This is a genomic window from Cytobacillus kochii (assembly GCF_020171845.1).
Classification (GTDB): Bacteria; Bacillota; Bacilli; order Bacillales; family Cytobacillaceae; genus Cytobacillus; species Cytobacillus kochii.
The window spans coordinates 1-41,785 of the sequence record NZ_JAIVAM010000018.1 but is presented as its reverse complement, the minus strand read 5'-3'; the positions used below and the strand labels follow the sequence as shown (position 1 = coordinate 41,785).

Here is a 41,785-nt window from a genome sequence, read left to right as displayed (position 1 = left end):
GCTGAAAGCATCTAAGCATGAAGCCCCCCTCGAGATGAGATTTCCCATAGCGCAAGCTAGTAAGATCCCTGAAAGATGATCAGGTTGATAGGTTAGAGGTGGAAGTGTGGCGACACATGTAGCTGACTAATACTAATCGATCGAGGACTTAACCAATTCGAAATGCGGAGGCGCCTTGTTCAGGTGCGACAAGCATAAGACGGATTTGACAGGAGGTTGTTCTTTAACCTCATGACAAATTTGACTTATGACCTCGAGCACCTAGGCGCCGCAGCTAGACAGCACTACGTAAGTAGCCGCGTCAGCAACGCATAGGCGATTACTCAATAAATATCTTCTTCAGCATTACCTAGTTTTGAGGGAACGATTCCCTTACAATTTCATAGTCCGGTGGCGATAGCGAGAAGGTCACACCCGTTCCCATACCGAACACGGAAGTTAAGCTTCTCAGCGCCGATGGTAGTTAGGGGCTGTCCCCTTGTGAGAGTAGGACGTTGCCGGGCAAAATAAAAGAGCACATCATTTATGTGCTCTTTTTTCGTGATTATTTACTAGGTCTCTATAAGATTACATGCTTTTTTGAGTTTAAGTATGAAAGTGTGCAACCTCTATTTAATCTGTAAATACCGATAAAAGTGATACAATTCTGTCCGCATTTGATAGTTTTCTTGTTGTAGGGTTGATGTAATGTTCTTTAGTTGATTCAACTCTTCTTGCATATATTGGAGTTGTGTTTGCATATTTGTCATATTGGTTTTTACTAAATTCTTTTCCCTTTCTTCTTCGCGAGAGATAATTTCATCTTCTTTAATCCCCCTTATAATGGATACGGTTCCGATACTTTCTCCGGCAGCTACAATTATACTTCCTAGTAAGGCTAATCTAAATGACTCTAAACTAAGTATTCCTTCACTTTCCGATTCAGTTATGCCTTCTTCATCTTCTTCAAGTTGATCAAAAAGACCAATGACTACGATTATGCTCCCAATAGCAGAGAGAGCGCCGCCTAGTAATGCCAGTCTCTCACTTTCACGAACCCCTTCGCCTTCAGTTTGGAAATTTGCATGATGTGCGTAAAATGGATACCAAAAGACCATCTCTCTCCACCTCTTTTCCGATCATTAGGCATACATCCTGTATAACAGAGTATTCTTTTATATGAAGATGGTACATTGTTTCAAGCGTTTAATTTAGGAAATTTGGGGAATCGAACAGGAAAGTAGTCATTTAACCTTGAAAGTTTGGGTATAAAGGTAATAAGAAGGTTTGAAGTGAGATAGGAGTGTTAAAATGTTAGAGAATGGCCTTGTAATGGTAACGATTATTTTGGTTATTAATATTGTGTATGTGTCCTTTTTTACGATTCGTATGATATTAACATTAAAAGGGCAGCGTTATCAGGCAGCATTTATTAGTATGATTGAAATTGTTATTTATGTCATTGGTCTAGGCTTAGTGTTAGATAATTTAGACCAGATACAGAACATTATCGCCTATGCAGTCGGGTATGGGATAGGTGTCATTGTTGGGATGAAAATTGAAGAAAAGCTTGCACTTGGCTATATTACTGTTAATGTAATAACGAAGGAGTATGACAAAGATTTACCAAAGGATTTACGGGCCAAAGGATATGGTGTAACGTCTTGGGCTGCTAATGGGCTTGAAGGGGACCGTATGGCACTGCAAATCTTAACTCCAAGAAAGTATGAATTAAAGCTGTATGATACGATTAAAACACTTGATCCGAAGGCCTTTATCATTGCTTATGAACCAAAAACGATATATGGTGGCTTCTGGGTTAAATCTGTTAAGAAAGGTAAGTTATTTAAGTGAGTCAAAAGAAAAAGAAATTTGAAGTGTTGGAAAATGAAACCATTAATCAATGCTTAGATCGCATGAAGCAAGAAGGCTATTTTCCAATAAGAAGAATGGAAAAACCGTACTTTAAAGAAATGAAGAAAAATGGGAAGACAGAATATGAACCTGCAGGGCAAAAAATAGTCTTTGAAGGACAACTTTTGTAGTAAAACACGAACATTAATTTTCTGACTTCTTTAATCGTTCGAGATTATCATTGACGGACAATTCGGAAGTTGTTAAGATGAAATTGAAAGAAAACCTAACAACATTTTACCCCCTCATATAATAATGGGAATATGGCCCATGAGTCTCTACCCGGGAACCGTAAATACTCGGACTATGAGGGAAAGCTTCTTGTTTGTCCAAGGGACTAGTGTCTCTAAATTCATAACATTTCAATTTATGAATGAATGGCTCAGACAGAATCTTTCTCTCTTAGATTAGAGCGAGGATTCTATCTGGGCTTTTTCATTTTTTGGACAAAAAGGAATGGAGGAGAAGGATGAAAATCAAAGTTGCCGTCATCATGGGTAGTACATCAGATTGGGAAACGATGAAACATACTTGTGACATTTTAGATGAGCTTGAAGTCGGTTATGAAAAAAAAGTCGTATCTGCACACAGAACGCCTGATTTGATGTTTGATTATGCAGAAAGTGCAAGAGCTAAAGGAATCAAAGTCATTATTGCAGGAGCAGGGGGTGCCGCACACTTACCTGGCATGGTAGCCGCTAAAACAACGCTACCAGTCATTGGTGTCCCAGTTCAATCTAAAGCGTTAAACGGGATAGATTCCTTATTATCCATTGTACAAATGCCTGGGGGTGTCCCAGTTGCTACAGTTGCTATTGGTAAAGCAGGGGCAACAAATGCAGGGTTACTGGCAGGACAAATCTTAAGCGCCTTTGATGAGGAAATTGCTAAACGGTTAGAAGATAGGCGAGAAAGAACAAAACAACAAGTGTTAGAAAGTAGTGATGATCTTGTCTAAACAAACCATACTACCTGGTCAAACAATCGGCATAATTGGTGGAGGGCAGCTAGGTCGCATGATGGCATTATCGGCCAAAGCGAATGGTTTTCGCATAGCTGTACTGGATCCCACGGAAGATTCCCCATGTGGTCAAGTGGCAGATGTGAAGATTGTTTCAGCTTATGATGATATGAATGCAATAAAACAATTAGCAGCTATAAGTGATATTGTGACATATGAATTTGAAAATATTAGTGCTGAGGCGCTTGATTGGCTTTGTGAGAATGCTTATGTGCCTCAAGGTTCACATGTATTATCACAGACACAGGATCGTATAAAAGAGAAGGTAGCGATCACAAAAGCAGGTGCGACTGTTGCCCCGTACGCAGAGATTCACGCAACGGAAGATATTTATGCTAATATAGAAGCGCTTGGCTTTCCTGCTGTTTTAAAAACAGCAAGGGGTGGATACGATGGCAAGGGACAATATGTAATTCATAACGAAGCCGAAATAGAAAAGGCGAAAGAATTATTAAATCATGGTGCATGCGTCTTAGAAAAGTTCATTCCTTTTCAAAAAGAAATCTCAGTGATTGTTTTCAGGAATCTCAATGGTGAAACAGCCTTCTTGCCAGTTGGGGAAAATGTTCATAAAGATAATATTCTACATCAAACGATTGTACCGGCGAGAATTTCCAAATTAGCTTCTCAAACGGCCTTAGAAGAGGCCAAAAAAATTGCCGATGATTTTGAGCTAGTTGGTACACTTGCGGTGGAAATGTTTCTTGGAGAAAATGATGAGATTTATATTAACGAACTAGCCCCAAGGCCGCATAATTCAGGCCACTACTCTATAGAAGCATGTGAAACTTCACAATTCGAACAGCATATTCGTGCAGTTTGTAATTGGCCATTAGCAAGTACAGAATTACTAAAACCTGCTGTAATGGTCAATATATTAGGAGAGCATGTTGAACCTCTTATTCAGTCCATTCCTGCTGTAACGGATTGGAAGGTTCATTTATACGGGAAAGCAGAAGCGAAGTTTAAACGAAAAATGGGTCATGTGACATTGCTTCGCGACAACGTAGAGGAAGCTTTACGTGAAGTAGAACAAAGTGACATATGGCAAATTGCTGCAGAAAAGATCGGAGGATAAATCATGATTGATCGTTATACTCGCCCAGAGATGGGAGCTATTTGGACAGAACAGAACCGTTTCCAAGCTTGGTTAGAAGTGGAGATTCTTGCTTGCGAAGCCTGGGCTGAGCTTGGAGATATTCCTAAAGAGGATGTAGCTAAAATCCGTGAAAAAGCTTCATTTGACATTGAGCGAATTAAAGAAATAGAAGAAGAAACAAGACATGATGTCGTTGCCTTTACACGTGCCGTTTCTGAAACACTTGGTGAAGAACGTAAATGGGTCCATTATGGCCTTACTTCTACAGATGTTGTCGATACTGCACTTTCATATATAGTAAAGCAAGCAAATGATATCTTACTAAAAGACCTCGAGCGTTTTGTAGAAATTCTTAAAGTAAAAGCACAAGAGCATAAAAACACAGTAATGATGGGACGTACACATGGTGTGCATGCGGAGCCGACTACTTTTGGTTTGAAAATGGCTTTATGGTATGAAGAGATGAAACGTAACTTGGCACGCTTTAAAGAGGCGGCTGCTGGCGTTGAATTCGGTAAAATTTCTGGTGCTGTTGGTACGTATGCGAATATCGATCCATTTGTTGAACAATATGTTTGTGAAAAACTTGGTATTCAGCCAGCACCTATTTCTACACAAACACTACAACGTGATCGTCATGCACATTATATGAGCACGATTGCATTAATTGCCACGTCCATAGAGAAGTTTGCCACAGAGATACGGGGCCTGCAAAAGAGTGAAACACGTGAAGTGGAAGAATTCTTTGCAAAAGGACAAAAAGGTTCTTCAGCGATGCCTCATAAGCGTAATCCGATTGGGTCAGAGAATATGACAGGGATGGCAAGAGTCATTCGTGGTTATATGATGACCGCGTATGAAAATGTGTCATTGTGGCATGAGCGTGATATTTCTCACTCTTCAGCGGAGCGCGTGATTTTACCAGATGCAACGATTGCATTGAATTATATGCTTAACCGCTTTGGCAATATTGTGAAGAACTTAACGGTATATCCTGAGAATATGAAACGAAATATGGATCGTACGTTAGGGCTTATTTATTCTCAACGTGTATTGCTCGCATTGATTGATAAAGGCCTTGTACGTGAAGAAGCGTATGATACTGTTCAACCAAAAGCAATGGAATCATGGGAAAAACAAGTACCATTCCGCAGCTTAATAGATCAAGATGAAAAGATCACTTCCCTTTTAACAAAAGAAGAGATAGATGATTGCTTCGATTATCATCACCATTTGAAGCATGTAGATACGATCTTTAATCGTTTAGGTTTATAAAAAATAATGGGGAGAAGAAGTTTTTCCTCCTCTCCCCATTCATTTCACCTAGTAAGAATATTGCTAATTTTCATGATTGGGAGGCGCAAGTCATGCAAAAAGGTTCACTTGTTTATGAAGGAAAAGCAAAAAGGGTTTACAACACAGATGATGCATCTATCGTTTGGCTAGAATACAAAGATGCTGCTACTGCTTTTAATGGAGAGAAGAAAGCAAGTATTGACGGCAAGGGCCGTTTAAATAATGAGATTACTAGCTTGCTATTTTCAAAACTAAAGGAGCTTGGTATTGATTCTCATTTTGTGAAGCAAATATCTCCGAATGAGCAACTTGTAAAGAAAGTGGACATCATTCCATTAGAAACTGTTGTGAGAAATACTTCAGCAGGCAGCTTTGCAAAAAGGCTTGGCGTGGAAGAAGGAAAACCATTAACAAGACCAATTGTCGAATTTTATTATAAGGACGATGATTTAGGTGATCCATTATTAACAGAGGACCATATAGAAATCATGGATTTAGCAACAGAAGAAGAAGTCGCTATTATAAAAGAAAAAGCATTGAAAGTAAATGAAGTATTATCACAATTTTTTAAAGAGTTGGGCATCCGCCTCGTCGATTTTAAATTGGAATTCGGAAAGGATGCATCAGGTGCTATTCTGTTAGCAGATGAAATTTCACCTGATACATGCCGCTTTTGGGATTTAAAAACGAATGAAAAGCTCGACAAAGATGTTTTTCGTCGCGACCTTGGCAATTTAACAGATGCTTATGAAAATATTTTATCCAGACTGGGAGGAAAACTTCATGTATAAAGTAAAGGTGTTCGTCACATTAAGAGAGAGCGTATTAGATCCACAAGGAAATGCTGTTAAGCATTCCTTGCATTCCATGAATTACAACGAAGTGTCAGATGTGCGCATCGGAAAATACTTGGAGCTTTCGATTGAAAAGTCAGAGCGTCCTGTTGAAGAAGTAGTAAAAGAAATGTGTGAAAGATTACTTGCAAATGTCGTGATTGAAGATTATCGTTTTGAAATCGAGGAGGCTGTTGCTCAGTGAAGTTTGCTGTGATTGTTTTTCCAGGGTCGAACTGTGATATTGACATGTATCATGCAGTAAAAGATGAGCTGGGCTGTGATGTGGAATATGTTTGGCACGATGAAAAAAGCTTAGATGGTTTTGATGGCGTTCTATTACCGGGAGGATTTTCATACGGCGATTATTTACGAAGCGGTGCCATTGCGCGATTTAGTCACGTGATGAAGGAAGTGATTAAAGCGGCTGAGGCAGGGAAACCGGTATTAGGCGTCTGCAACGGTTTTCAAATTTTACTAGAAGCAGGCTTACTGCCAGGGGCGATGAGAAGAAATGAAAGCTTAAAATTCATTTGTCGTCCAGTTCAATTAAAAGTCGAGAACAATCAAACAATGTTCTCGCAAGGATATGAACAAGATGAAGTGATTACCATACCAGTAGCGCATGGTGAAGGAAACTACTATTGTGATGAAGTGACACTTGCTAGTTTAAAAGAAAACAATCAAATTGTTTTCACTTACCATGATGTTAACCCGAATGGTAGCTTAAGTAATATTGCTGGTATTACGAATAAAGCGGGCAATGTGCTTGGCATGATGCCCCACCCTGAGAGAGCGGTAGATGAGCTAATAGGTGGCGCTGATGGGTTAAAACTTTTTCAATCAATTGTGAAACAATGGAGGGAATCACATGTCGTTAATGCTTGAACCAAGTCCAGAACAACTAAAAGAACAACAAGTCTATAAGGAAATGGGTTTGTCAGATGACGAATTTGCAATGGTTGAAAAGATTTTAGGTCGCCTACCAAACTATACTGAAATCGGACTTTTCTCTGTTATGTGGTCAGAACATTGTAGCTACAAAAACTCTAAGCCTGTATTAAGTAAGTTCCCTACAAAAGGCGAGCATGTGTTACAAGGTCCAGGAGAAGGTGCCGGAATTGTTGATATAGGAGATGAACAGGCTGTTGTATTCAAGATTGAAAGCCATAATCACCCATCTGCGATCGAACCTTATCAGGGGGCAGCAACGGGTGTGGGCGGTATTATCCGCGATGTATTCTCGATGGGCGCAAGACCTGTTGCACTCCTCAACTCTTTACGCTTTGGAGAATTGGATACTCCTCGTGTTCGCTACCTTTTTGAAGAAGTAGTAGCGGGGATTGCTGGATATGGTAATTGCATCGGCATTCCAACAGTCGGTGGAGAAGTGCAATTTGACGCTTCCTATGAAGGGAATCCACTTGTTAATGCGATGTGTGTCGGCTTAATTGATCATAAAGATATTAAAAAAGGGCAAGCGCATGGGGTAGGTAACACAGTCATGTATGTGGGTGCCAAAACTGGGCGTGATGGCATTCACGGTGCTACTTTTGCTTCTGAAGAATTAACGGACCAATCAGAGGAGAATCGTCCGGCTGTTCAAGTAGGTGATCCATTTATGGAGAAGCTGCTATTAGAAGCATGCCTTGAGCTTGTAAAATCTGACGCATTAGTAGGGATTCAAGATATGGGCGCGGCAGGATTAACGAGTTCATCTGCAGAGATGGCAAGTAAAGCTGGTTCAGGGATCGAAATGAACCTAGACTTAGTGCCACAGCGCGAAACAGGAATGACTGCTTATGAAATGATGTTATCGGAGTCACAAGAAAGAATGTTAATTGTTGTGACGAAAGGAAGAGAGCAAGAAATTGTTGACCTTTTCTCCAAATATGATTTAGAAGCCGTGGCAATCGGCCGTGTGACAGATGATCAACAACTACGTTTGATTCATAAAGGCGAAGTAGTGGCAGATGTACCAACAGATGCACTAGCAGAAGAAGCACCTGTATACCATAAGCCTTCCAAAGAACCAGCTTATTACCGTGAATTCCAGGCGATGGAAAATGATATTCCCGCAGTTGATGATCATAAAGAAACGCTACTGTCTTTATTACAACAACCAACGATCGCTAGTAAAGAGTGGGTTTATGACCAATATGATTATATGGTAAGAACCAACACAGTCGTAGCTCCGGGATCTGATGCGGCAGTTATCCGTATCCGTGGAACGAAAAAAGGACTAGCGATGACTACGGATTGTAATTCACGCTATATGTATTTAGATCCTGAAGTAGGCGGAAAAATAGCTGTAGCGGAAGCAGCACGTAATATCGTTTGTTCTGGTGGCGCGCCGTTAGCAATTACGGATAACTTAAACTTCGGTAATCCGGAAAAGCCTGAAATCTTCTGGCAAATTCAAAAATCTGCTGATGGCATCAGTGAAGCTTGTCGTACATTAAATACGCCGGTCATAGGTGGTAATGTTTCATTATATAACGAAACAAACGGCACAGCGATTTATCCTACGCCAGTTATCGGGATGGTTGGTCTAGTGGAGAATATTGAGCATGTGACAACACAAGACTTCAAACAAGCAGGCGACCTGATTTATTTATTAGGTGATACGAGAGCGGAATTTGGTGGCAGTGAGCTACAGAAGCTAAGCTACAAAAAAATCTTCGGGCAAGCACCAGCAATCGATTTAACAGTAGAAGCAGCCAATCAAGAAAAAGTCTTAACAGCTATTCACGAAGGGTTACTATCATCTGCACATGATCTTGCAGAAGGTGGGTTAGCAGTGGCAGTAGCTGAGAGCTTATTTGCGAATCAATTAGGTGCAAAACTTGAGTTAACTGGGGAAGCGACAACACAATTGTTCAGTGAATCTCAATCTAGATTCCTTCTAAGTGTGAAGAAGGAGAACAAAGAAGCATTTGAACAATTAACAAATGCTACACTCATTGGTGAAGTAACAAATGAGCAAGCACTTGAAATTACTGTGAACGACGAACTTGTGATCAAAGAGCAAACAGAAGTGCTAAATAAAGCGTGGAAGGGAGCTATACCAGCATGCTTGCAGAAATAAAAGGTTTAAATGAGGAATGTGGCGTCTTTGGTATTTGGGGTCATCCGGAAGCAGCACAAATTACTTATTACGGATTGCATAGCCTACAGCATCGTGGTCAAGAAGGTACAGGTATTGTTGTAACAGATGGAGATAAGTTGAAGGGTGTAAAAGGAGAGGGCCTCGTCACTGAGGTTTTCTCTCAAGATGCTATTCAAGAACTAAAAGGAACTTCAGCAATTGGTCATGTTAGATACGCTACTGCAGGTGGCGGGGGCTATGAGAATGTTCAACCACTTTTATTCCAATCACAAAATGGCGGTCTAGCTCTATGTCACAATGGAAATTTAACGAATGCTACAGCCCTTAAATATCAATTAGAAGCACAGGGAAGTATTTTTCAAACGAGTTCAGATACCGAGGTATTAGCTCATTTAATTAAACGAGGCGGTGTATCTTCTCATAAAGAGCGTGTGAAGAATGCCTTGTCCATGGTAAAAGGCGCTTATGCTTTCTTAATTATGACTGAAAATGAAATGATGGTTGCGGTTGATCCGAATGGTCTCCGCCCTCTATCTCTAGGCAAAATTGGGGATGCTTACGTAATTGCTTCCGAAACATGTGCTTTCGATATTGTCGGAGCTGAGTTTGTTCGTGATGTATTACCTGGAGAGTTATTAGTCATTGATGATAATGGGTTCCGTTCTGAAATGTTCGCAATGGCTTCAAATATATCTATGTGTGCGATGGAATATGTGTATTTCTCCCGACCAGATAGCAATATTAATGGCATCAATGTCCATACAGCGCGAAAAAATTTAGGGAAGCAGCTTGCTGTCGAAGTTCCGATTGAGGCAGATGTCGTAACTGGTGTACCTGATTCAAGTATTTCCGTAGCCATTGGTTATGCTGAAGCAACAGGGATTCCTTATGAGATGGGTCTCATTAAGAATAAGTATGTTGGTCGGACATTTATCCAACCATCACAGTCATTGCGGGAACAAGGAGTGAAGATGAAACTATCACCTGTAAGAGGTGTTGTTGAAGGGAAACGAGTTGTCATGGTGGATGACTCCATTGTACGTGGAACAACGAGCCGCCGTATTGTGACGATGTTAAAGGAAGCAGGTGCGACTGAAGTACATGTAATCATCAGCTCGCCACCGATCAAAAACCCATGCTTCTATGGCATTGATACTTCAACAAAAGAAGAATTGATTGCTTCTGATCGTTCTGTAGAAGAGATTCGCGAAATTATTGGTGCTGATACCCTTACTTTTTTAAGTCCAAAAGGGATGATCGATGCCATTGGAAGAGAAGAAGAAGGCGAGACAAGAGGTCTTTGCTTAGCTTGCTTCACAGGGAAGTATCCAACGGAGATTTATCCAAGCACACTACATCCGTACGAAAAAGTATAAATAATAAAGTAGCAACATGGTTTGCTACTTTTATTCTTAGAAATTAAACAATACGTTTTGGTGCGAACACTTGGCGTATGATGCTAGATTGAAAGAATACCTTTTAATAAATTGGTGAGGTGGATAGGAATGGCGAATGCTTATAAACAAGCTGGCGTAGATATTGAAGCGGGTTACGAAGCAGTGAACCGTATGAAGAAGCATGTGGAGAAAACGATGAGACCTGGTGTAATCGGTGGTCTTGGCGGTTTTGGAGGCATGTTTGATTTGTCATCACTTGGCTTAAAAGAACCTGTGCTTGTATCAGGGACAGATGGTGTCGGAACAAAGCTGATGCTAGCTTTTATGATGAATCAGCATGACACAATTGGAATTGATGCCGTTGCTATGTGTGTCAATGATATCGTTGTTCAAGGTGCAGAACCTCTTTACTTCTTAGATTATATTGCTTGTGGGAAGGCTGAGCCAGAAAAGATAGAAGCCATTGTCAAAGGAATAGCTGACGGTTGTGAACAAGCAGGTTGTGCGCTTGTTGGTGGAGAAACAGCGGAAATGCCTGGAATGTACAGTGAAGAAGAGTATGATTTAGCGGGATTTTCTGTCGGTGCATGTGAAAAGAGTGATTTAATCGATGGGTCAAATATTCAAGAGGGTGATGTTTTAATCGGCCTTGCATCGAACGGAATCCATAGCAATGGTTATTCTCTCGTACGGAAAATATTTTTAGAGGATGCAAAACTCTCATTGCAAGAGTTTAGAGAAGAACTAGGGAGCACGTTAGGTGAAGAACTCCTAAAACCAACACGAATCTATGTGAAATCAGTTTTATCGGCATTAAAGCAATTTGATGTAAAAGGCTTCGCTCATATTACGGGTGGCGGATTTATCGAGAATATCCCAAGAGTGTTACCTCAAGGCTTAGGAGCTGAATTAATCGAGGGTAGTTGGGAGATTCAGCCGATTTTCAAGCTGATGGAAGAAGTAGGTAAGCTTGCGCGTAAGGATATGTACAATATATTTAATATGGGCATCGGAATGGTGGCAATTGTTCCTGTTAAGGATGCTGAAAAAGTAGTCAATCACTTTAATCAAATTGGTGAAAAAGCAAGTGTGATTGGTAAAGTTACACAGCAAGAGGGGATTTCAATCCTTTAATTAGACGGAGGTTATCATGAAAAATATCGCCATTTTTGCATCTGGCAGTGGAACAAATTTTCAAGCGATTGTTGATGCCTTTAAAAACGATGAATTGCAGGTAGACATTAAACTACTGATAAGTGATAAGCCAGAGTCTTACTGTATTCAACGTGCTGTAAATGAAGGGATTCCAACCTTTGCTTTTCGTGCGAAAGAGTTTACGAGTAAAACAGCATATGAAGAACAAATATTAGTAGAATTAGAGAATGCAAACATAGATTTTATTGTTCTTGCAGGTTATATGCGTCTTATTGGGGATGTTCTTTTACGTGAATATGGCGGGAGAATTGTTAATATCCATCCGTCTTATTTACCAGCATTCCCTGGTAAAGATGCTATTGGACAAGCGCTTTCTGCAGAGGTGAAACAAACAGGTGTAACCATTCATTATGTAGACGAAGGGATGGATACGGGTCCGATTATTGATCAAAGAAAGGTAGCCATCCTACCAGGTGATACGAAAGAAGCATTGCAGAATCGCATTCATGAAGTAGAGCATCAATTTTATCCAGAAGTATTACAAAAGCTTTTAAACGAAAACGCCTAAGAGGAACATCTTACAGGGAGGAAAATGAACGATGAAAAAACGTGCGCTTATTAGTGTATCAGATAAAAATGGTGTAGCAGCATTTGCGAAAGAACTTCACGAATTAGGATTTGAAATTGTTTCAACAGGTGGAACAAAAAATGCAATTGCTGAAGCTGGGGTTCCGGTAATCGGTGTAAGTGATGTTACAGGATTTCCTGAAATTTTAGAAGGAAGAGTAAAAACATTAAATCCGCTTATCCATGGTGGATTACTAGCTAAGTTCGATGATTCATCTCATCAAGCACAGTTAGAAAAACATCAGATTCATCCGATTCAAGTGGTATGTGTGAATCTCTATCCTTTCCAACAAACCATTGCTAAGCCAGATGTGACAGTGGAAGATGCAATTGAAAATATTGATATCGGTGGTCCTGCGATGTTACGTGCCTCTGCTAAAAACCACGCACATGTGACAGTTGTTGTTGATCCAATTGATTACGAAACAGTCATTACACAATTAAAAGAAAATGACATTGTAGATGCTGCAACCAAACGCAAGCTAGCAGCAAAAGTATTCCGTCATACAGCTGCTTACGATGCAATGATAGCTGAATATATGACAGAATTAGCAGAAGAAGAGCAGCCAGAAAAGTTGACAGTTACGTATGAATTAAAACAAGCATTACGTTATGGAGAAAACCCTCATCAAAAAGCTTCCTTTTATCGCAAACCTTTAGGGTCGGTCTTTTCGATTGCTAACGCTACACAGCTACATGGAAAAGAGCTGTCTTACAATAATATTAATGATGCTGATGCAGCGTTACAAATTGTTAAAGAGTTTGACGGACCGGCTGCTGTTGCAGTAAAACATATGAACCCATGTGGTGTCGGAAATGGCACAGATATTTATGATGCTTTCTCTAAAGCTTTTGCAGCTGATCCTGTGTCTATTTTTGGGGGGATTATTGCCCTTAACCGTGAAGTAAATGCACAAACAGCAACGAAACTTCATGAAATCTTTCTAGAAATCATTATAGCGCCTTCTTTTTCAGCGGAAGCACTTGAGATTTTACAAGGGAAGAAGAATTTAAGACTATTAACTATTCCTTTTGAAGGAAACAAAAAGACTGAAAAACGTCTAACTTCTATTGAAGGCGGTTTATTAGCGCAAGATTACGATACTTATGGTCTTGAAGAAGCGAATATTACTGTTGCGACAACAAGAGAACCAACGGAGGAAGAGTGGCAATCACTCAAACTTGGCTGGAAAGTAGTCAAGCATGTGAAATCGAATGCGATTGTTGTCAATAATAGCGACCAAACATTAGGTATTGGTGCAGGTCAAATGAATCGTGTCGGCTCTGCAAAAATTGCGATCGAGCAAGCAGGGAAAGCAGTTGAAGGAGCAACTATGGCATCCGATGCCTTTTTCCCAATGAATGATACAGTTGAAGCAGCAGCTAAAGCTGGTATTACCGCTATTATTCAACCCGGTGGTTCGATTAAAGATCAGGAATCGATTGAAAAAGCAAATGAGTATGGCCTGGCAATGGTATTCACTGGTGTGAGACATTTCAAACATTAAACTGGGGGAGAACATGAAATGAACGTATTGGTAATCGGTAGAGGCGGACGTGAGCATGCCATCAGTAGAAAGTTAAGTGAAAGCAGCCAAGTGGAAACAGTGTTTGTTGCACCGGGAAATCCAGGAATGGAAGATGTAGCGACGATCATTGATATTTCCGAGAACGAACAAGAAGAGCTGATTGCTTTTGCGCTCGATAATCATGTTGAATTAACAGTTATTGGACCTGAAGTTCCTTTACTTGAAGGTTTGGCTGATAAGATGGAGGGAGCTGGACTTACTGTTTTTGGACCAAAAAGTCGAGCGGCTGAAGTTGAAGGAAGTAAATCCTTTGCAAAAGAGCTCATGAAGAAATATGCCATTCCAACAGGAAGCTATGAAGTGTTTGATCAGTATGAGGCTGCAAGTGCTTATGTGAAAGAACAAGGAGCACCAATTGTTATTAAAGCGGATGGATTAGCTGCCGGAAAAGGCGTTGTTGTTGCGATGACAGAAGGTGAAGCATTAGCAGCGTTAGCGGATATGTTAGTTGGAGAAAAATTTGGTGAAGCTTCTGCTACAGTTGTTATTGAGGAATTTTTAGCTGGTGAAGAATTTTCATTAATGGCATTTGTTAATGGAGACACAGTTATTCCCTTAGAAATTGCTCAAGACCATAAACGCGCTTTCGATGGAGATAAAGGACCAAACACAGGAGGAATGGGTGCTTATTCACCTGTTCCCCACATCAGCAAGGAGACGGTTGAAACAGCGATTGCAACGATTTTAATTCCAGCTGCAGAAGCATTAGTTAAAGAGGATCGCAGTTTTTGTGGCGTTCTCTATGCGGGACTTATCGCGACAGAACAAGGGCCAAAGGTAATTGAATTCAATGCCCGCTTTGGTGATCCGGAAACGCAAGTTATCTTACCTAGAATGAAGTCAGACTTAGCCCATGTCATGTTAGAAGTAATTGCTGGACATAAGCCTGTGATTGAATGGCATGAGGAGGCAATGCTTGGAGTTGTGGTCGCAGCCAATGGTTATCCGGATGCATATGAGAGTGGTGCCGAACTAATAGGAATCGAAAAAGTAGCAGAAGAAGCATTTGTCTTTCATGCAGGAACTGCGAAAAATGCCAAAGGTACATTCACAACAAATGGCGGCCGAGTCTTACTTGTTGGTAGCAAAGCAATGGACTTAGTATCCGCACAAAAGCAAGTGTATGATGCGCTAACGTATTTAACAACAGAAGAAGTCTTTTACCGCAGGGATATTGGCTTTAAGACGATAGCACATTCGACTATAGAAAAATAGATAGGGAAAATGAAAATGCCCCCCAAAAAAATAAGGGGGCATATTTTTCATTCAAAATCAGTATCCTTTAATAACTTTTGCTCTTTTAAAAAATCCATAGGTGGTTTAAACTGGTGGTCAGAATCTTTTATACTCTCTTTCCCTTTTTCAAATAAGGCAATGATAGGACAATAGCGGACAATACCTTCTGCGACCTTCATTGCACCAAGTGAAATAAGAATGAGAAAGCGATCACTCCAAGGTTTTTTAACGAGCTTTGTGGCACTCCAAGCAACAATGGTTAATCCACAAGTAATACGGATTAATGCCTGAATGATACCAATATTGGGTTTAACATTCATAAAAGGACCTCCTTCACAAAAAATTAACAAATATTTGTTATTCTTTACTGCGTTAAAAAGCTATATATGTTATGATAATAGGCAACATGAATGCTGCTTCATTATCGTAAACGAAAAATAAAAATAGATAATTGTAGTTACCATAAAAGGAGGAAACAGAGTGCTAGAACAGCGATACCGTTGGAAAAACAAACATCTACGTGAACATGTATCTGTTCTAGATGGGCGTATTGCGCCAACGATGTTACTGAAAAATGCTCGTTACTTAAATCAAGCAATTAAAAAATGGGTACATGCGAATATCTGGATTCTCGGTGATCGTATTGTTTATGTCGGTGAAAAGCTTCCTGACAAATTAGAAGGCTGTGAAATTGTTGATTGTAATGGAATGACACTTGTTCCAGGATATATTGAACCACATGCACATCCATTTCAGTTATATAATCCCCTTTCCTTTGCTCGTTATGCAGCGCAATTTGGCACGACCACTTTGATTAATGATAATATGGTGCTAGCATTACAATTAGAGAAAAAGAAAGCGTTTTCATTTTTGAAGGAAATGAGAAATATCCCTTCAACGATGTACTGGTGGTGCCGATTTGATGCGCAAACGGAAATACAAAATGAAGAGACAACATTTTCGCATGGTAATATTAAATCTTGGTTAGAGCATGATGCAGTATTACAAGGTGGGGAGTTAACTGGCTGGCCGAAGTTACTCGATGGTGATGATTTGATGCTCCATTGGATGCAAGAAGCGAAAAGAATGAGAAAACAAATCGAAGGTCATTTTCCTGGGGCGTCAGAAAAGACTTTAGCAAAGTTAATGCTGCTCGGTGCTGATTGCGACCATGAAGCGATTAACGGACAAGAGATTATGAATCGTTTGATGCAAGGATATACTGTATCGTTACGCTATTCATCAATTCGACCTGATTTACCGCAGTTATTGGATGAAATGCATGAGTTGGGCATTGATCATTATGAATCATTTATTTTTACGACAGATGGCTCTTCTTCATCCTTTTCCGATCAAGGGATTATTGATCAGATGATCCGAATTGCCCTTGAGAAAGGGGTGCCGACAATAGATGCGTATAATATGGGTACAATTAACGTAGCTAAGTATTATAACATCCAACATCTGCATGGAAATATCGCTACAGGTAGAGTGGCTAATATCAATTTCCTAGAGAATGAAAGTAACCCAACGCCTGTTAGTGTGTTAGCAAAAGGTAAGTGGATAAGGAAAGATGGTGAAAATACACCATTTGAAGATAATATGGCATGGGAAGAGTTTGGATTTGAACCGCTAGAAATGAACTGGGAGCTTACTTCTCATGATATGCAATTTTCGATGCCGTTCGGTATTAAAATGGAGAGCGCAGTTATCACAAAGCCTTACTCATTAGCCATTGATATTTCCGGCGATGAGCTAAGTAAGGAGCATGACGAGTGTTTCTTCATGTTAATTGACCGCAAAGGCAAGTGGCGTGTGAATACGGTGATTAAAGGGTTTGCTAAGGAGTTAGACGGTTTAGCAAGTTCTTATTCTAATACCGGTGATATTATCTTAATCGGGAAAAGCAAGAAAGACATGATGAATGCTTTTAATCACATGAAAGAAATAGGTGGGGGAATTGTTATTTCTGAGCAAGGGAACATTGTTACAGAAATCCCACTTAAATTAAAGGGCATCATGTCGAATAAAAGAGTGGAAGATTTGATTGAAGAAGAAAGAACCTTATTAGCCTATTTGCGAGAAAGAGGTTATCGTTTTGCCGATCCAATTTATACATTATTATTTTTTTCCTCCACTCATCTCCCTTATATCAGGGTTACACAACGAGGAATGTATGATGTCATGAATAAAACTGTACTCTTTCCAACTATGATGCGTTAAAATGTAAAAGAGGGTAATCATATAGTGATAAGGGGTGCATCATGCTGAACAAATGGGTGACTACGTCTCTCGTAGCAATACTTTTGGTGACAGGATGCAGCAAGAATGAAACAGTTGAGGATCCAGCAAATGAAGAGTTAAATGGTATGGATAATCAAGGTGAAGAAAGTGTGGATTCGCCTGAAGAAAAGATAGTTTATCCTCTCACAGGCATAGCTCAAGAGGGAAATGGGAATCAGCGTGCTATAGCAGTTATGATTAACAATCATCCGAAAGCAAGACCACAATCAGGATTGACACAAGCGGATATTGTTTATGAATTACTGGCTGAAGGTGAAGTCACGCGATTCCTTGCTATTTTTCAAAGTGAACAACCGGATAGAGTTGGGCCAGTACGCAGTGCCAGAGAATATTATATTGAACTGGCGAAAGGGTTTAATAGTCTTTATATTGCTCATGGAAATAGTCCAGAGGCAAAGAAGATGCTTGCTGATGAATATGTGGATCATTTGAATGGCTTATATTATGATGGCACACTTTTTGAACGTGTGAGTGATCGCCAGGCACCGCATAATTCATATATTTCTTTTGCACATATTGAACAAGGGGCTAAGGAAAAGAATTATGAGCTGGATGGGGCACCAGCTGCTTTTGCTCATTTAACTGACGAAGAAGCGGATAAACTGAGTGGCTCTGTGGCCGAGGAGATTGCAGTAAGTTATGGAAAAGATGAACGTTTTGATGTCACATATGATTATGATGAAACAACGAAAGCATACAAAAGATCTTCAGATGGTGAATGGACAACTGACTATGACACAGGTGACCCTGTGTTATTAAGCAATATTTTAATCATAGAAGCGAAGCATACAGTGATAGATGGAGAAGGCCGACGTGACATTGATTTGACTTCAGGGGGTAAAGGTTATCTTATTCAAAGAGGTATGATGTCTGAAGTGAACTGGGTGAATAAAGAAGGAAGAATTTATCCAGTAATCGATGGAAAAGAGCAACCACTTGCTCCGGGGAAAACATGGGTGAATGTCATTCCACAAGAGCCAGGAATCAATCAGTCGGTAACAATTAACTAAAAAATGAAAAAGGGGTAAATATTATGCAAATTAATAAACTAAGAGGACAAGAATTAGATCAATTATTTCAGGCGGTATTATCACTAAATGATTTAGACGAATGTTATCGATTTTTTGATGACTTATGTACTGTGAACGAGATCCAATCATTAGCGCAAAGACTAGAAGTAGCTCGTATGCTTAGAGAAGGAAAAACTTATCATAAGATTGAGACAGAAACAGGTGCAAGTACTGCAACAATCTCGCGTGTGAAACGTTGCTTAAACTACGGAAACGATGCCTACGAAATGGCATTAGAAAGAATTAAAGAAGAAGAAACAACAGAAAAATAATAGAACCCACAGCGATAGAAGCGACCGAACCGAGGGAATCAGCACCCACGGTTTTTTTGTTTTGGAAAGGAAATCAGGTACTAGTAGAAAAAGCGATTGGAATAGGGGGGAAGCGAGTCAAAAACTGGACTTCATGAGGAAATTTGGTTGGAATAGGTGAGGAGCGAGTCAAAAACTGGACTTCATGAGGAAATTTGATTGGAATAGGAGAGAAACGCGTCAGAAAATGGACACCATGAGGAAATTTGATTGGATTAAGGGAGAAGCGAGTCAGAAACCTGGACACCATGAGGAAATTTGATTGGAATAGGAGAGAAGCGAGTCAGAAAATGGACACCATGAGGAAATTTGATTGGAATAGGAGAGAAACGCGTCAAAAAACTGGACACCAAGAGGAAATTTGATTGGATGAGGTGAGAACGAGTCAGAAACCTGGACCTAAGAGGAAATTTGGTTGGAATAGGAGAGAAACGCGTCAGAAACTGGCCACCAAGAGGAAATTTGATTGGATTAAGGGAGAAGCGAGGCAGAAACTGGACTTCATGAGGAAATTTGATTGGATTAGAGGAGAAATGTGTTAGAAACTTGGACCCAAGGGGAAATTTGGTTGGAATAGGAGAGAAACGCGTCAGAAACTGGACATCATGAGGAAATTTGGTTGGAATAGGTGAGAAACGCGTCAGAAACTGGCCACCATGAGGAAATTTGATTGGATGAGGTGAGAACGAGTCAGAAACCTGGACCTAAGAGGAAATCTGGTTGGATTAGGAGAGAAACGCGTCAGAAACTTGGACCTAAGAGGAAATCTGGTTGGATTAGGAGAGAAACGCGTCAGAAACTTGGATCCAACAGGAAATCTGGTTGGAATAGGAGAGAAACGCGTCAGAAACTGGACACCAAGAGGAAATTTGATTGGAATAGGAGAGAAACGTGTCAGAAACTGGACACCATGAGGAAATCTGGTTGGATTAGGAGAGAAACGCGTCAGAAACTTGGATCTAACAGGAAATTTGATTGGAATAGGAGAGAAACGTGTCAGAAACTGGACTCCATGATCAAATTTGATTGGATTAGAGGAGAAGCGCGTCAAAAACTTGGACCCAACAGGAAATCTAATTGGATTAGAAGAGAAACGCGTCAGAAAACAGACCCCAAAAGAAAATCTGATCAGCCAAAACTGAAATCGCATCGGAATCGAATGAATCATTTACATGGTGAATCGCATTGTCTGCAATGATGTTAATTTAGCCAAATAAATCCATTCTTACTTCATTAGCGGTTTCCTTTTTGAAATGCTTCTCAAATGATATAATGATTGAATGGAAAGATAGAATGGAGGAACTATGTATGTATGATGTTCGCGCGTGGCACCATGCGTTTAAGCTTGACCCTAATAAATATATATCTGATGAGGATTTAGAGAAAGTGTGCGAGTCTGGCACGGACGCGATTATTATTGGGGGGACAGATGGCATTACGCTTGAGCGGGTGCTTGATCTTATGGGGCGTGTTCGTAGATATACAGTTCCATGTGTGTTAGAGGTTTCCACAATTGAGTCGATTACACCTGGGTATGATTTGTTTTTTATCCCGACGGTTTTAAATAGTAAAGATTCCAAATGGATTAATGGAATGCACCATCAAGCAGTTAAGGAATTTGGCGAGATCATGAATTGGGACGAGATTCTTATGCAAGGATATTGCGTGCTAAATGAAGATTGTAAAGTCGCTCAATTAACGAGTGCGGATACGAATTTAACGATTGAAGACGTCAAAGCCTATGCAATGATGGCGGAAAAAATGTTTCATTTACCGATTTTTTATCTGGAATATAGCGGTACTTACGGCAATGTAGAAATAGTGAAAGAAGTAAGTCGAACATTAGAAGAAACAATATTATTTTATGGTGGCGGGATTACCTCTGTGGAACAAGCAAGAGAAATGGGCGCTTATGCAGATGTAGTTGTCGTTGGAAATGCCGTTTATGATGATATTAAAATCGCATTAAAAACAGTAGAAGCTGTGAAACAATAAATCTTGATTAACCAAATTAATCAGGATAGACTAAAAACAGAACAAATGTTTGTATGGTGGTGAAGAAAAGGAATGCAATATTTATCTAATAAATTATTAAATGGTTTGAATAAGGAGCAGCAACAGGCTGTAAAGGCAACAGATGGTCCTTTGCTTATTATGGCTGGAGCAGGAAGTGGTAAGACGCGTGTGCTTACCCATCGCATTGCTTATTTAATGGTAGAGAAGGGCGTGAATCCATATAATATTTTAGCAATCACGTTTACGAATAAGGCCGCAAGAGAAATGAGAGATCGTATTCGTGCGATGATGGGCGGTGCGGCTGAAGAAATCTGGATTTCTACTTTTCACTCTATGTGTGTGAGAATATTACGTCGTGATATTGATCGGATTGGATTCAATCGTAACTTCACAATATTAGATTCTACTGATCAGCAATCTGTTATTAAGAGTATCTTAAAAGAGCGGAATTTAGATCCGAAAAAGTTCGATCCTAGAGCAATTTTAGGGACGATTAGTTCTGCAAAAAATGAACTAATTGAACCAGAGGAATTCGCCAAGACTGCCGGTGATTATTTCTCCCAAGTGACAAGTGATGTGTATACAGATTATCAAAAACGTCTGCGAAAGAATCATGCATTAGACTTTGATGATCTTATTATGAAGACGATTCAATTATTTAATCGCGTCCCTGAGGTATTAGAATACTATCAACGTAAATTCCAGTATATCCATGTGGATGAATATCAAGATACGAATAGAGCGCAATACATGCTAGTAAAATTATTAGCGAATCGTTTCCAAAATATATGTGTGGTTGGAGACTCGGATCAATCTATTTATAGATGGCGCGGGGCAGATATTGCCAATATCTTATCCTTTGAAAAAGATTATGCGCAAGCACAAGTCATTTTGCTAGAACAAAACTATCGATCCACGCAAAGAATTTTAAACGCAGCTAACGGCGTCATTGATAAAAACATGAATCGCAAAGCGAAAAACTTATGGACGGAAAATCCTGAAGGAAATAAAATTCAGTATTACCGTGCAGACAGTGAGCAAGGCGAAGGACAATTTGTCGTAAGTAAAATTAAAGAATTAGCGCAAAGTCAGAATCGCAAGCTTGCCGATTTTGCTATTCTATATCGTACAAATGCCCAATCCCGGGTCATGGAGGAAATGCTATTAAAATCGAATATTGAATATGCGATTGTTGGCGGAATTAAGTTCTATGATCGTAAAGAAATTAAAGATGTATTGGCTTATTTACGATTAATTGCCAACCCTGATGATGATATAAGTCTACAGCGGGTGATTAATGTGCCTAAAAGAGGGATTGGTTCTGGATCAGTTGATAAGATTGCTAATTTTGCAACCATGCATGATATGACAATGTTTGAAGCACTGGAATCTATCGAATTAATTGGCTTAAGCCCAAAAATCACAAAATCTGCTATAGAGTTTCGTGATTTAGTAAAGAATTATACACAAATGCAAGAATACTTATCTGTGACAGAATTGGTAGAGGAACTGTTAGACAAGTCAGGCTATCGTGACATGTTAAAAGCGGAGAAATCTATCGAGTCTCAAAGTCGTTTGGAAAACTTAGATGAGTTTCTATCTGTAACGAAGAATTTTGAAGATGCGTCCGAAGATAAAACACTTGTTGCCTTCTTAACAGATTTGGCGCTTGTTGCCGATATTGATAAGTTGGATGATGACGGTGAGAAAGCGGATGCAGTTGTATTAATGACGCTTCACTCTGCAAAGGGATTAGAATTTCCAGTTGTCTTTTTAATGGGTATGGAGGAAGGTGTATTCCCTCATAGTCGTTCATTAATGGAAGAAGCAGAAATGGAAGAGGAACGTCGACTTGCTTATGTAGGGATTACGAGAGCAGAAGAGCAGTTATTTATAACAAATGCGCAAATGCGTACACTATTTGGCCGTACAAACATGAACCCACCGTCCAGATTTATTCAGGAAATTCCGGCTGATTTATTAGAAGGATTAGAGCCAAAAGCAAAACCTCTTAATCGAGGTCAGTCCACGTTTAATGGTCCTTCAGGAAATCGTATGCAACCTGCTCGTAAAGCAGTTGTTCGTCCAGCTGTACAAAATACAGGTGGTAGCGGGATGAATTGGATAGTTGGAGATAAAGCTGTGCATGGTAAATGGGGTACTGGAACAGTTGTAAGTGTCAAAGGTGAAGGTGATGGAATGGAGCTTGATATTGCTTTTCCAAAGCCAGTAGGTATTAAAAGATTACTTGCTAAATTTGCCCCGATTTCGAAAGGTTAAAGGAAAGGGTTGAACGTCTTGGAGGAAAAGAAGGTAGAACAAAGGGTCAAGGATTTGCAAAATCTCCTTAATCAATATAATTATGAATATCATGTACTTGATCAACCATCTGTGCCTGATGCAGAATATGACCAGCTTCTTCATGAGCTAATTGCACTTGAAGAGCAACATCCAGAGTTGAAAACAGAAGATTCCCCAACGCATCGGGTCGGTGGGCAAGTATTAGATATGTTTGAAAAAGTTGAACATCGCACGCCGATGCTCAGTTTAGCCAATGCATTTAATGAGCAAGACTTAAGGGATTTTGACCGTCGTGTTCGCCAGGCGGTGGGTGAGCATATCTCATATGTCTGCGAGTTAAAGATTGATGGACTGGCTGTCTCTCTTCGCTATGAAGATGGATTGTTTGCAATCGGAGCAACGCGTGGAGATGGCTCCATTGGTGAAAACATTACCGTTAACCTTCGCACCATTCGTTCCATTCCTCTGCGGGTAAAGGAAACGGTAACCTTTGAAGTACGCGGAGAGGCGTTCATGCCAAGGAAATCGTTCTTAAGTTTAAATAAAGGAAAAGAAGAACGAGGTGAGGAACCCTTTGCGAACCCTCGAAATGCTGCTGCGGGTTCACTTAGGCAATTAGATCCAAAAATCGCTGCATCAAGAAATTTGGATATATTCGTTTATGCTATGGCTGACGAGGGGAAAACGGGTATTCGTTCTCATAGTGAAGGTCTGGACTTTCTTGACTCTCAGGGGTTTAAAACGAACAAAGAGCGCCAGAAGTGTAAAAATATAGATGAGGTCATCCAATATATCGAGAAATGGACAGAAAACCGACCAGACTTATCGTATGATATTGATGGAATCGTTATTAAAGTCGATTCATATGACCAACAGGATGAACTCGGGACAACAGCAAAGAGTCCGAGATGGGCGATTGCCTATAAGTTTCCTGCTGAAGAAGTAGTCACGCAGTTAAAAGATATTGAATTAAGTATTGGGCGCACCGGTGTTGTAACGCCAACAGCATTACTTGAACCTGTTAGAGTGGCTGGTACTACCGTACAACGTGCATCCCTTCATAATGAAGACCTTATTCGTGAGAAGGATATTAAGCTAGGTGATTACGTTGTGATTAAGAAAGCAGGCGACATCATCCCTGAAGTTGTCAATGTATTACCTGAAAGAAGAACGGGAGAAGAAGTTGATTTTCATATGCCAACTCATTGCCCGGCATGTGAAAGTGAACTTGTGCGTTTAGAGGAAGAAGTTGCACTTCGTTGTATTAATCCGAAATGTCCTGCGCAAATAAGAGAGGGACTTATTCATTTTGTCTCACGAAATGCGATGAATATTGACGGGCTAGGAGAAAAAGTAATTAGCCAATTATTTGCAGAAAAGTTAATTGAAGATGTGGCAGATATTTATCATCTTACGTATGAACAGCTTATTCAATTAGAGAGAATGGGCGAAAAATCTGTTAACAACTTGCTAAAGGCCATTGAAGTCTCTAAGGATAATTCTTTAGAAAAATTATTATTTGGATTAGGGATCCGTCATGTGGGGGCGAAAGCGGCAAAAACGCTTGCGCAAACATTTGGAGAGATGGGTAAAATCCAGCAGGCAACCATGGATGATTTTATTAGCATTAATGAAATAGGCGATAAAATGGCTGATGCACTCGTCACCTATTTTGAACAAGAAGAAGTAACATCTCTCATTCAAGAGTTACAAGATGTTGGAGTGAATCTGACTTATAAGGGACCAAAACCTGTAAATATAGCGGAATCTGATTCTGTTTTTGCTGGTAAAACCATTGTGTTAACGGGTAAATTAGAACAGCTTGCTAGAAATGAAGCAAAGGAAAAGATTGAAGCTCTAGGAGGCAAGGTCTCTGGCAGTGTAAGTAAGAAAACAGATTTAGTCATTGCCGGAGAAGACGCAGGCTCTAAATTAACCAAAGCTCAGGAATTAGGTATTACTATTTGGGACGAGGAAAAATTGATTGAGGAATTAAATTCGTAAGAGGTGAAAATCGTGAAAAAACTCATGGCAGTGTCGCTGTCATTCGTTCTTTTACTCGCCGGTTGTGCACCTAGTTTTAACCAGCAAGAAGAGGTTGTGCAAAATGAAAATGAGAGCAGCGAAGAAGAACAGGCGATCATACCAAACTTTAAAATATCCGATTCGTACTATCGGACAATCCTACCTTTTAAGCCAAGTGAGTCACGAGGTTTAGTCGTTAATAATGTTAATACAAAATATGATATTAATGAATTCGAAACAGGTTTAATGAGAGTTGCTCAGAACCATTTTGATACGGAAAAGTTCTTCTTCCAAGAAGGACAATACCTTGATAAAACCACGATTTCATCATGGTTAAGTCGCCAATATACGAAAGAACAATTAGAAGAAAAAGATATGACGGAGGAAGAAAATCTCGGTCTAAACCCTGTCGATGATGGTAAAGGGACTAAAGAAGAAAGAAACGCCCGTGCACCTCTTTATTTAGCCCATATTTTAGAACATAACTATCTTGTAAAAGATGGCGATAATAAGGTGAAACTTGGCGGCGTCGTGATTGGTTTGGCACTTAATTCCGTCCATTATTATCAAAAAGAAGCCTACGGTGCCACGTATGAAGAAGATATTTCTCATAGTAAAGTAGAAGCAGAAGGCAAAAAGATGGCTGAGGAAATTATAAAGAGATTAAGACAACAAGAAGGCCTTGAGAACGTACCGATTACCATTGCGCTATTTGAACAATCGGAAAGAACGTCTGTCGTCCCAGGAAACTTCTTCGCCTATGCGCATGCCGCTGAGGGGAGTAATCAGCTAAGTGGTTGGGAAGATGTAAAAGAAGACTATATTTTATTCCCATCTAATACAGCCGAAGAGAAGTATCGTGAAGACTATACGAATTTCTTGAATTTCAAGCAAGATGTTGAAAAATATTTCCCTAATTTTAATGGTGTCATTGGAAAAGGTTTCTATATTGGGGATCAATTGCAACAGCTAAATATAGATATACCTATACAATTTTACGGTAAGTCAGAAAGTGTTGGTTTCACCCAATATGTAACCAGCAAAGTCGTTAGTATGTTTCCAGAATACATCTCTGTCCAAGTAAGCGTCACATCAGTCAACGGACCAGAATCATTAATCGTCCGAAACGCCAACGAAGCCGAACCATTTGTTCATATTTATCAATAAAACGAAAAAACGCCGCTACTTTTAAGCGTCGTTTTTTTATTTACAATGGGATTAGGTTGGTTGGAACAAAAAGACAAGGATTAAGTGCCCAACATACTGTCTTTTCGAAGGTTTTTAGAGAGTACTCTAAAGGTAGCGGGACGAATTCCGCCTGCAACTAGGTATTATTCCGACAGTGACAACGAATGATTTTGCCTGTGCACTTGTACATCCCGCGTAAATCGGTCCAACCAAAGCGAAAGCAATCGAAGAAATCAGTAGGCATCCCATGCTTTCTAAAATTCTTCATAATCGTACGTTAAACTTGTATTGAAACTTACCCATCTATCAACAGCGTCATTATGATCAAATAGGTCAGATTAGCTGAAGAAGGAGTAATCTATGCTTCCGTAGAAGAAATAGTGGAACTAAGGTTATTTGTGATATCAACATTTATTGCACAAAAAATGATAGACCGAAGGAGGTTTTGATATGGAAAATAGAACAGATACAGCTTCAAGAGTGATCATGGCAAAATCACACACGATTTATGAGGCATTTCTCCATCCGAAAGCTTTAGTATCATGGCTCCCACCTAAAGGAATGTCAGGTTATGTTGAAGATTTTGAACCGCGGGAAGAGGGAACTTACAAAATGACACTCTTCTATGGAGGAAACCAACCCTCATATGGAAAAACTACTGAGAACAGTGATGTGTATCAAGGGAAATTTTTAGAATTAGTTCCCGATAAAAAGATAATACAACTAGTAATATTTGACTCAGAATCCCCCGAATTCACTGGTGAAATGAAACAGACATGGCTATTTGAACCTCTTGCAAAAGGAACAAAAGTCACCATTATATGTGAAAATGTCCCTAAAGGAATAAACAAGGAAGATCATGATATAGGTTTACAATCAACATTAGAAAATCTAGCTCTATTTGTGGAATAATTTTTAGGTATTTGCCTATGACCTTTACTTTAAAAAAAGCACCGACTAAATTGATGTAGTCGGTGGATAATTTCTCATTCACTTAAGCATTTGTTTAGGATTTCGAACAAGGCGCTGAAATGTGTCCATAAAAAGAGCGGTGTGATAACCGTCACAGACAGCATGATGAACCTGTAGAGAAAGTGGTAAATAAATATTTCCCTTCTTATTGAAAAATTTACCCGCAGTAACTATTGGCAGGAGGTAATTTGGATTTGTATTTATATTTAAGTTAAATCCAGTGAAAGTAGTCCATGGAATCATAGATATATTAACGACATTTTCAGGTACGGGTGCTTTAGGAAACAATTTTCCTGTACCAGTATATAACTCAGTATCGGTCACATAATCCATGTGGAACCTTTCAAAGCCTTCATCGATATCGGTGAAAATAGCGGAAAATAACGCTGAATCCTTGTCAAAAATCGTATACATAGGAATCACTCTGTTCCAGTATCCTAACTCACCTTTAGCAGTAACATTCATTCTAAAATGTTTATTTGTATTGAAAACTTGTGTAATTAAAAAAATAAAAGCAGGATAAAATTGATATCCTTTTTCTTTAGTAAATTGGTATAGCTCAGTAATATCAATGTTATTAGTGATACTAAAGCTAGTTTGTTGGTTTAAGAAATGATTGAAAACCTCTTTACGTTCCCAATTATTTATGTCGATTTTAGTGAATTTCATCTTTTAATGCCTCCTAAAATATATTCTGATTTTAGGAGGCTATAAGAACTGCTTTTTTCATTGGTCCCATTCCTTTAGTTTATTTAAATAATCCTAACATATGTAATATGCTTTAGCACCTAAATATATGCAATCTATGTTCTTGTCTGAAAAGGAGGTAGCCACCCGATGGAACTCCTATTACCAATGAGATCATGTGTATCACGGGTGGGTGGATAATAATTTGTTTATTTTCCACATGCAAATATCCGGTAGCCCAATAGCTCATTATATTTCAATAATAGGTTAAAATGTTCGGTCATTACGGTATAAAGCTCTGGTTCAATGTGCTTTGAATAAAGAAAATCAGGGTTGGGATTGTATTGGAGCATCGACTGATTTTGACCACTTACGCGAATGTTCGTAAATCCTGCCCCTTCAAATAAACGGTGCCATTCTGCTTCGGTGAGGACAGAGTTGATCCCATAGAATCGGTTGATTTCATCTGCTATCCATGGAGGGAGTGGGACATTGGCAGTAAACTCATTAGAAATGAACCGCCCCCCCTTTTTTAATAAACGAAAAATCTCTTTAAGCGCTTTCGGTTGATTGACAAAAGTAAGGACTGATTCGCACATAATTAAATCAAATTTCTCATCTTCAAGTGGGAGTGCCTCGATAGAACCTTGGAAAACACGTACTGGAAGTTTAGCTTCTTTCATTCTATGAGTTGCTTTTTCCACCATAATAGGATTAATATCAACCCCAGTTACGTTTGCTCCTGAATTAGTAGCCAAAAAGGCGGCTGTTTGGCCGGTTCCGCAGCCTACATCTAAAATTTGCGACGTAGCGTCTAATTCTTCATTCATAAGAAGCGCCTTTGTTAATTCAAAACCACCTGGGTGCGCTCCTCCAACACCAAACTTTGATAAGAAATCTAAATAAATGGGAACCACCTCCTTTTGTATTTCTATAAGGTATGAAAAAAACAAATTTAATGTTCTTTGCCAAATGGGCTTTTACATCAGTAACAACTACCTAAAAACATCATAGTTTGTTACAGAGAGCAGGTTTTAGACTCTCTTTTTACGTACTAAACCTAAAAAGGGGAAGAAAAAATGCAAAATTTTCAAAATGAACTTCAATCACTTGGAATGGATCAATATCAGGTGGGTGAATTAACACCTATTCAATATCAAGCACCAGTACCAGTTCAATTTAATGATATGCGTCGATGTGGCGGCTGTGGTGGTTGCGGAGGTTGTGGTGGTTTTCGCTGTGGTGGTTGTGGCGGTTTTAGATGTGCAGGCTGTTTTGGTTGTTTTGGTTGCTTCGGGTTCTTTATTTAACAATTCCTTTTTTAAAGGCAAGTGTCAGTGTAAGTTACCTTCGTTCTCTCGTCACAAAATGAATAATGAAGCGTGTGTATACACTCTACAAGTCCCTATGTTAGGGGCTTCTTTTTCGTTATTCATAATGGACAAATACAAATACATAAATTATAAGGAATATTTAATGAATGCTTAGACCGAAGGAGGGGCTACATGACGAAATTAAAAGCAACCTCACGTCTCAAAGTGAAGAATGATACATTTTATCTACCAGACCCAAAGGGAGGCGTCTATTTTAGGAATAACGCCAGTTCATTTTGGATGGATGGAGGCACTATTTATCAATGGATTGAAAAGCTGATACCTATGTTTAATGGAAATCATACTTTAGAAGAACTCACTGCGGGTTTGACCACTCCCTATCGAAACAGAGTATATGAAATTGGTGAGGCTTTACTTACGAAAGGTTATGTTAGAGATACGAGTCAAGATCAATCACATCAATTACCCGCAAGTGTTCTAGAAAAATACGCTTCACAAATTGAATTCATTGAGAGTTTTGTTGATTCAGGTGCGTATCGTTTTCAAACGTATCGCCAAGCAAAGGTATTAGTGATGGGATCTGGTTCTCTATTCGTTTCGCTGACATCTGCATTGTTGGAATCAGGGCTACCAACCTTTCATATGATGATGACAGAAGCAGTCCCAACAGACCATGAGGTGATTAATGAAATAGTGAATCATGCCAAAAAGGATGATCCTACCGTGAAAGTGAAGGAAATTCCTTACGGTAAGAATTGGAGAGAAGTAGTACAATCATTTGATTGGATATTATATGTTTCCCAAAATGCAGATATAGACGAAGTGAAGGAGATTAATCAGGTTTGTAAAGAAGAAAAGAAAGCTTTCCTTCCTGCCTTATATCTAAAGCAGGTGGGAATGGCAGGGCCTGTAGTTGATTCAGAAACAGAGGGATGCTGGGAATCTGCATGGCGTCGAATGCATGAGGCAATATTGGAACAAGAACGTAAGCAACAGCCCTATTCTTCGACCGCAGGTGCTTTATTGGCGAATATTATTGTTTTTGAGTTTTTTAAGCAGGTGACAGGAGCAATGGATAAGAAAGAAAACAATCAATTCTATTTGCTAAATCTTGAAAGTTTGCAAGGTGAATGGATTTCGTACTATTCACATCCATTAGTTGAAAATCTTACATTTAAACCTGAACTTGTCGATGATTTAAACACCCGACTTCTGAGAGAGAATACGGAACAGCCCAACGCAAACAATCTTTTAGAATATTTTAGTTTATTAACTGCTAAAGAAACAGGGATTCTTCATATTTGGGAAGAAAAGGACTTAACACAGCTTCCGCTTTCACAATGTTATGTTCAAGCAGTAAATCCATTGGCAAAAGGACCGGCTACTCTTTTGAAGAAGGCTTTATGCTCGGGTCTAACACATGAAGAAGCAAGAAGGGAAGCAGGGCTTACTGGACTGGAGATGTATGTTTCACAAATGGTGAAAGGTAGAATAAGTGGATTTATGGGTATTGGTGCTGGTGAATGCCTTGCCGAAGCAGTTTGTCGTGGGCTACAAGCGTATTTAGAAGAGGAAAGGAGAGGTCTTCCAGTTGACCAGCAACAATCGCTGTTACCTGTAAATCTTGAGGAGATAGAGGATCGTAGTTGTAGATATTATTTACAGTCACTGACCACCTTAAATGGTCCACCCACTATCCGTATGGGAAATGAAATATTAGGCTTTCCTGTTATATGCATAGAGTCAAATGGCTTTAAATACATTAGTTCTGGTTTAAATATCACACTAGCACTAAGTCACGCTTTGCAAAAAGCACTATTGAATGTACAAAATGAGGCAACAATCCGTGAGGGGGAGGAAATGAACTCTCATGATGGTATAAGAGGGAAAGAAGCAAAACTAAACATTCCTTCATGTGAGCATATGACAAAAACGGAGTTATTACAATCTGCTATCTACAAATTAAAAGAGGGTCATAAAGAGATCGTTGTTTACGATCTTTCTTTTGAACCATTTTTAAGAAAAGAGTTAGCTGGGGTTTATGGTGTACAGATTTGTAAGGAGGTACGCTAATGATTGTCATCGTCGGTAATGGTAAACTGGCCGATTTTGTCTATAGGCAATTGTCTAGTAATTATACAGTCGCACGGCAAGATCTATTAACGGATTTTCCTGAAGATACAACATTGGCGCTCGTATTGCATGATAATTGGCAGCCCTCCGTTCATCAACAAGCAGAAGAAAAATTCAGAAAGGAAAATATTCCATGGCTCCGTGGCTTTGTTTCTTTTGGTGAGGGAATTATTGGTCCATTTGTACAACCGGGAAAACGGGGATGTTCACGTTGCGCCGACGTAAGGCGCATCATAGCAGGTACAGATTCTAAAGAAATGTGGGGGCTATATTATAAATTATCAGGAGAAAGTCGCCCGCAAGACGCATGGGCATCACGAACGGGTCTTTGGCAAATGACAACTTTATTATGTACAGAAGTGGATTATATTCTTCAAGGAGAGACCGATCATTTAGAAAATCAACTGTTCATTACAAATCTTAAAACGTTCATGCATTCATCTCATCATTTTTCCTTTGACCCAATGTGCCCAATATGTGGGGACATTCCAGAAGATACAGCGGAATTAGCGGAAATTAAGTTGCAATCTAGTCCGAAAATTCAAGGTGCTGGTTATCGCTGTCGTTCAATTGAAGAATTAGAAACCGTGCTATTAAGAGATTATTACGATCATCGGACGGGGGTAATTAATGGAAAAATACAGGATTGGACACTTCCCTTTGCTGATGTTCTTATGAATATGCCACTGTTTGGTGCAAGCGAGGGAGTGGCTGGAAGATCTAACTCTTATCGAATGAGTGAGTTAACAGCTATTTTGGAAGGTTTAGAACGGTATTGCGGTATCGAGCCTAGGGGAAAAAGAAGGGTTGTACGAGGAAGTTATCTAGATGTTATGGATCAAGCCTTAAACCCTTCAACTGTTGGTTTACACTCACCTGAGTATTATGAGAATCCTCATTTTCCGTATCAATCATTCGAACCTAATAAACCAATGAATTGGGTTTGGGGTTATTCATTCTTACAAGAACGATCTATTCTTGTCCCAGAATTACTTGCTTATTACAGTTTAGGTTGTGGGGAAGGTTTTGTTTATGAGACTTCAAACGGATGTGCAATCGGAGGTAGCCTGGAGGAAGCTATTTTTCATGGAGTAATGGAAGTCGTTGAGCGAGATTCCTTTTTACTCACTTGGTATGCGAAACTGCCATTGCCACGTCTTGATTTAAGTTCTGCAGATGACAAGGAATTGCAATTGATGGTTGATCGGGTACGTGAGGTGGCAGGGTACGACCTTCATTTTTACAATTCGACGATGGAACATGGTATCCCAAGTGTGTGGGCAGTAGCAAAAAATAGAAAAGAAACAGGTGTAAATATTATTTGTGCTGCAGGTGCTCATATGGACCCAGTAAGGGCTGTCAAAAGTGCCATCTATGAGCTAGCGGGCATGATGTTTGTTCATGATGAGAAATTAGCAACAAATAGGCAGAAATACGAGGAGATGCTTGAAGATCCGTTTAAAGTAAGAACAATGGAGGATCATGGTATGTTGTACGGTCTACCCGAGGCGGAAGAATACCTAACGTTTATTTTGAATAATCAAGGGCCATTACGTACATTTGCTGAAGAATTCAAGAAGCCACCAGTATACAACGATTTGAAAGATGACCTTCACGAAGTTCTTCAGACGTTCCGTGAAAATAATCTAGAAGTGATTGTCGTTGACCAAACAACACCAATTATTCAAGAGAATGGATTGTATTGTGTGAAGGTCATTATTCCTGGCATGTTGCCAATGACATTTGGACATCACCTGACACGGGTGAAAGGATTAGATAGAGTACTAAAGGTGCCAAAGCAGCTAGGGTATAGGAAGAAGCACTTATCGTATGAAGAGCTGAACCCACTTCCTCACCCGTTTCCGTAATGGAAGGAGAGGAGGACGAAAGAATTGGAGTTAGATACATTTATACACAATCTCCACTTTGATACAGAGAAACTTGCTCCACCCGATTGGCAGGTCGATTGGGAAGGGGCCCCCCTTCCGTATAAATTGTACCGTGGATTACCAGCTATTCCGTTAAACGCTAATGTACCTTCAACCCTTCACCAAAATCTAATGCCTACATTGAAGGAGATTGGGCATTTGCTATGGTATACCTATGGAATAACTCAATATGTCCGTCTCCCTCATGACACTCAATCATTGCGGAGATTTGTTCCCTCCGGTGGGGCGCTTTATCCTAATGAAATATATGTATATATGAAACTTGAAGATGCTAAAACAGGCATCTACCATTATGATGTTGCTCATCACCGCCTCATTTTGTTACGGGAAGGAAATTTTGATACATTCGTTTCCAAAAGTTTGGGGACAGTGATTGAAGATTGTTTTTGCACTGTTTTTATTTCCACCTTCTTCTGGAAAAATTTTTATAAATACAATCATTTTTCTTATCGATTACAGGGACTAGATACTGGGGTGCTCATTGGACAATTATTAGAAGTAGCTGATCAATTAGATTACAATACGAAAGTTTGCTATCAATTTTTAGACCGAGCAATGAATCATCTACTAGGTCTATCTGAAGAAGACGAAAGTGTCTACGCAGTCATTCCGATATCAACTGAAGCCATTGTCCATACGACTAAAGAAATGGTGTCCTCCCATACATTGTGCGCCGAAATAGCGCAATTAGGTCACCTACCTCATAACCTGTCAAAGACCATGGACTATCCGTTACTCAGAAAGCTCAATGAAGCTGCCATGTTTGATTCATCAGCGTCTTTTAGAAAGGTAAGGCGCCAAGGTGAAACATTCACTTCTGGTACTGATATAACCTTGCCAAATACACAAAACTATTCATATGATTTCTCATCGATTTGTAAGAAACGGTATTCTCCAGACGCAGACTTTATGATGGGGGAAATAAGGCAAGCGACTCTAGCAACCTTGTTAAAGGAGACATGTTCCTTCTCTTATCATCACGATCTTGATGATACAGGCGGCCATGTTGCTGCGCGCGTAGCTTTATACGGAAGCCTATACAATGTGGAGGGGATACCGAATGGGGCTTATGCTTATGACAATGAAAATCATATGCTTCGTCTAATGAAAGAAGGTGATTATCGTCCGCTTTTACATTCAAGCTTAGTGATGCCTAATGTTAATTTATATCAAGTGCCGCTTTGTATGCATGTAATAGGGGATAAAAGCCATTACAAAGATTCATTGGGTTACCGAGGATACCGTATTCAACAGATGGAGGCAGGCCTACTAACACAACGATTACTCTTGCATGCGTCTGCCTTAGATTTGGGAGGGCATCCACTACTGGGGTATTCTGTCAGTCAATGCGATCAACTCTATGGACTCGCTTCTAAAGGGAAAACGAGCTTAATTCAAATTCCAGTTGGCATGCACCGGCCTCGTGCTTGGTTGAAAGGAGGATTACGTTGATGTAGTTCACTCATCAATAACGTACCCTCTCAAATTCTTGGTTATGAAAACAAGCCTTCTAACTCAACTTAGAAGGCTTTATCAAGTATTAGTTTGCCAAATATCTCTCGTGTCTTCTTTTCTTACCCTTTTAAACCACAATCATCTATAAAAAAGTATTTTCTATTAAAAAAAAGCTTGCATCTCACGTTACGTTATCTTCTATGATTGGGTGTAGATAGAAGGAGAGAGGCAGGGTATGAATGGAACAACGATATTCTTTAATGAGAAACACCCCTTTTATTTTCTTATTTATAGGTAGCTTTTTGGCGATTATTGGATTTAGTATGTTTTTCATGACAACTACTTGGTTTGTAATTTCAGATTTAGGGTCTGCTAGTTCACTAGGCATGATCCTCATTGCCATTACTGTACCTAGAGTAGTTATGATGGCATTTGGTGGAGTACTTGCTGATAAATATAAGAAGACGACCATTATGTTCACTACGAGTACCATCCAAGGTGTTTTACTCGTACTCATTTTTTTACTAAACAATGCCGGTCAATTAACATTTGTTTATTTGCTTATTTTGGGGTTCTTTTTTGGAACACTAGATGCTTTTTCTGGACCAGCCGGAACCTCATTAATTCCCAAGTTGGTACAAGTACACCAGATCAAACAAGCGAACGCAATCATTCAGGGATTAGGTCAAATTGGTTTTATTGTTGGTCCGATTATTTCTGGAAGTATCATGGAGTTCGCTGGCGTGACAACAGGTTATTTAGTTTCAGCCATTATTGTTCTGTTGTCTGCTTTCTTTATGTTTCCACCATTCTTAAAAGAAGGTCCAGTAGACAATACAGTCAAACAAACACCACTAAAAGATTTGATCGAAGGGTTTTCATATGTCAAAGCGAGCAAATTTTTGATCACAGGCATTCTTATTTTAATCACGTTAAATTTCTTTGCTTTTGGTGCGATTTCTATTGCGATTCCCATTTTAGTAGAGACGTACGGAGGTTCACCAATCAATCTTAGTTACATTGAATCAGCATTAGGAGTGGGGATGTTAGTTAGTACTGCTATTATTGGGATGGTTAAAATACGCCGTAGGGGGTTCACTTCTATTATTGGTCTAATTGCAACACTAATGGTTGCGATAGCATTTAGCCAAATTCCCAATTTGTATATATTGACAGCTTTAGCTTTCTTTATTGGATTTACGATGACATTTGTTTCTATTCCATTCTTCACTTCAGCACAAGAAGATACAGACCCAAGGATTATGGGAAGAGTGATGAGTATTGTTTTCTTAGCGATGAACGGCTTTGACCCGTTGGCTTATGCCACTGTCACTTTACTCGTGTCCAAGGGAATTGATATCCAATTAGTCATTTTGTCCTTTTCTGTTATTGGATTAATCATTGCTCTAGTCACTTTATGGAAAGGAAAGACGTATAGAAATTACGAGTCAACTTATTAATGTATTTAAAACGAGAGACCACTTTAATATAAAAGAAGTGGTCTTTTGATCACTAGCATACTATTATGTATCAACTAGGTAGATCCTTGATCAATAGGAGAAAAAAATCAATTTAATAGAAACTTTATTATTTTTCTAAAAATAGTATTAGTAGAATCATTGCTGAATTTTCTCTAATTATGGTAGTATAATAATTGTTAGGGTTAATCTTTTCACAGTCTGAAATGTGCCAATTGTAGCAACATTTCAAAATGACTGATGTGAACTTATAGGAGGATGAAAAAATGGTACAATCTTATAAGCATGAGCCATTTACTGATTTTAGCGTTGAGCAAAACCGTGAAGGGTATTTAAAAGGTTTAGAAACGGTTAAAGGTTATTTAGGTCAAGATTATGATTTATTAATCGATGGAGAACGTATCTCTACTGAAGATAAAATCGTTTCTGTAAACCCAGCGAATAAAGAAGAAATCATTGGTCGCGTTTCAAAAGCGAACCAAGAGCTAGCTGAAAAAGCGATGCAAGCTGCAGTTAAAGCCTTCCAATCATGGAAGAAAGTGAAGCCAGAAACACGTGCAGATGTGTTATTTAAAGCAGCAGCCATCATTCGTAGACGTAAACATGAATTCTCTGCCTTATTGACAAAGGAAGCAGGGAAGCCATGGAATGAAGCAGATGCTGATACAGCTGAAGCGATTGATTTCTTAGAGTATTACGCGCGTCAAATGCTTGCAATTAAAGATGGTGTGCCTGTTAACAGTCGACCAAATGAATTTAATCGTTATGATTATATTCCTCTTGGCGTTGGTATCATCATTTCTCCTTGGAACTTCCCATTAGCGATTATGGCAGGTACAACCGTTGCTGCTATTGTTGCAGGGAATACCGTTCTATTAAAACCCGCTTCTACAACGCCAATTGTGGCTGCGAAATTCGTAGAAGTTATGGAAGAAGCCGGTCTACCAAAAGGTGTACTGAATTTTGTACCAGGAAGTGGCGCAGAAGTAGGTGACTATTTAGTAGATCACAAAGATACTCGTTTCGTATCATTTACAGGATCTCGTGATGTTGGCCTTCGTATTAACGAACGAGCTTCAAAATTAAATGATGGTCAAATCTGGATTAAACGTGTCATTGCTGAAATGGGCGGTAAAGATACCATTGTTGTAGATAAAGAAGCAGATTTAGAGCTTGCTGCTCAATCAATCGTAGCTTCAGCCTTCGGTTTCTCTGGTCAAAAATGTTCTGCATGTTCACGTGCAGTCATCGTTGAAGATGTTTATGACCAAGTGTTAAACCGCGTAATTGAAATTACAAAAGAGAAACAAGCTGGTAATCCGGAAGACACAAGCAATTTTACAGGACCGGTTATTGACCAAGCTGCATATGATAAAATCATGAGTTATATTGAAATCGGTAAACAAGAAGGAAGATTAGTAGCTGGTGGAGAAGGCGATGACTCTAAAGGTTATTTCATTCAACCAACAGTGTTCGCTGATCTTGATCCAGAAGCCCGTCTCATGAAAGAAGAAATCTTCGGCCCAGTTGTCGGTTTCACAAAAGCAAAAGACTTCGACCATGCAATTGAAGTGGCAAACAACACGGAGTATGGTTTAACGGGTGCTGTTATTACAACCAACCGTGAACATATCCAAAAAGCACGTGAAGATTTCCATGTCGGAAACCTTTACTTCAACCGTGGTTGTACAGGGGCGATTGTCGGTTACCAACCATTTGGAGGATTCAATATGTCAGGAACAGACTCAAAAGCGGGTGGCCCTGACTACATCATGCTACACATGCAAGCAAAAACAACTTCTGAAATGTATTAATCTGTTTATTCAAAAGGTGCTCACCAAAATACGGTGAGTGCCTTTTTTTATCTACATACCTTTACCAAATCTACTGACAAAAGTTGAAGTAGTAGTGAGTGGATGACAAACATTACTCGACAATCCTTAGCCAGGGTGGTTATGAGTAGATTTTACTGAAATCTGGTTGGATAGCTAGTATTAAAGAGTTTGCTCGGATAACATTGTGGGGAAACGGGAAGATAGCGGAGAAAAGCGAGATAATGCATGCAACTGTGCCGAAAACCGGGAAGATAGCGGAGCAAAAGGAAATTGCGCGTGTAACTCTGTGGAAAACCGGCAAAATAGCGGAGGAAAGCGAGATAGTGCGTGCAACTTTGTGGAAAACCGGCAAAATAGCGGAGGAAAGCGAGATAGTGCGTGCAACTTTGTGGAAACCAGGAAAGAAAGCGGAGAAAAGCGAGATAGTGCATGCAACTGTGCCGAAAACCAGGAAGATAGCCGAGCAAAAGGGAATTGCGCGTGCAACTCTGTGGAAAATCGGAAAGATAGCGGAACAAAGCGAGATAGTGCGTGCAACTCTACAGAAAAACGGAAAGCTGCCCGAGCAAAGCGAGTTTACCCATACAAATTGAAAGAAAAATAGCAAAGCAAAAGAGGGTTGCTGCGCTATCCTTAAAGGATTTCCTACAGTCAAAAGAGCAAAAACTTCAAGACTTCTCATTCTAAAACTTTATAAAGCAACTCGTCATTAGAATAGAACTAATACCAAACAAATGAAAGTTTTCTAGTTTGTCATTTTGAATGTTTTTCAATCTGTATTATAACAATTAAAATTTTATTGCCTTTGGAAACATTGGTATATCAATGTTTTTATCGCATTTGTCGGTATTTGTCGAAAATAATATCAGATTATTTTGAATAAAACAGTTCCAATAATGGATTGTCTGTTATATAATACAAATTGTTAAGAGGTTATTGTAATACAACAATAAAGACGGGTTTTTTATTCAAATGATTAAAGGAGGATTTAACAGATGGCGAATGAAAGAGTTAAACAATTACAAGAGGCTTGGGCAAATGATTCACGTTGGATGGGGATTGAAAGACCTTATACTGCAGAAGAGGTTATTAAACTAAGAGGATCAATTGATATCGAATATACGCTTGCTCGTAGAGGGGCTGAGAAGTTATGGAAGCTCGTTAATGAGGAAGATTTCATAAATGCATTAGGTGCATTAACAGGCAATCAAGCGGTACAACAAGTAAAAGCGGGGTTAAAAGCGATTTATTTAAGCGGGTGGCAAGTTGCTGCGGATGCGAATCTTTCTGGACAAATGTACCCGGACCAAAGTTTATATCCAGCGAATAGTGTACCAAATGTAGTGAAACGTATTAATCAAGCGCTACAAAGAGCGGATCAAATTCACCATATGGAACAAGATGAATCAATTGATTGGTTTGCACCAATTGTAGCAGATGCAGAGGCTGGTTTTGGTGGACAGCTAAATGTGTATGAACTCATGAAAGGCATGATTGAGTCAGGTGCAGCTGGGGTCCATTTTGAAGATCAATTATCTTCCGAGAAAAAATGTGGACACCTTGGTGGGAAAGTATTACTTCCTACACAAACGGCAGTGAAAAACTTAATATCTGCTAGATTAGCAGCAGACGTGATGGGTGTACCAACACTAGTCATTGCAAGAACCGATGCAAATGCCGCTGATTTAATTACTAGTGATGTTGATCCATATGATGCCACTTTTATTACTGGTGATAGAACACCGGAAGGGTTTTACCGGACCAAAGCAGGTTTAGATCAAGCGATTGCAAGAGGACTTGCTTATGCACCATATGCTGATCTTATCTGGTGCGAAACATCAGAGCCAAGCTTAGAAGAAGCAAAGGCATTTGCAGATGCTATTCACGAGAAGTTCCCTGGCAAACTACTAGCGTATAACTGCTCACCTTCATTTAACTGGAAGAAGAAATTGGATGAAGAAACGATTGCTAAATTCCAAGTTGAGTTAGGAAAAATGGGTTACAAATTCCAATTTGTTACATTAGCTGGTTTCCACTCATTAAATCACAGCATGTTTGAACTTGCTCTAGGTTATAAGGATCGTGGAATGGCAGCTTACTCTGAACTTCAACAACGTGAATTTACTAGTGAAGCAGATGGTTACACGGCAACAAGACATCAACGTGAAGTAGGAACAGGTTATTTCGACCAAGTTTCCATGACTATTACTGGTGGTACATCATCCACAACCGCACTAAAAGGCTCAACCGAAGAAGAACAGTTTACGAAGGATGAAGAAGTTCAAGTGTAATTTTTTGTATTGCCCTAATAATAACTCCAATTTTTTTGCCTCCCTACTTTAGATGGGGAGGCCTTTTTTTGTAAAAGCGAAGGCGGCCACAAAAGTAATCTAATGCAGTTAGGGCGGAAAGAAATAGGGATTAGTAAGTCACTCAGAAGGAAAAGTAGATATGAGTGAGTAGCAAAGGTGATTAGCAAGTCACTCAGAAGAAAAAGTGGATATGAGTGCGTTTTCAAAAGTGGTTAGCAAGTCACTCAGAAAGAAAACGGAAGCTGAGTGCGTAGCAAAAGTGATTAGCAAGTCACTCAGAAGGAAAAGTAGAAATGAGTGCGTAGCAAAAGTGGTTAGCAAGTCACTCAGAAAGAAAATGGAAGCTGAGCGCGGAGCAAAGGTGATTAGCGAGTCACTCAGAAAGAAAACGGAAGCTGAGTGCGTATCAAAAGGGGTTAGCAAGTCGCTCAGAAAGAAAATGGAAACTGAGCGCGGAGCAAAAGTGATTAGCGAGTCACTCAGAAGGAAAACAGAAGCTGAGTGAGTAGCAAAGGGGATTAGCGAGTCACTCAGAAGGAAAGGTGGAAATGAGTGAGTAGCAAAGGAGACTAGCGAGTCACTCCAAAGGAAAAGTAGAAATGAGTGAGTAGCAAAGGGGATTAGCGAGTCACTCAAAAGGAAAAGTAAATATGTGTGCGTATCAAAAGTGATTAGCAAGTCACTCAAAAGGAAAGGTGGATATGAGTGCGTAGAAAAGGAGACTAGCGAGTCACTCCAAAGGAAAAGTAGAAATGAGTGAGTAGCAAAGGGGATTAGCGAGTCACTCAGAAGGAAAAGTAGATATGAGTGCGTATCAAAAGGGGTTAGCAAGTCACTCAGAAAGAAAACGGAAGCTGAGCGCGTATCAAAAGTGGTTAGCGAGTCACTCAGAAAGAAAATGGAAGCTGAGCGCGTAGCAAAGGTGATTAGCGAGTCACTCAGAAGGAAAAGTAAAAATGAGTGAGTAGCAAAGAGGATTAGCAAGTCACTCAGAAGAAAAAGTGGATATGAGTGCGTATCAAAAGGGGTTAGCAAGTCACTCAGAAAGAAAACGGAAGCTGAGTGCGTATCAAATGTGATTAGCAAGTCACTCAGAAGGAAAAGTAAATATGAGTGCGTATCAAAGAGGATTAGCAAGTCACTCAGAAGAAAAACCGGAG

Annotated in this window: 36 protein-coding genes, 2 rRNA genes and 1 riboswitch; of the genes, 34 read left to right on the top strand and 4 right to left on the bottom strand. The window is 39.6% G+C overall.

Annotation, left to right across the window (positions count from 1 at the left end; genetic code table 11):
- Both LCM23_RS23685 and rrf read left to right on the top strand, forming a co-directional pair.
- A 23S ribosomal RNA gene (locus LCM23_RS23685) occupies positions 1–156 on the top strand; the annotation flags it as partial.
- A gap of 230 nt (positions 157–386) precedes the next feature.
- A 5S ribosomal RNA gene (gene rrf / locus LCM23_RS23680) occupies positions 387–503 on the top strand.
- A gap of 105 nt (positions 504–608) precedes the next feature.
- Here the strand turns inward: rrf and LCM23_RS23675 are convergent.
- A complete protein-coding gene (locus LCM23_RS23675) occupies positions 609–1,097 on the bottom strand; it encodes a hypothetical protein (RefSeq protein WP_224939044.1) in 489 nt (162 codons plus the stop codon).
- 193 nt (positions 1,098–1,290) lie between these two features.
- On the opposite strand from LCM23_RS23675, the gene LCM23_RS23670 reads away from it, so the two are divergent.
- The 14 genes from LCM23_RS23670 to purD all read left to right on the top strand — a co-directional run bounded on the left by LCM23_RS23670 (position 1,291) and on the right by purD (position 15,234).
- On the top strand, positions 1,291–1,833 hold the full coding sequence (locus LCM23_RS23670; protein WP_095370725.1) for a DUF2179 domain-containing protein: 543 nt from the start codon (positions 1,291–1,293) through the stop codon (positions 1,831–1,833).
- The gene (locus LCM23_RS23665; RefSeq protein WP_224939043.1) at positions 1,830–2,024 is read left to right on the top strand and encodes an NETI motif-containing protein; all 195 of its coding nucleotides are present in this window, start codon (positions 1,830–1,832) and stop codon (positions 2,022–2,024) included. Before LCM23_RS23670 ends, LCM23_RS23665 begins: the two co-directional genes overlap by 4 nt.
- Before the next feature lie 94 nt (positions 2,025–2,118).
- A riboswitch (purine riboswitch) is annotated at positions 2,119–2,220 on the top strand.
- 142 nt (positions 2,221–2,362) lie between these two features.
- The gene (gene purE / locus LCM23_RS23660; protein ID WP_224939042.1) at positions 2,363–2,851 is read left to right on the top strand and encodes a 5-(carboxyamino)imidazole ribonucleotide mutase; all 489 of its coding nucleotides are present in this window, start codon (positions 2,363–2,365) and stop codon (positions 2,849–2,851) included.
- Complete coding sequence (gene purK / locus LCM23_RS23655) at positions 2,838–3,992, top strand: 5-(carboxyamino)imidazole ribonucleotide synthase (protein WP_224939045.1); 1,155 nt, start codon at positions 2,838–2,840, stop codon at positions 3,990–3,992. The genes purE and purK overlap by 14 nt, the downstream gene beginning before the upstream one ends.
- A gap of 3 nt (positions 3,993–3,995) precedes the next feature.
- The gene (purB, locus tag LCM23_RS23650) at positions 3,996–5,288 is read left to right on the top strand and encodes an adenylosuccinate lyase (protein ID WP_095370723.1); all 1,293 of its coding nucleotides are present in this window, start codon (positions 3,996–3,998) and stop codon (positions 5,286–5,288) included.
- Positions 5,289–5,380: 92 nt separating this feature from the next.
- Positions 5,381–6,100: a phosphoribosylaminoimidazolesuccinocarboxamide synthase gene (gene purC, locus LCM23_RS23645; protein WP_224939041.1), complete on the top strand. Its 720-nt coding sequence runs from the start codon at positions 5,381–5,383 to the stop codon at positions 6,098–6,100.
- Positions 6,093–6,347: a phosphoribosylformylglycinamidine synthase subunit PurS gene (gene purS / locus LCM23_RS23640; RefSeq protein ID WP_095370721.1), complete on the top strand. Its 255-nt coding sequence runs from the start codon at positions 6,093–6,095 to the stop codon at positions 6,345–6,347. The genes purC and purS overlap by 8 nt, the downstream gene beginning before the upstream one ends.
- Complete coding sequence (purQ, locus tag LCM23_RS23635) at positions 6,344–7,030, top strand: phosphoribosylformylglycinamidine synthase subunit PurQ (RefSeq protein ID WP_224939040.1); 687 nt, start codon at positions 6,344–6,346, stop codon at positions 7,028–7,030. Before purS ends, purQ begins: the two co-directional genes overlap by 4 nt.
- Positions 7,014–9,230, top strand: coding sequence for a phosphoribosylformylglycinamidine synthase subunit PurL (gene purL / locus LCM23_RS23630; protein ID WP_224939039.1), 2,217 nt, complete (start codon positions 7,014–7,016; stop codon positions 9,228–9,230). The genes purQ and purL overlap by 17 nt, the downstream gene beginning before the upstream one ends.
- Entirely contained in the window at positions 9,215–10,627 is a 1,413-nt protein-coding gene (purF, locus tag LCM23_RS23625; protein WP_224939038.1) for an amidophosphoribosyltransferase, read from the top strand. The genes purL and purF overlap by 16 nt, the downstream gene beginning before the upstream one ends.
- 129 nt (positions 10,628–10,756) lie before the next feature.
- On the top strand, positions 10,757–11,782 hold the full coding sequence (gene purM, locus LCM23_RS23620) for a phosphoribosylformylglycinamidine cyclo-ligase (RefSeq protein WP_224939037.1): 1,026 nt from the start codon (positions 10,757–10,759) through the stop codon (positions 11,780–11,782).
- A gap of 16 nt (positions 11,783–11,798) precedes the next feature.
- Positions 11,799–12,371 carry a phosphoribosylglycinamide formyltransferase gene (gene purN, locus LCM23_RS23615; RefSeq protein WP_224939036.1) on the top strand — a complete coding sequence of 191 codons (573 nt, stop codon included), beginning with the start codon at positions 11,799–11,801 and terminating at the stop codon, positions 12,369–12,371.
- Between the two features lie 31 nt (positions 12,372–12,402).
- Positions 12,403–13,938: a bifunctional phosphoribosylaminoimidazolecarboxamide formyltransferase/IMP cyclohydrolase gene (gene purH, locus LCM23_RS23610; protein WP_224939035.1), complete on the top strand. Its 1,536-nt coding sequence runs from the start codon at positions 12,403–12,405 to the stop codon at positions 13,936–13,938.
- 18 nt (positions 13,939–13,956) lie between these two features.
- Complete coding sequence (gene purD, locus LCM23_RS23605) at positions 13,957–15,234, top strand: phosphoribosylamine--glycine ligase (RefSeq protein WP_224939034.1); 1,278 nt, start codon at positions 13,957–13,959, stop codon at positions 15,232–15,234.
- Between the two features lie 47 nt (positions 15,235–15,281).
- On the opposite strand, the gene LCM23_RS23600 is transcribed toward purD, so the two are convergent.
- The gene (locus LCM23_RS23600; protein WP_224939033.1) at positions 15,282–15,575 is read right to left on the bottom strand and encodes a YgaP family membrane protein; all 294 of its coding nucleotides are present in this window, start codon (positions 15,573–15,575) and stop codon (positions 15,282–15,284) included.
- Positions 15,576–15,735: 160 nt separating this feature from the next.
- Between LCM23_RS23600 and LCM23_RS23595 the strand changes: the two genes are divergently transcribed.
- From LCM23_RS23595 to LCM23_RS23555, 9 genes are all read left to right on the top strand, one after another.
- Positions 15,736–17,478, top strand: a complete 1,743-nt coding sequence (locus LCM23_RS23595; protein WP_224939032.1) for an adenine deaminase C-terminal domain-containing protein — start codon at positions 15,736–15,738, stop codon at positions 17,476–17,478.
- A gap of 41 nt (positions 17,479–17,519) precedes the next feature.
- Positions 17,520–18,569 carry a DUF3048 domain-containing protein gene (locus LCM23_RS23590; protein ID WP_224939031.1) on the top strand — a complete coding sequence of 350 codons (1,050 nt, stop codon included), beginning with the start codon at positions 17,520–17,522 and terminating at the stop codon, positions 18,567–18,569.
- 23 nt (positions 18,570–18,592) lie between these two features.
- Positions 18,593–18,901, top strand: coding sequence for a YerC/YecD family TrpR-related protein (locus LCM23_RS23585; RefSeq protein WP_095370712.1), 309 nt, complete (start codon positions 18,593–18,595; stop codon positions 18,899–18,901).
- 709 nt (positions 18,902–19,610) lie between these two features.
- Positions 19,611–20,138, top strand: coding sequence for a hypothetical protein (locus LCM23_RS23580; RefSeq protein WP_224939030.1), 528 nt, complete (start codon positions 19,611–19,613; stop codon positions 20,136–20,138).
- A 110-nt stretch (positions 20,139–20,248) separates the two neighbouring features.
- Positions 20,249–20,935 (top strand): heptaprenylglyceryl phosphate synthase, encoded by a 687-nt coding sequence (locus LCM23_RS23575; RefSeq protein WP_224939029.1) that lies wholly within the window; start codon positions 20,249–20,251, stop codon positions 20,933–20,935.
- 72 nt (positions 20,936–21,007) lie between these two features.
- Positions 21,008–23,236, top strand: a complete 2,229-nt coding sequence (gene pcrA, locus LCM23_RS23570) for a DNA helicase PcrA (RefSeq protein WP_224939028.1) — start codon at positions 21,008–21,010, stop codon at positions 23,234–23,236.
- A gap of 18 nt (positions 23,237–23,254) precedes the next feature.
- Positions 23,255–25,261 (top strand): NAD-dependent DNA ligase LigA, encoded by a 2,007-nt coding sequence (gene ligA / locus LCM23_RS23565; protein WP_224939027.1) that lies wholly within the window; start codon positions 23,255–23,257, stop codon positions 25,259–25,261.
- A gap of 12 nt (positions 25,262–25,273) precedes the next feature.
- Positions 25,274–26,449, top strand: coding sequence for a CamS family sex pheromone protein (locus LCM23_RS23560; RefSeq protein WP_224939026.1), 1,176 nt, complete (start codon positions 25,274–25,276; stop codon positions 26,447–26,449).
- Between the two features lie 471 nt (positions 26,450–26,920).
- Positions 26,921–27,382, top strand: a complete 462-nt coding sequence (locus LCM23_RS23555; RefSeq protein WP_224939025.1) for an SRPBCC domain-containing protein — start codon at positions 26,921–26,923, stop codon at positions 27,380–27,382.
- A 78-nt stretch (positions 27,383–27,460) separates the two neighbouring features.
- Here LCM23_RS23555 and catA read toward each other — a convergent pair whose 3' ends face one another.
- On the bottom strand, positions 27,461–28,111 hold the full coding sequence (gene catA, locus LCM23_RS23550) for a type A chloramphenicol O-acetyltransferase (protein ID WP_224939024.1): 651 nt from the start codon (positions 28,109–28,111) through the stop codon (positions 27,461–27,463).
- A gap of 227 nt (positions 28,112–28,338) precedes the next feature.
- Complete coding sequence (locus tag LCM23_RS23545) at positions 28,339–29,082, bottom strand: class I SAM-dependent methyltransferase (RefSeq protein ID WP_224939023.1); 744 nt, start codon at positions 29,080–29,082, stop codon at positions 28,339–28,341.
- A 126-nt stretch (positions 29,083–29,208) separates the two neighbouring features.
- On the opposite strand from LCM23_RS23545, the gene LCM23_RS23540 reads away from it, so the two are divergent.
- The 9 genes from LCM23_RS23540 (at position 29,209) to LCM23_RS23500 (ending at position 41,130) form a co-directional block, all read left to right on the top strand.
- The gene (locus LCM23_RS23540; protein WP_095370703.1) at positions 29,209–29,439 is read left to right on the top strand and encodes a heterocycloanthracin/sonorensin family bacteriocin; all 231 of its coding nucleotides are present in this window, start codon (positions 29,209–29,211) and stop codon (positions 29,437–29,439) included.
- A 195-nt stretch (positions 29,440–29,634) separates the two neighbouring features.
- Positions 29,635–31,536, top strand: a complete 1,902-nt coding sequence (locus LCM23_RS23535; protein WP_224939022.1) for a putative thiazole-containing bacteriocin maturation protein — start codon at positions 29,635–29,637, stop codon at positions 31,534–31,536.
- Entirely contained in the window at positions 31,536–33,464 is a 1,929-nt protein-coding gene (locus LCM23_RS23530) for a TOMM precursor leader peptide-binding protein (RefSeq protein WP_224939021.1), read from the top strand. The genes LCM23_RS23535 and LCM23_RS23530 overlap by 1 nt, the downstream gene beginning before the upstream one ends.
- A 24-nt stretch (positions 33,465–33,488) precedes the next feature.
- A complete protein-coding gene (locus tag LCM23_RS23525; RefSeq protein ID WP_224939020.1) occupies positions 33,489–34,997 on the top strand; it encodes a SagB family peptide dehydrogenase in 1,509 nt (502 codons plus the stop codon).
- A gap of 242 nt (positions 34,998–35,239) precedes the next feature.
- Complete coding sequence (locus tag LCM23_RS23520) at positions 35,240–36,460, top strand: MFS transporter (RefSeq protein ID WP_224939019.1); 1,221 nt, start codon at positions 35,240–35,242, stop codon at positions 36,458–36,460.
- A 284-nt stretch (positions 36,461–36,744) separates the two neighbouring features.
- A complete protein-coding gene (gene pruA, locus LCM23_RS23515) occupies positions 36,745–38,292 on the top strand; it encodes an L-glutamate gamma-semialdehyde dehydrogenase (protein ID WP_095370698.1) in 1,548 nt (515 codons plus the stop codon).
- Positions 38,293–38,534: 242 nt separating this feature from the next.
- The gene (locus tag LCM23_RS23510) at positions 38,535–38,906 is read left to right on the top strand and encodes a hypothetical protein (protein ID WP_224939018.1); all 372 of its coding nucleotides are present in this window, start codon (positions 38,535–38,537) and stop codon (positions 38,904–38,906) included.
- Between the two features lie 402 nt (positions 38,907–39,308).
- On the top strand, positions 39,309–40,604 hold the full coding sequence (gene aceA / locus LCM23_RS23505) for an isocitrate lyase (RefSeq protein ID WP_224939017.1): 1,296 nt from the start codon (positions 39,309–39,311) through the stop codon (positions 40,602–40,604).
- A 211-nt stretch (positions 40,605–40,815) separates the two neighbouring features.
- Positions 40,816–41,130 carry a hypothetical protein gene (locus LCM23_RS23500; protein ID WP_224939016.1) on the top strand — a complete coding sequence of 105 codons (315 nt, stop codon included), beginning with the start codon at positions 40,816–40,818 and terminating at the stop codon, positions 41,128–41,130.
- The last annotated feature ends 655 nt before the right edge of the window (positions 41,131–41,785 follow it).

Coding starts and splice junctions, on each gene's coding strand:
- LCM23_RS23600 (WP_224939033.1), bottom strand. CDS start 15,575: ATGAATGTTAAACCCAATATTGGTATCATTCAGGCATTAATCCGTATT.
- LCM23_RS23590 (WP_224939031.1), top strand. CDS start 17,520: ATGCTGAACAAATGGGTGACTACGTCTCTCGTAGCAATACTTTTGGTG.
- purM (WP_224939037.1), top strand. CDS start 10,757: ATGGCGAATGCTTATAAACAAGCTGGCGTAGATATTGAAGCGGGTTAC.
- LCM23_RS23555 (WP_224939025.1), top strand. CDS start 26,921: ATGGAAAATAGAACAGATACAGCTTCAAGAGTGATCATGGCAAAATCA.
- purC (WP_224939041.1), top strand. CDS start 5,381: ATGCAAAAAGGTTCACTTGTTTATGAAGGAAAAGCAAAAAGGGTTTAC.
- LCM23_RS23520 (WP_224939019.1), top strand. CDS start 35,240: ATGGAACAACGATATTCTTTAATGAGAAACACCCCTTTTATTTTCTTA.
- pruA (WP_095370698.1), top strand. CDS start 36,745: ATGGTACAATCTTATAAGCATGAGCCATTTACTGATTTTAGCGTTGAG.
- purN (WP_224939036.1), top strand. CDS start 11,799: ATGAAAAATATCGCCATTTTTGCATCTGGCAGTGGAACAAATTTTCAA.
- purK (WP_224939045.1), top strand. CDS start 2,838: ATGATCTTGTCTAAACAAACCATACTACCTGGTCAAACAATCGGCATA.
- purB (WP_095370723.1), top strand. CDS start 3,996: ATGATTGATCGTTATACTCGCCCAGAGATGGGAGCTATTTGGACAGAA.
- purE (WP_224939042.1), top strand. CDS start 2,363: ATGAAAATCAAAGTTGCCGTCATCATGGGTAGTACATCAGATTGGGAA.
- catA (WP_224939024.1), bottom strand. CDS start 28,111: ATGAAATTCACTAAAATCGACATAAATAATTGGGAACGTAAAGAGGTT.
- purS (WP_095370721.1), top strand. CDS start 6,093: ATGTATAAAGTAAAGGTGTTCGTCACATTAAGAGAGAGCGTATTAGAT.
- LCM23_RS23500 (WP_224939016.1), top strand. CDS start 40,816: ATGAGTGCGTTTTCAAAAGTGGTTAGCAAGTCACTCAGAAAGAAAACG.
- LCM23_RS23585 (WP_095370712.1), top strand. CDS start 18,593: ATGCAAATTAATAAACTAAGAGGACAAGAATTAGATCAATTATTTCAG.
- LCM23_RS23575 (WP_224939029.1), top strand. CDS start 20,249: ATGTATGATGTTCGCGCGTGGCACCATGCGTTTAAGCTTGACCCTAAT.
- aceA (WP_224939017.1), top strand. CDS start 39,309: ATGGCGAATGAAAGAGTTAAACAATTACAAGAGGCTTGGGCAAATGAT.
- LCM23_RS23675 (WP_224939044.1), bottom strand. CDS start 1,097: ATGGTCTTTTGGTATCCATTTTACGCACATCATGCAAATTTCCAAACT.
- LCM23_RS23670 (WP_095370725.1), top strand. CDS start 1,291: ATGTTAGAGAATGGCCTTGTAATGGTAACGATTATTTTGGTTATTAAT.
- purD (WP_224939034.1), top strand. CDS start 13,957: ATGAACGTATTGGTAATCGGTAGAGGCGGACGTGAGCATGCCATCAGT.
- LCM23_RS23535 (WP_224939022.1), top strand. CDS start 29,635: ATGACGAAATTAAAAGCAACCTCACGTCTCAAAGTGAAGAATGATACA.
- purL (WP_224939039.1), top strand. CDS start 7,014: ATGTCGTTAATGCTTGAACCAAGTCCAGAACAACTAAAAGAACAACAA.
- LCM23_RS23540 (WP_095370703.1), top strand. CDS start 29,209: ATGCAAAATTTTCAAAATGAACTTCAATCACTTGGAATGGATCAATAT.
- purF (WP_224939038.1), top strand. CDS start 9,215: ATGCTTGCAGAAATAAAAGGTTTAAATGAGGAATGTGGCGTCTTTGGT.
- purH (WP_224939035.1), top strand. CDS start 12,403: ATGAAAAAACGTGCGCTTATTAGTGTATCAGATAAAAATGGTGTAGCA.
- LCM23_RS23510 (WP_224939018.1), top strand. CDS start 38,535: ATGCATGCAACTGTGCCGAAAACCGGGAAGATAGCGGAGCAAAAGGAA.
- LCM23_RS23530 (WP_224939021.1), top strand. CDS start 31,536: ATGATTGTCATCGTCGGTAATGGTAAACTGGCCGATTTTGTCTATAGG.
- pcrA (WP_224939028.1), top strand. CDS start 21,008: ATGCAATATTTATCTAATAAATTATTAAATGGTTTGAATAAGGAGCAG.